This window comes from Chitinophaga eiseniae, from assembly GCF_900167135.1.
Classification (GTDB): domain Bacteria; phylum Bacteroidota; class Bacteroidia; order Chitinophagales; family Chitinophagaceae; genus Chitinophaga; species Chitinophaga eiseniae.
In genome coordinates, this window is sequence record NZ_FUWZ01000004.1 from 1 (window position 1) to 57671 (window position 57671).

Below are 57671 nucleotides of genomic sequence, written 5' to 3' on the forward strand. Positions count from 1 at the left end.
TTCCGGGGTAGGTACCGGCAGCTTAAAACATTGGATAAGCATCTGTTTCGACGGCCTGGAATATGGTGATAAAACCGGTGGTGGTATTACGGGCGAGGAACTGGCAGAGGTGTGGCGCCGCATCATGAGCGTCCGTCATCTGCCGCAGGTGGTGATTTCAGTGTCTGATCTGCAGCTGCGGCTGCAGCAATGGGTCAACCGGGAAGTGGCTGTTGCCGGTCCGGCAACGGACGGGCCGGACACCTCGCCGGAGGCAGTGACGCCGTTGCACGATGCCGAATCTGTGGCGCCGTCGTTGAAACGGTTATGGGAAGACTTTTTTGGTATCCGGGATATACAGCCTGATGACGACTTTTTTGAAATAGGCGGGGACTCGCTGAAAGCATTGACGATGATCGACCGCCTCCGGCAGCATTACCGGGTGGACATTTCCTTCACAGAATTCATCAACGGACCTTCTGTAAAAGAAATCGGAGCATATATCGACACGGCGTTGAAAAAAGCGGCCACAGACAAACATCGTCTGCAAATGCATAATCTGTTGAAAAAGGAAAGTATTATCTAAATCACACGATATGATGAAAGGAACAAGTCTGCGCCGGGTACTATGCCTGTTGGTACTTAGCTGTGGTATGCTGCCCGTGGTCTCTGCACAGCAGGCGTTTCCTGATACGGTCCTGCAAAAGATCGATCAGAAAGTAACCCGGTTGATGGAGGAAGGAAAAATCCCCGGTCTGAGCCTTGTCGTGGTCAACGGAGACCAGCAACTGGTGCGGCATTATGGATACGCGGACCTGGAACGTAAAAAAACGGTGACGGACAGTACGCTGTTTGAAATAGGCTCATGCAGCAAAGCTTTTACCGCACTGGCGGTACAGCGGCTGATCAGCGAAGGCAGGATCTCGCCTGATGCGCCGGTACAGCAATATATTCCCTGGTTTAAAGTCACGTATAACAGGAAGCCTGCCATTATCACGGTCCGGCAGTTATTGCATCATACGAGCGGCATTCCATGGCATTCTATCGCCGCTATCCCTGCATCGGCAGCCGCCGACGCGTTGGAACAAACCGTGCGGCAGGTAGTGGACATGCGGCTGGAACATCCACCGGGAAAAAAATTCGTGTACGCTACCGTCAATTATGATATTCTGGCGCTCGTAATACAGCAGGTAAGCGGACAGTCTTTCGAAACCTACCTGCAGCAGCAGGTGATCGATAAGCTGGGGCTGACACATACAACCATCGGTAAACCCCGCGACAGCATCAACATGGCAGTGGGGTACAAGATCGGCTTCTGGACGCCGAGGGCATATGATGCGCCCGTTTTCAGAGGGAATTACGCCGCCGGATATGTGATTGCCGATATCCGGGACATGGCGGCGTGGCTGAAGTTCCAGATGGGGTATCACAAAACGCCGCTTTATGATCTGGCCGTGGCCACGCATCAGCGGGACGAAACCGTGTTGCCGCATGATATGTATGGTTATGTTTATGACCGGTTGTCTTCATATGGTATGGGTTGGGAAATTTCACTCAGCGGCAACGGAGAGATATATCACGGAGGACTGAACCCCAACTATACCACCTATGTCGCCATGCGAAGCCAAAAACGTTACGGCGTGGCTGTGCTGGCCAATTCCAATAGTCCTTCCACGCCGCTTGTCGGTTATGAGATCATGAAAATGATGGCAGGCGAAACACCCGAAAAATCTTTCGATCATGACCCCGGCATAGATAAACTTTTTTCTACCATTGTATTGGTGGTATTGTTTTATGCGCTGGTGGTGATGGCCTATTTAACCTGGCTGGTAAAGGATATCATCGCCAAACAACGGCGCTTCGAAGGGCTTACAGCCAGAAAGGCGGGCAATATGTTGCTGCTATTGCTGGCGATGCTGCCCTTCGTTTATGGGTTGTATGCATTACCATACGCCATGATGCGGTTTACCTGGCCTGCCATTATCGTTTGGGCGCCCCTCAGTTTCCAGGTGGCTATGATAGCGATATCAGGGGCACTCGTCCTCAGCTATGCCGTGTTTTGTATCAGCCTGTTCTTTCCGGGCAACAATATATACAAGCGGAAAGCGCCGCAGATATTGCTTTTAAGCATTTTATCCGGATTGGCCAATATGTCGGTGATTGTGATCATCACCTCGTCATTTGAGAGCGATATGCCCTTTCGGTACATGTTGTATTACTATCTGCTGACGCTCATTGTATACCTGACCGGCAGGCGCTTTGTACAGGTCAATTTGATCCGGATCACCCGCGACCTGGTGTATGAGCTCAAGCTGCAGCTCACAGAGCGGATCTTTTCCACTTCCTATCAGCGATTTGAAAAAATTGACCGGGGAAGGATTTACACTGCATTGAATGACGATATTGATACGATAGGGTCTTCCATCACCACTTTTATTATGCTGGCCACCAGTTTGTTTACCGCGATCGGGGCTTTCATTTACCTGGCATCTATAGCGTTCTGGGCTACGGCCATCACGGTTTTTATCATCCTGTCATTGTCAGCCCTGTATTATTTCGTCAGCCGCTCTACCAATATATATTTTGAAGAAGCCAGGGATGTGCAGAATGTGTTCATGCGGCTGATCCACGGCATGATAGATGGCTATAAGGAAATAAGCCTGCACCGGAATAAAAAGCTGGAATACAGAAATGATGTGGGGGACACGGCGGAAGAATATAAGGTGAAGATGAATAAAGCGGAAATCCGGTTTGTTAACGCCTTCCTGGTGGGGGAGTTGGTGCTGGTCCTGTTATTGGGCGTAGTGGCATTCGGTATTCCAAAGTTATTTCCGGGCATCCGGCCTTATACGGTGATGAGCTTTGTCGTGGTGCTGCTTTACCTGATTGGTCCTGTAAATGAAATACTGAATGCTGTTCCTTCGCTGATGCGGTTGCGTGTTGCCTGGAAGCGTATCCGGAAATTCCGATCGGATATACCCGCCAATATGGACCTGCAAGCTCCGGCGCCGCAGTTGCTGCAACAGGTAGACAGCCTGGAAGCCATGCATGTAATGTATCAGTATAAATCAGAAAACGAACGGCATCCATTTATGGTGGGGCCTATTAACCTGAAGGTGAAGGCGGGAGAAATCGTTTTTCTTATCGGTGGCAACGGCAGCGGAAAAACCACATTGGCCAAGCTGCTTTGCGGATTGTACGAGCCGGATGAAGGGCGATTGCTGATCAACGGTACTATCGTTGGGGCCGCTGAGCTGGGCGAATATTTTTCTGCGGTCTTCAGCCCGGCCCATCTGTTTGATAAGCTCTATAACGTTGGTACGGCCGAACGCGCCGGAGAGATACAGCGTTACCTGCGTATGCTGGACCTGGAGGAGAAGGTGACCATAAAAGACAATCACTACAGCACCGTTAACCTGTCTGGCGGACAGCGGAAACGCCTGGCTTTATTACAATGTTATCTGGAGAACGGCCATATCCTGTTATTTGATGAATGGGCCGCCGACCAGGACCCTTCTTACCGTAATTTTTTCTACCGGGTGTTGTTGCCCGAAATGAAAAAAGCAGGTAAGATCGTGATTGCTATCACCCATGATGATAACTATTTTGATGTGGCCGATAAGGTGTATAAAATGAACCAGGGCAAGCTGGAATCCTATAACGGTGATGTCATTTTTGCCACAGCACCCATTAACCCATTTATATAAGTTTTATGGAAAAAGGAACCAATGTTTTAAGCTGCTGTACAGCGATTTTTTCATGGCTGTTGCTGTTAGTTTCCCTGGGAGCGGCAGCACAGGCCCCGGCCACGTTTACCGCCGGTAAAAAACGGATCAACATCCAATCGTTCAACCGGGAAGTGGAACATGTTATGCAGGAGATGGGAGTGAATGGCGTGTCGCTGGCGGTCATCAGCGATGGCCGGCTGGTGTACGACCATGCCTACGGCTACAAAGCGTCCGACAGGAAAGAGCGCGTAAACAGGGAGACGGTATTTGAAGCCTGCTCTGTCTCCAAAACGTTCCTCTCTTATGCTGTATATAAGGTGGTGGATGAAGGCAAGCTGGACCTGGACAAGCCTATGTACCAGTATCTTCCCAATCCGTCACTGGAACATGACAGCCGCTACAAGCTGATCACGCCCAGGATGATTCTTTGTCATGCTTCAGGTATCGAAAACTGGAAGGACTTTAATGATCCGAACGTGCTGGAAATCGTATCAGATCCGGGAAAACAGTTTATCTATTCCGGGGAGGGATACGAATACCTGGCGAAAGTGCTGGAAGGTATTCTGCATGAGCCCTACGAGTCTTACATGAAAAAGCTGGTGTTTGATCCGATGGGTTTAAAACACACTTTTACCACTTTCAAAAATGGTCTTCCTGATAACTATGCAACAGGTTATACCGCGTTGGGTAAAAAGATCGATAAATGGAAGAACGCCGAACCGGTGCCTGCCGGGGGCATCAATACCACCGCGTATGACTATGCCTTATTCCTGACCAGTATGTTTGATGGGAAACATCTATCACGCGAACGCATCAACGAAGTTTTGCAACCGCTTACCGTGCTTATTCCCGGCGACACCACCTGGTTTTATGGTCCCGGCTTTGAGGTGCAGTATCATGGAAAAGACACGATCGTGTTGCATGGCGGGGATAATCCGGGCTTCGAATCTTTTGTATGTTATTCCATCACCAACAGAAGCGGCCTCGCCTTGTTCACCAACTCCGAGCGCGGCAGGGCCATGGTTAAAAAGCTAAGCAGTATGTCCATTGGGCTGGATGTGGTGCCTACCGTCGGGTCGTCCATTGCAGAACAATATCCCAGCCCGGTCGAGGAACTGGTAAAAGCGTATAAACAAAAACGTGCGGCTGGTTTTTGGCAGAAAGTGACGGAACTGGAAAAAAAAGGTAACGGTAAGCTACCGGAGAAAACGCTGACAGAGCTGGGCTGGATTTTTTTCAGTGCAGACCCGCCATTGGCGAAACGGATACTGGAAGAGAATGTCTGCGATTATCCCGAAGCGGCCGGCGGACGCTTCCTGTTAGGTTTGCTGAATGAAAACCATGGCTCTTACGAGGAGGCGTTGAAGCACTTCAGAAAAGCCGAAGAAATGAATTTTGTATTGTTTCCCGTAGCCCCCGAAATAAAAACATGTGAGCAGAAACTCGCGAAAAAGTAACCCGAACCACACAATTAGTTTTTCTCCACGCTAAACCCGAAAGTTTATGAATAAGTTTGATGCATTTCATTTAGCACAGCAACCTGATATCGTGACCGGTGCTGTTCCCGGTCCCCGCTCCGAAGCGCTGATAGCCCGGCAACAAGCCCTTGAAAGCAGTATTGTTTCCTATCCCAAAGGTCTGCCTATTGCCTTAAAACGGGCGAAGGGGGCTATTGTGGAAGATGTGGATGGCAACCGTTTTATTGATTTCTTCAGTATGGCGGGCGTGCTCAACGTCGGCCATGTTAATCCGTATGTGCTGGAATATGTAAAAAAGCAACAGGAGGAGCTGGTACACGCGCTGGACTTCCCCACAGAAAATAAACTGGACCTTATCGAAAAAATACTGCGCGAAATACCGGAACCGGCAAGGGCGCAGTTTAAAGTGGCTTTTTGTGCTTCCACGGGATCGGACGCTGTGGAGGCCGCCATTAAACTGGCGAAGCACAAAACTGGTCGGGAAGGCGTGATCGCCTTCCATGGCTCTTATCACGGGATGACTTCCGGAGCCTTGTCGGTGACCAGCCACACGCAACTGAAGTCAGGCTTTAAGTCGCTGTTGCCCAATGTTACTTTCATTCCCTATAGCTACTGCTACCGGTGCCCGTTCAATCACCAGAAAGAATCCTGTAAGCTGGATTGCGCGGAATATCTCCGTTATCTGCTGGAAAACCCGCATTCCGGTATGGTAAAGCCGGCGGCCATTATCGTTGAACCTATCCAGGGCGAAGGCGGTACGGTTATTCCCAAAGAGGGATTTCTGGAAAAGATTATCCATATCGCCAGAAAACATGAGGTGGTGGTGATTTTCGACGAAATACAAAGTGGTTTCTTCAGAACAGGTGAGTTCATGGCGTACAACAACAGCGATCTTCTTCCTGATATTATCACCATGTCTAAAGGACTGGGAGGTATCGGTTTCCCGGTTTCGGCCATTGTGTATAACAAATCTGTTGAGTCCTGGGGCGCCGGGGACCATATCGGCACTTTCCGCGGCAACCAGGTAAGCATAGCGGGCGGGAACGGCGCTTTTGATTTTATTAAGGAATATGAAGTAGAGGCGCACGTAAAGGAGATGGGAGCGTATCTGCTTACCAGGCTGCAGCAACTCATGGAGCAGTTCTCCTGCATCGGCGACGTCAGGGGCAAAGGTTTGTTTGTGGGCGTAGAATATGTGAAAGACCGGTATACCAGGAAACCGGATGCTGAGCTGGTAAAGAAGCTCCGGCAGGAATGCCTCCGGCGTGGATTGATATTTGAAACAGGGGGGCATTACAATAACGTGGTCCGTTTCCTGCCACCGCTCATTGTTAACCGTGAAATCATTGACCATGCTTTACGGATTTTTGAGGACGCTCATCACGCAGTGATCGGACAGCCGGTAGCGGATACTATCACCCAAATATAACCACCATGTTCATGACGACAGACCCCAGGAAAGTGATCGGCATCGTGGGCGGTATGGGGCCGCATGCCGGAGGGGCATTGTTTAATAATATTACCGTCCATACGCGGGCCCGGGCCGATCAGGAGCACCTGTCCGTTATCCTGATGTCATTTCCCGGTAATATGACCGACAGAACGCTTTTCCTGGACGGGAAAGCGCCTGTCAACCCGGCGGCAGGCATTGCGCAGGTGATTGGTAAGCTTGAACAGGCGGGCGCAGAAGTCATAGGCATCGCCTGTAACACCTCCTATGCGCCCCGGATTTATGATGTGGTGCTGGAGGAACTGGAGCGGCGTTTCAGTAAAGTCAACCTGGTGCATATGCCGTTGGAAACATGCAGGTATATCCACCGGTATCCGGCACGGATACGCAGAATAGGACTGATGACCACCAATGGCACCTACCGGTCGGGCGTGTATAAGAACATCCTGGAGGAATGGGGCTATGAGGTGGTGCTGCCGGCATTCGATTTTCAACATCAATATATCCACAGGGCGATTTATGACCCGGTATTTGGGATAAAGGCGAATGCTGCTGGTATTACAGATGAAGCGATCATGCTGCTTAACCATGCTATTGAATTTTTCAGGGACCAGAAGGCAGATGCCGTGGTTTTCGGATGTACGGAGCTGTCGCTGGTGCCACGTATGCATCTGCCGGATGAAATACTGATAGTAGATGCGCTGGATGTCCTCGCCCAGGCGCTGATAAGGGAAGCGCTGTCAGAAACAGATTGATTAAAAAGACATTATGTGTAACATTTTCAGCAAGAAAAACAGACATATCAGGATACTGAACTACGAACAGCATACCCGTCCCCTGTTTATTATTCCGGGCACCGGTGGGAAGTGCCATAGCTTCAGAATGTTGGGACGCATGTTCAGAAATACCTGTTCGTTGTATGGCCTGGATATGATGGGTGCAGGCAGGGGGGAGGCCCCCCTGAAAGATATACCCGGCATTGCCGCGCAGAATATCGCATGGATACGCGAAGTACAACCTTCCGGTCCGTACCGGATTATCGGTCACTCCTTTGGTGCTTACATCCTGTTGGAAATGATCAAACAACTGGAGGCTGCCGGCGATGCGCTGGACTTTGCCATTGTGCTGGACCAGGCGTTGGAAAAAACATTTAATCCCCCGCTGGAATGCAGCGAAGCGGATTTTATGATGTTCCTGGCGCAGGGGTATTTTGAAAGCTTCAAAGTCCTGGCCCAACCCTATCCTGAATGGGTGCTGGAGATGAAAGCGCATATAGACACGCTGCCACCCGCAGAGATGATGCCTTACATCACCGCCTGTATCAGCGACAGGATACCCGCGGTGGCCGGCAAGGTGGAATATTTTTCCAGGCTGGTCAACCTCCGCTTTTACAATGATACCATGACTTACGTACCCGCCGGAAAAATATACGCTCCGGTCATCCTGCTGAGGGCCGGCAAAAACAACTGGCAGGGTATGGAGGAAACCCTCGGCTGGTCAGCATTCTCGGATAATATCACCGTAAAGACGGTGCCCGGTAACCACTATAATCTGATGAGAGGCAAAAACGCGATTGAAGTTGTACATGTCATCAAAAACAGCATCGCCGCCTGCGAAAGAAGTTCCGCATTCCCCGTTGTACCGGTATTGTGACCCGTTTACTTAACCCGCAATTTAAAAGAAGTTATGATCTATAAACTGTTGCGACTACGAAAACCATCTTTTGACGACCGCTATGGATACCTTGAAAAGGAGGCGGAGGACCATCCGCCACTACGGTCGGTACTGTTGGGGCAGGAAGAGCTGGCTGCGCATTGTAAGGTAATGGCAGAGAGAGAAAAACCCGTTGCCGGAAACAATACGATAGACTGGAATAAAAATCTCGCCGGAATAGCAGATTGCCTTGACCAGGTAAATGCCGTGCTGGCGGATACGGATAGCGCGCCCAGAGAGGTGCTGACCATGAAGGAGTGGACCACCGCAGATTACTTTCTGATACAGGGATATGTCAATAAACTAAAAGCGCTGCTGGGCAAAGTACATCCTTCCCTTCCCTTCGTCCGTAAAGGCATCAACGGCCGGCAACCCCGGCTCTATAGCTTCCTGGTAAAAATTGTTTCACATACGGACACGCAGATAACTTTCCAGAACCTCGTCCTGTTTTTTAAGGCCTATCAGCAGGTGTCGGCAATGTCTGCCATGGAGCTGAAGGCAGTTCCTGCATTGGTCCGCTATGTGCTGATAGAAAATATCCGGCGGCTGGCTGTGCGGTTTGCACTGGCTGCAGTTGACAGTCAGCATGCGCGCGATTGGGCGGAAAAACTGATCGCCGCCACTCCAAAAGATAAGGCTTCCTCTGAAGTGCCCGCACAGGAGTTGCTGTCTTCCGGCATGTTGATGAAGGGCGTCTTCACCGCCGAACTGATAGGGCAGTTGCTGAAGCACAATGGGGACACGGCGCACCTGCTTTCGCTGGTCAGCCAACGGTTGGCCGAGAAGGGGCACGATGCCGAACACTATGTTTACAAGGTGCAGGAAACACTGGCTGCAGACAAAATATCGCTGCGCAACAGCATTAGTGCGTTGCGTATGCTGGATGCGATCGACTGGCACGACTTTACACACGAGGTCAGCGTGGTGGAATCCATTTATATGACAGAGCCTTGCGGAATATATGCCGCCATGGATTTTAATACCCGCAACTACTATAGGTTAGAAACTTTTGCTGTCGCTACGAAAGCAGCGAGGAGCGAGACGGCTGTTGCGCAGGCAGCCATGGAAATGGCCGGCGAAAAGGACGTGCATGTTGGGGTGGTGCTGTTGGGAGAAGGCCGGCGGGAACTTGAAACCAGACTGGGTATCCCTCCCGGCGGTTGGCTTAGCAATATTAAAAAAACCGGCGCCTGCCAGTTGCTGATGTACCTGGCGGGTATTGTTGGCATAGCCAGCCTGATATCAGGATTGCTGATTTTCCTTTTCCAGCACCACGATACTGCTGTTGGATGGGTATTGATAACCGCTGCGTTGCTGCTGATCAGTACCGGTTATATCAGCACGATGATCGTAGACAGACTGGTAATGCTGGGAAGAGAACCGGAACTGCTGCCACGGATGGATTATTTTGAGGGTATCCCCGAGGCATCGCGCACGCTGGTGGTGGTGCCCGGTATGCTGACAAGTCTTGCTGAGGTCGACGAGCTGGCTACTGCGCTGGAAGTACGGTTTTTAGGCAACAGGCATGAAAATTTACACTTTGCATTGTTGACCGATTTTAAAGATGCCGCATACGAATTATCGGCGGAAGAGGAAGCCTTGCTGGCCACGGCGGCGCACGTGATCGGAAAACTGAATGAAAAATACGGAGATAAGGACCGCTTTTTTCTTCTGCACCGGCATCGGCGGTGGAATGCGGCGGAACAATGCTGGATGGGACATGAAAGAAAGCGTGGAAAGCTGAATGATCTCAACTACCTGCTTCGGGGCAGCGGCGAAGAAAATTTTCTGAAGATCGTTGGTAACAAAGAGATATTCGCCGGTGTGAAATATGTTATCACGCTGGATGCGGATACGCAGCTGCTCCCTGAAACCGCGTGGAAGATGGTGGCAACCATGGCGCACCCGCTGAACCGCCCGGTGTATTGCGAAAAAAGAGGCAGGGTGGTAGCTGGTTACGGCGTGTTGCAACCGCTCGTGAAGCTGGACATCAGCGAAATGAAACAATCGATGTACCATCAGCTGACGGGAAGCGGGCCCGATGTTGGTCCCTACCTGCGGACATTTCCTGATGTGTACCAGGACCTTTTTAAAGAAGGCTCTTTTATTGGAAAAGGGATTTATGACGTGGACATTTTTTTAAAGGCACTGGGAGGAAAACTACCGGACAACAGGGTACTGAGCCATGATCTGCTGGAAGGTGGTTATATGCGTTCCGGTATGCTCAACGATGTCAAGTTGAATGAGAGCGCTTTTACTTATTGGGTAGATCTTAAACGTAGGCACCGTTGGATCAGGGGCGACTGGCAGATTGCGGCCTGGTTGGGCCCACGGGTCCCCGGGCCTGACGGCAGACGGTCTGCGAACCCGTTGTCGGCATTGTCCCGCTGGAAAATATTCGATAATCTGAGAACAAGTTTGTTCCCGGTTGTCTCTTTGTTGCTGTATTTTATGGGATGGACAGTGTACGTGCCCCTGGTGGCCATCTGTCCCACTTTGATACTCCTATGGTCAAAACTGACAGAACCGAAAAAATTTTTCCTTCGCAGGGATAAGCGCAAAGAAACCTTCAGGGAAATACGTAGCCGGACAATATTGGACCTGTACGCGCTCGCCTGTCTTCCTCACGAAGCCTGGTGCGCTGCGGATGCTACCTGTCGCGCAGTCTGGCGTATGATGGTTTCCCGCAAAAAGTTGCTGGAATGGGTGCCTTCGGGGAAGGTGCACGGTACTTACACCAGCCTGGCTGAAGTTTACAAGCTAATGTGGATCGCGCCCGTGCTCGGCCTGGTCAGCCTGGTCTGGTTGCAGCCTTTGGGGCTGCTATGGGTGTTGGCTCCGCTCATCGCCTGGAGACTGAATCTGCCTGCCGTCGAAAAACAACCTGACCTGCGGGCAGGTCAACAGGAATTTTTAAGATCACTGGCACGCAAGACCTGGGCTTACTTTGAGGAGTTTACTAATGCGGAGCATCACTGGCTGCCACCGGACCACTACCAGGAATTTCCGGCAGGCAAAGTTGCGGCCTATACTTCTCCCACCAATCTGGGGCTTGGTTTGCTGGCCGATCTGTCGGCATATGATTTCGGGTACCTCGCTCAGGGTGAATTTATAAAGCGTACACACCAGACGCTGCATACTATCGGCCAGTTGGAGCGTTACAAGGGGCATTTTTACAACTGGTATAATACCCATACGCTGAAACCATCCTATCCAAGATATGTATCGTCGGTCGACAGTGGGAATTTCGCCGGGCATCTGCTGGTCATGCGGCAGGGTGTAAAGGGAATGATTGATCAGCCGTTGTTCACTGCGGCGTTATTCAACGGTTTGCTGGACACGCTCCGGTTGTGCAGGCATACCGTGTTAACGGCCGCTTACGGCCGGGAGCTTGCCGACCGGGCCGGGAAAGATATGTTTTCGTTGCAGGATGTCCGCATACTACTGGAACGCTTTGAATCGGATATCCGTGCCGCCCTCGTAAAGACTGATTCTGTGCCGGAGGGTGACAGCGCCTATTGGTTGTCTGCCCTGCGCAGGCAATGCGGTAACATCCTGGCCGATATGCGGGTGTTGGCGCCATGGGCCTGGGCGCAGGAATCGGACGACGTCGGTGCGGGCCAATGGCCGCAGGCAACAGTGACATTGCGCGGGCTGGCAGACGGGCCATCGCACGGGTGTCTGCAAGGTGCATCGCAGGTTGCCCGGGAACGGGTGCAGGCACTGGAACAAATTTATGCGCAGTGTACTGCCTATGCAGATATGGAATACGATTTTCTGTACGACGAAGAGCAGCATTTGTTGTCTATCGGGTATCGTGTGGAAGAAGGTACGCTGGATGTGGAGTGCTACGATGTGTTGGCCTCGGAAGCCAGACTGGCCACCTATGTGGCCGTCAGCCAGGGAAAGCTGCCGGTGGAAAGCTGGTTTGCGCTGAGGCGGCCGCTGGTAAATATCGATGGCAACAGTATCCTGCAGTCGGCCAACGGCACCATGTTCGAATACCTTATGCCGTTACTGGTCATGCCTGCATATGACGATACGCTGCTGCATCTGGCATGCAGGTCGGCCGTAACGCAGCAGATATCGTACGGCCGGCAGCATCAGGTGCCCTGGGGAATTTCAGAGTCCTGTTACAGCACAACTGACCTGAATTTGAATTATCAGTATAAAGTGAATGGCGTGCCGGCGCTCAGTTTGAAAAATGGCCGTATGGCGGAAGAGAGGGTGATGAGTTCCTACGCGGCAGCCATGGCTTTAATGGTTGCCCCGGAACAAGCCGCCATTAACCTGGAAAGGATGGCCGCTGAAGGGTTTGATGGCCGTTACGGGCTGATTGAATCCGTTGACTATATGCCTTCCCGTATGCCTCATGGACAGACAGCTGTACCGGTACGCACCTTTATGGCGCATCATCAGGGCATGAGCCTCCTGTCACTGCATTACCTGCTGGCAGATAAACGTATGCACCGGTATTTTGAAGCCGACCCTGAGCTGCGGTCGGCCGTTATGCTGCTGCAGGAAAAAATACCATGGGATGAGGTGTGTTATATCGATGACGTGGACGCCAAAGCAGCGGAAGAAACCGCGGACGTCCATCCCGGGGAAGAGATGGGCAGCATGAACGTGGCAGCGGACGACAGGAAAACAAGGGTGCAACTTCTGTCCAACGGAAGGTATCATCTTATGGCTACCGCTTCCGGCGCTTCTTTCAGCCGTTGGAATGATGTAGCGGTGACCCGCTGGAGAGATACCCGAAACACCAACGGCGGCCTGTTTTTCAGAATAAGGGAGCCGGATACGGATATGATCTGGTCTTCGGTTTGTCATGACAGGTCGGGCTACAACGTCACCTTCCTGCATGGCCAGCTGCGCTGGACGCACTTTCATCAACAACTGGAACTGAACTCCGTCCTGGCCGTATCCCCGGAAGATGACCTGGAAGTCAGACAGGTCACTATTTACAATCATTCCGATCATCCCCGTTATGTGGAGATAACAGGATATGCCGATCTGCTGTTACGCCCCATGTCCGGACAACCAGAACATACTATCCTGGAGGCGGAGGTAAGGCCCGCACAACAGGCGATACTATGCAGGCGGCGTACACCATCGGACACCGCTGCTGCCGAACTGTTCTTCAGGATGAAAGCAGGCAGCCGGTACGACTGCGAGTACAGGTATGAAACCGATATTACGCCCGAATCGTTGCAGCAACAAACCGAAAGCCTGCGATCGGGCATTATTGCCACGATCAAATGTTATCTGACTTTACCTCCGCAATCATCCGTGACGGCAGATATCTGTCTGGGAATTGCAGGCAACCGCCAGGCATGCGAAGCACTGCTGGAAAGAACCATCGCAGCACCCCGGCAAGAGGCTGTATTTGCCGAAGCAGCCCGGCATGTACATACGTTGTTGCAGCAAACCAACGCAACAGAAAAAGAAGTACTGCTGTCCACCGGGCTGTTGGGGCGCCTGATCTTCACGGATAACCTGCTGCTGCAGGGTGTCGTGCATGGATATCCTGCCTGCTGCAGCGAGTCTCCGACGATTCTGCTGAGAGTCAGGCAGACTTCCGATATGCAGGCCGTGGAGCAATTGGTGGAGCTTCACACTTACTGGCGACTGCATGGGCTTTCTGTGAACCTGGTAATACTGAATGAAGACCAGAGCAGTTACCGTCACTTTTTTCACCGCCTGATTTACGAATTCATTAACGCCGGCCCTGCTGCGGAAGCATTGAACCGCCAGTACGGCGGTATCCTCGTCAGAGGAGCCCATGCTGCACTGGAAACGCTGGACAGCTACAGTGCCAACGTGCATGAGATCGTATCGGAACAATGGATATTCCAGGGCAGCCGCCTGAAAGGCTTTAACACCGGTATCAATAAAACACCCGTCCCTGCGACAGGAGCTTTAATAAATTTATAACCTTGAAATTTATCGTATGAAAGTTGTAACTGTTATTTCCAATAAAAACAATCTTGGATTTTTTAAACTGAAAACATCCTGTGCCCTGAAAGGGCTGGAGCTGGTAACGCTGACCTGCCCGCAGCAGGCTTTTCAAAATCACAGAATGAAGGACAGAGTATTACATGCTTATTTGAGCGAGCTGGCAGACAATGAGATCATCCTGTTTACCGACGGTTATGATGCCATGATGCTGGCAGATGAGGAAGAGATATTGGATAAGTTCTATAAAAGCGGTACCGATCTGCTGTTTTCCGCGGAAACCTGCTGCTACCCCGATAAGTCGTTGGCGTCGCATTATCCGGCCACCAGCAGCTCCTATAAGTATCTGAACAGCGGCGGATTCATTGGCAGGGCCGGCCTGCTGAAAGAGCTACACGCAGCAGACCTTTCCGATATATCCTCCAACTTTACCTATAGCAATCAATACCTGTGGTCTGTCATCTATCTCCGGAATCAACAACATATGAAGCTGGACACCGACTGCGAAATTTTTTGCACCTTCTCTCCTGAGATTACCGAAAAAGCACTGGGAGAAAGCCAGAGAGGAAACAGAGAGGCGTATGTAGCTTATTTCTACGAATGGTTCAACCAATATTTTATCATCAGCAATGGCAGAATATATAATAAGATCACCGGTACCTGGCCATGCAATGCCCATTTCAACGGAGGCGCCTCCTGTTTCCTGGAGGACTTTATGGAAAGCTGGGAAATACTGTATGAACTGATACCGGGCGAGAAAAGCCACACGGTTATTCCCGTACACCCTGCCACCGTTTAAAATATAATGATCGTTATGAAGGATTGGGTAACGATCGCCATCCCTTTTGCAGGAGGCAGCGCTTATTCTTTTTCGGAACTGGCAAATGGGGTACGATCTCCCGTATAATGACGGCCGTTATAGGACTATAAAAATTAACCAGGATTAAATTTCTTCAAAAATCATCTAAAATTTTTTTATGAAGGTGCAGAGAATCGATAACATCAAAGAGCAGGAGTTCATTGATAAATACCTGCTGGCCAATGTTCCTGTAATTGTTACAGATGGCATGAAAGACTGGAAGGTGGATAAATTCGGGCCGCAACAGCTTGATCAGGCTTTTGGCCATTATGAGGTACAGATCTATGATGACTTGTTCGAGTTGCAAACAATAGACACGCTTCACAGTTACCTGTTGGACAATTTCAACAAGCCTGCCGGTAATACGCATAAGCCTTTGTACATCCGATGGTACACCAAATTGAAAGAAGTGGATTTCTTCTGGGCCGACGAGGTGTTTGAAAAACTGTCTGATTCATGGGCGCATCCCTACTTCATTCCTAATGATAACCTCGTGATCCCTTATACACCGGAAGGAGGAACAGCTAATGTAAATGAAGCGTACTATCCATACAGGGGTCTGTTCATTTCCTGCAAAGGCGCCCGCACAAGGCTGCATAAAGATCCCTTCAATAGCAATGCGGTCCTTTGTCAGTTTTATGGAGAAAAAGAAATGCTCCTGTATGCACCTGACCAGCAGCCGTATGTGATGAACGAACACGGCTTTGTAGATCCGAAAAATCCCGACCTGCAAAAGTTTCCTCAGTTCAACAAAGCCAGGCCCACCTATGAAGATGTACTGGCCCCGGGGGAAATAGTGCTGTTCCCTGCCGGATGGTTTCATGATGTGACCTGCGCCGGCGATAGTATTTCCATTACATGGAACTTTGTACATCATGCAGAAAAGGAGCAGTTGTCTGAATTTATACGCCTTAACCCGGAAGACAGCCAACTGGAAATTGTACAGTTCTTTCTGCAGGGCAGGAAGCTTTGATACAGCGAGGGATTACTGTCGTCGCAGGTTGTATCTGTCAGTCCACCGGGTGCAATTTTCGTGCGTAATGGCTCATCGTGCTCCATACCTCTTCAAATCCTGCCAGCAGTTTTTTGTTAACACCATTCAGTCCTTCCAGTTCTGTATTGGTGATTAATAACATGCCATAACCTTTGGCGGGGCTGAAGAAAAGAAAAGCAGTAACTCCTCCATCGCTGCCGCTATGCCCGATGATGCCATTTTTTTTCATGGCATAGAACACGCCAATATTAGGCTCTCGTGGATCTATATTCTTTGGATTATAGGCAGTTGAAAATGCAGGGTGCAACATGGTGGTATAAGACGCTGCAGTAAGAGTTTTTCCTTTGCCTTTCTGCCCTGCAATATTTTCTTTCAGAAAAAGACCCAGCTCATGACAGGAAGTGGTAAGTCCTCCATCCGGATAAGTAACGGAGCTGTATTTTGGATAGGGTACCCTGAGGCCGGTGTATAGGGTTGCCAGCTTCGCCCGGTCTGCGGTGGCGGTAGACCAGGTGGTATGTGTCATCTGCAATGGCTGCAGAATGTATTGTTGTGTGTACCGGGCAAAGGAAATTCCTGATTTAAGTTCAATCAGCCAGGCCGCCAGGTCAGAACCGATATTGGAGTACTCATATCTTTTACCTGGTGCGGCTTTATCAAAATTATTATTTGAATAATAAGCGCCGGATACACTTAAATAAGCCTGAAGAAATGCGGCTAAAGTGGTGTCCTGTCCTTTTGCACCATAACCTTTTGATTTCAGCAGACTATAGATGGGATTGTCTTCCTGCAAAGGGGTGTTGTACAAGTATGTCTTTTTGTATGCAGCCGGGTTATCTGTTATCCCTGAGGTGTGCGTGACGAGGTGTTTTAACGTGATGGGTATTTCAGGCGCGTACGGATGTTTCACTTTAAAAGGTAAAATACTGTTGATGTCAGTGTCCAGGGTGAACAGGCCTTGTTCTATAGCCTTCATCACTGCCATGCCAATAAATAGTTTGCTGATAGAAGCAATCGGTTGTACCGTTGTGGTGGTGTAAGGAATGTTTTTTTCAATGTCAGCGAATCCAAACGCATGTTCGTATAAAATACTATCACTGTTTACAATAGATACACTGAATCCCGGAAAACCGTTTTGCTGGTATTGTGTGGTGAGCGCGGCTGTTAGCGAATCTGTTATTGACTGCCCTCTGACAGGATCAGCATTACAGATAAACAACAGAAGGAGAAAGAGTTTTCCGATCTTTTTTTCAATAGAACCCCGGTGTATATATTTCATATATGCGTAGCGCAAGCTATGTGTTTTATGTTGATGTAAGCTCGCTTTATTTAACCACTTCACTCACAAAAATGGAAGGAATGGTATTGGTGTAGTTTACAAAGTCCGCACGGATCGCATCCAGATGCGGAGCGAGGGCCGCCCGATAGTCACTTAAGCTTTTTACATAAAATATACCAATAGCCATAAAAGGTAAAGCCTGGTCAGGAGCGCCGCCCGAAAGCCCTTTTTCAATAGTGTATTTAACCAGGTTCGATCCTAAAAAACCTGCCACCATAGGCATATGCTTAGTTTCATAATACTCCATATTGAAAGTTTTGCCCTCAGCATAAGGGTACATAATGGATACCTTAATTAAGCCTTTTTCTGTGGCCATAGTGTGGTGTTTTTGGGATTTTTCCGATTGTTTTTCCTGCCCGTAGGCAATAGAACAAGTGGCTAAAAGCAAAAATGACAGTATTAAACGGATCTTCATGGTTAAATCGTTTTGTGTTACAAGATATTGAAATTATCGTTTGCTTTCAGCTGTAAAATTCCGTTTTCAATCTTCGTTTGCCGCTGGGGACAATTTTTTTGCGACAAATTCGGCATAGGGAGTGGTCAAGTTGTCTTGTGGCGACAGGTTTTAAATATGCAATAAACAGATCATGCCCATTGGCAACCGGGGCGTGATCTGTTTTTTTTACAGGCATTGAAGGTGAGCCTGATACATGCGATGCCTCGGGGCTCCGGTATGTTATTGTACTGTATAATCTTTTATTGCCACTTCCGACAGTCTGAAATAGCCATAGGCGAAATTTTCGAAATGGGTCTGATTGACGATATTCCCTCTCACCGCGCCCGGTGCTGTTTGAAACGGGCCGTTGCCTGCCCCGGCTGCGGTTAATAGTTTCCTGAAATAATCATAGTATCTCCTGGATATTCCATACAGCCTGATGTTGATCTTATCTCCGGATTTGAGGTCTTCATCGGAATAATATTCCTGCAGTAGCTTCCCCTGGCCGTTCCGGTCATCCTGGGCTTTATAATCCGGAAACACGGATACCGGCGATAGGATACGGTGCAGATAGTAATTTTCTTCATGGCCGTTGTCCTGGTAATAGTAGGTGATTTCCACCTCATCACCGCCAAATCCACCGGCGTTATTTTGTACGATGTTGTTGTCAATATCCGGTGCAGCTATACAGGTTTCCGTGGCGGTATAGGTCTCCCCGTTTAAAACTACTCTCAGTTTATAAGTTTCGCCGATGACCGGATGGAAGTTGGAGCAGCTGTATTCTCCTGTGCCAGGATTTTCGATGAAGCTAAAGACAGTATTTTCAGCATTCGTAATAACGATATCCGCTCCTGACACTGATGGAAATATCGTGTCGTAATATCCGGTGGAGGTGGAGAGTTTGATTTTCTGTTCATGACCGGTTGTACCCTTGATCCAATCAATCGATGCATCGATGACCAGTTGGGGAGCAGCGGTATCCAAACCCACTTCCACTATTTTTGTGCAGGAAAGCAGGAAAAGGCCGCATGAAACTATCAGGTATTTAAAAGCATTTTTCATTTTTATTCTATTGGCATTAAAATTTGAAATTGTAAGTCACGCCCGGAATGATACCGAAAATCGATATCCTTTTTGCTTCGCTTAATCCTGTTTCCCTGTTTTGCTCGAACATCAGGGAGGCTGCGTTGTTTCTGCCATAAACATTGTAAATACTGAAGACCCATTCACCTTTCCATCTTTTTTTACTGTCAGGTCTGGGAGTGTAAGTGGCCGATAGGTCCAGGTGGTGATAGGCCGGCAGCGAATTGATATTCCGCTCCCCGTAGTTGGCGATTGTGATTCCCTGGTACTGGTATTTGCCGATGGGGTAGGTGGCGGCTTTCCCGGTCTGGTAGGTGAAGAGGCCGCCCAGGCTCCATTTTTTCGTCAGCTGATAGGCAGTTGTCAGTGAAAGGTTATGTGTTTTATCGTAATTGGCACGATACCATTGTCCGTTGTTGATGCCTGTTTCAGCTTCATTTCTGCCCGGGGTGTGCTGCTCCGCCCTGGAAAGAGTGTAGGAGAGCCAGCCGGTCAGTTTTCCAGTATGTTTCTTCAGCATCACTTCAAGGCCATAGGCCCTTGCCTCCCCGTTTAGCAATACCTGTTCTATGGCTTTGTGGGCAATCAGCTCGGCGCCGTCGATATAGTCTGCTTTATTTTTTATTTTCTTGTAGAAAGCTTCTGTTTCCAGGGAATATTTCCCGCTGCTGAAATTTCTGAAATAGCCTAACGCAAACTGGTCAAGTATTTCGGGCTTCAGGTATTGATCGCTCGGCGCCCAGATGTCGAGCGGGGAGACGGATGCGGTGTTGGAAATCAAGTGGATATACTGGCTCATCCGGTTGTAACTCGCCTTGACAGATTGATCGTCACTGATGGAATAAGAAACGGCGAGACGGGGTTCCAGGTTTCCAAAATCAATGATCTTTTTGTTTTTAGCATAGTAGGTGGTACCCGTAGGTGTTCCCTCTTCATAAATTTGCAGGGCAGGATTGAAAACCACGGCCTGGTTATTGGCATAGTTGTTTACCTGCTGCTCTCCCAATCGTTGGAAGTAGCTGTATCGCAGACCATAATTCAAGGATATTTTATCCGTAATTTTTTGTTCGGCACTGATATATAAAGCATTTTCCCAGGCATACTTTTTTTCAATCTGGTCGGCATTGACAGGCGATTTGTCATCCATCGGTTTTATGGTGCCGGGATTGAATTTGTAGTAGATGGAATTGAGCCCGTAATTCAGGACCAGCTTATCAGACAGGTGATGGTTGAAATTGTACTTAAAATTATAGTTGCGGATATCCGACACCCAATCAATGCCAACATATTTTATCTTCAGGCCATAGTCGTACTTGCTGTAGATGACGGATGCGTTGGAAAAAAGTTTCTCGGAGAAAATATGATTCCAGCGAAGGTTAAAGAAAGAATTCCCATAGTTGTTGGTGAAGAAATTGCTGAAATCCATTTTGTCCTTGCCGAAATAGGCTGAAAGAAAAATTCTGTTGTTGTCGTTGAGCGTATAGTTCAGTTTAGCATTCAAATCATAAAAAGAAACTGAATTAGGATTGTCAGCCAGCTTCATCAGCAAATGGGCATAAGAAGTGCGGCCGGCCACCACGAAGGAACTCTTATTTTTTACGATGGGGCCTTCCGCCAGCAGCCTGCTTGAAATAGCCCCGATTCCGCCTGATAGGTGATATTCCTTGTTGTTCCCTTCTTTCTGATAGATGTCGAGGACAGAAGAGGTGCGACCGCCGAAATTGGCGGGGATGCCTCCCTTGTATAATTTAAGGTCTTTTATTACATCAGCATTAAAAACAGAAAAGAAGCCGAACAGGTGGGAGGTATTGTACACTACGGCTTCATCCAGCAGGATCAGATTGCCGTCAACCGAGCCGCCCCTGACGTTGAAGCCTGTTGCGCCTTCCTGCGCAGTAGAAACGCCTGGCAGTTGAAGAATAGCTTTCAGGATATCAACTTCTCCCATCACTGCCGGCATTTTTTTGATAGTGGAGATGGAGAGTTTGTTCACGCTCATTTCCGGGTTCCTGATATTGCTTGTGGTATTATTGTACTTTATCACTACTTCGTCTAACGTTTTACTTTTTTCAGACAGCGGGAAATTTCTCCTGGTGTTTTGTTTCAGGGAAATATGCTCCTCGATACGCTCAAATCCTATACAGCTGATGACGATGGTGTACTCACCTTTGGGCAGGGTGATCGTATAAAACCCGTACGCGTTGCTAACCGCTGACACTTTTGCCTCAGGGATGAAAATACTGGCGCCGATGACCGTTTCTGTACTGGTTTTCATGGTGATGGTTCCGCTCAGTGTGACTTTCTCCTGTGTATATGCCCTGAATACAATGGTTGTGAACAGCAGGGTATAAAGGATCTTGTATCTCATTTTTTAAAAGTCGATTTAACAGTTGTAAATTGGATACAAAACTATTCCTTTAGATAACCGTCATTTTTTAATTATACCAAAGGTGGTATCTTTTATAGCAAAGCGCCACCGGGTATGGGAAATATATCGTCCGGCTGATGCGTTTCTACGGTGCTTCCTGCTTTCGTATAAGAAGCATACATTTTCGTATAAAAGCAGCGAGGAAAAAGGCTTTAGGTGTTAAGTTTGTTTTATACTATTGATAAATGAATGATTTTCCCCGTCAGCAGCTTATGAGCGAAAATGTGCTTTTCCGCTTTCTGATATCACCTGATCGCCGGGTTTTCCGGCATGCGTTACTGATTATCTTTATAGCCGCCGTGTTGTACAACAGTGCCTCTGTGATTGCTAACCCGGTCGCAGTATTTGTATATTTTATTATATTATTTTATGTAAATATGTATATACTTGTGCCGAGGCTTTTGTTCAGGAACAAAAATATTGCCTACTGCTTGTCTGTTCTCGGTATCGTGGCTGTAGTAGCTTTTTGCGGGTATTTTTTCAACCCTTTTAATAAGGAAAACGGGCTGAATATCCCGCTTTTTTCCTTTCTCACCGCGTTGCTGCTGGCAGCTTCCTCCTCTATAAAGCTGTTTCAGAAGGGAATGATGGACAAACAGCTGATCCACGAGCTGGAGCAGTCGAAAGCTTATGCGGAACTGGAACAGTTAAAGAATCAGATCAACCCGCATTTTCTGTTTAATATGTTAAATAATGCGAATGTGCTGACGAAGAAAGACCCGGAAAAGGCCTCGCAGGTTTTAATGAAGCTGAGCGACCTGTTGCGCTATCAACTTTATGACAGTGCCAGAGATAAGGTGTTGCTGACTTCCGACATTCATTTCCTGGAAGACTTTTTAAATCTGGAAAAAGTAAGGCGGGACAGCTTTGATTTCCTGATTTCAAAGGAGGGGAATTTGAGTGGTGTGCTGATTCCTCCTTTGCTTTTCATTTCGTTTGTGGAAAATGCAGTGAAGCACAACAATGATGCGACAAAATCATCCTATGTAAACCTGTACTTCGATGTCAGCAACGATACGCTTTTGTTTAAGTGCATCAATTCGAAGCCGGCGTTTAGGTCCGGGAATAATACAGGCGGCCTGGGATTGGTAAACGTCAGGCGGAGATTGGAGTTGTTATTTCCGGCAGCACATAGTTTGCATATCGAAGATGATCCAGAAAGGTATTGCGTAACTTTAACCATCAGGTTATGATGTCGGGCGTACCTGGTGTTACACGTAAAGCGTCTAAAGTATGAACTGTATTATTATCGATGATGAACCACTGGCAAGAGAGGCCATAGCGATGCTGGTTGACCAAACGGACGGTTTAAATTTAACAGGTTCGTTCAATAGTCCGGAAACCGCTGCCAGCTTTATTGAAGGCAACATAGTTGATTTAATCTTTCTTGACATACAAATGCCGGGAATTAACGGTATTGAGTTTGCCCGGACCATTCAGAAGGAAACCCTGGTGATTTTTACAACTGCTTATGCTGAGTTTGCTACCGACAGTTATGAGGTAGATGCAATAGACTACCTGATAAAACCCGTGAAACCGGCTCGTTTTCAGAAGGCGGTTGAAAAAGCGCAAACCTACGCCAGATTGCTTAAAGCGGACTATGCGGATAACAATATCGAGCAGGTAGCCGACGATTTTTTCTTTGTGAAGGCCGACCGGAGAATTTTTAAGATCTATTTCAATAGTATACTTTTTATCCAGGGTTTAAAAGATTATGTTGTGATGCACACGGAAAATCAGAAGGTGATTACAGCGATGAATATCAAAACGATCTATGATCAGTTGCCCAGGGATATGTTCGTGAGAGTCAGCAAATCCTATGTCATCAACGTTAAGCATATCGGTTCCGTGGATAATAACACGGTATATATCGGCGCCAATGAGATTCCGATCGGCGCCATTTACCGGGATTTCTTCTTCAACAAATTTGTGATAAAAAAAATCATACGGCGATAGTTAAAATTTGTGGTTAACGCCAAAATCGGGTTACGCGGGGCAGGACGTCCTCTAAGATTGTCTTCTGAACTTCCGCTGCGGCAGTATACATCAGCAGATGACCCTCATTTTTAAACCAGTACACTTTCTTTTCAGGAGCCTTCAGCTGCTCAAAGTAGGCATTGGAGAATAGAGCATTTGTTTGGAGATCTTTACCGCCGAGAAAAAAGTAAACAGGTATCTTCAGTTTTCTGATGGATTTGGACAAAGGTACTGCTGTGGCGTCATTCCATGGCTTCATCCACGTTTGGCTCCAGTCGCGGAGATATTCTTTTATCCGTACGGAGTCTTTAGCCGGGAATGGCGTTCCGGATAACTGGTTCATCCATTTTCTCGAATAGTAAAGATCATCGGCGTTCTTAAAAGGCACGGAGACGGTGCTTATTTCGGCTAATGCCGTTTGATTGTTATGGGCTGCCGCCCAGGTTTTGATAGTGTCCAGTGCATAACGTTCGCTTCGCTGCTGGTCTGTCACCGGGCAAACTACCATCAACGCAGCAACGGACTCCGGATGGTCCGCCGCCAGCCTGAAACCAACAAGGCAGCCCCAGGATTCGCCCAGCACGTAGATCTTATTTTTGTTAAACTTCTGCTTCAGGTGCGTTACCAGGCTGTAAGCGTCTTCTGCCACCAAAGGGAGAGCGGGAGGAACAGCAGAAGCATTTAGTTGCAGTGTTAACCCCGTTTCACGCTGGTCCCACATCACTACACAAAACCGCGTTCTCAGTAACCCCGTAACCTGTTCCATCCCGGGGATGCGGGATTCGCCGGGGCCGCCATGGAGAAACAGCAATACCGGCCCGGTGGGATTGCCATTGACGGAAATGACCTGTTTTAAGCCACCGATCGTAAGGGTATCATAATAACTCAATGGCTGGGACAGCGCATGATTTGCATAGAAAGTAACCAGGAAAAACAACGTACATAAGCAGTTTTTCATAAGGATGAGTATCTTAAAGGTGATGGATTTTTGCGTGATGTAGTGCTGAAGTTTTTCTAAAAATACAAAATTAGCTTCACAATGTACAGCCCGGGTGTTATAAAATTGCCCCGCTGGTGGAGACCAGTAGGCGTTTTAAATGTGTTTTTTTCGAACTGTCTGTCACACCATAGTCTGATAGGAGGGTGGATATGGTGATTCTTTAACCGTTGTTGCAAACATTTTTGATCGCTCAGTTTTTTCGAACAATTGTGTACAGGTCCAGGCAATCGTCGCCAGGCCTGGCAACGAAAAAGTCGGCGTCTGTGATATTGTTGCTATCCCCCGGAACGGCAAGGAACAACATAATACGATTGATATTATTCATAATGGAATAGGGTATCCGCAGCAGCCATGCGGGTGCCCGGTTAACCAGGTTCCATCGGTCGAGGCTTAGTATTTTTGCTACAGATTTTTTATTGGCTTCGTAGTAGGCAGTTACCTTTTCGTTGCCATATACGCCCATTACCTCAACATGTGTAAAGTGTCTTAATAAGATTCGGGAAAATTCACCCGGTGTATATTCCCGGATATGAAACGGGTTTCTGACTAATGTGGTCGACCTGTTGGGCGTTGTGATAAAAGCTGATCCGTTGGGTCGCAGTATTCTTTTTATCTCTGCCAGCAGCAGGTCATCTTCTTCAATATGTTCTATCACCTGGAAGCATATAATTGTGTCAAAACGCTCGTCGGGAATAGTTTGCAAATCGGGCAGACGGCACTGGTGGTACTGTATATTTGATGTTTCTAAATTTACTGCAGGCTTCTTTTTGTCAACGGCTACGTAGGTATTTGTCGTTTCCGAAAGTATTTTCATGCCGTAGCCCGCTCCGCAGCCCAGTTCCAGTACATCTTTTCCAGTGAGGTAGCAGGAGGGTATACTGTTGTAGGCAAATAGATGACGGTAAAAAATGTAGTTGTTGATGGATGTTGCATCACTCGTTCTTTCCGCCGTACGAATAAGATTTATCATGTGTTGAAGTTTTCGGTGATTAATTCCTTTTTAATTTTATACACACTGATAAATCAAAACCCTTACCGGGAAATTATAAATGATGCATTGGACAATTCAGGCGTGTTTTTTTTCGTTTGAAGTCGATGCGGTAGATGATGCCTGCCTGAATGCCTATCCATATAGCGGTGCTGGTGGCTCGCTGCGGATGGTAACTGTCATGCAGGTTTAATAGCGGAGCTACCAGGCCGTAGGTATGAATGAATGCTTCTTTTTCCAGCATGGGTGCCGTCATTTTATCGTTTTCATAATACCGTCTGAACAGCATGTTGAAGGTAATGCCGGCCTGTATGCTGAGGCGGCTGGTCAGGCGCCTGACGATAGTTGCGTTGGTTTGTATCCAGTTTCCTGTTACCGCGACCTTCGTGTTTTTGATGGTGTCCGGCGTTGTAAAACTTCGGGATAAGCGGGAGAGGAGGATGCTGGCGGATAGATCGGTATTGTCACTTAGTGGTACTTGTGTGCCAGCCCCGAGGCGTACCATCGCAACCTCCTGTTTCAGGGCGACAGCAGCTGTCAGGTGTAAACGCTTATAGCCGGCGGCGGCAAAAAGGTTGATGAAAGAAAAGTCATCGATATTCCATCCCGCGCCAAAGTACAGGCCGCCCATTGGTGGCAGCGGGATGTTACGTTTGTTTGTCGCGGCAGGAGCCGGTGGGGAGCCATGATTGCCGCGGCCGGTGATGGCAGTATCTGCGCGGATGAGGATTGTATCCGGAAGATGTTGTTTTTGCGGTACAGGATAATGGGCCGGGATACGAGGGAGGCTCAACTCCGGAGATGACATCGCGGGCAGGACGGCGGTCTGTATTTTTTCCAGCGGGATGATGACAGGCGGCTGTTGCCGGATACTGCGAGGTGACGGCCGTCTGGAGGTCTTTGGATTATCGGTGACGACAATATGGTTGCCTACGGTCTGGAAGTCCATGCCGGCCTTGTGATGTAGCAACTGCAGCAGTTTTTGCACCTTGTATCGTCCCCGCTGAAGCCGGATGGTAGCTCCGGGAGGAAAGCGCCTGGTATCTATGGAAAACAGGAAGCCGGTTTGCTCCTGTATGTCTTCCAGCAGGTCGTCGAATCTAACGCAGGTATCATCTATTATTACGTTTTTAGCCACATGGGGAACTGTTTGGGCGGTAGCCTGCAGTGACGCCCAACAGTATAGGAGCAGTAGTATCCACTGCCTTTTTCTAGTGAGTACGCTTTGCATTTAGTATGATGGAATCATTTGAATGATGATATTGAATCGAGAGGGTGGCGGAAACGACGTTCATGATATTGTCGAGGGACTCATTACGGAAGTCCGCGCTCATGGTCAATTGCTGCAGTGTGCTGTCTGCCAGGATAATCTTTGTGCCGTAAACGTCGGCGAGTTGCCGGCAAATATCCGCCAGTGTGCTGTTGACGAAGTGGAACTGCCGGGGATTTGCCGCGGGAACTGGCAGTTCCGTCTTTTCGTATAGCCGCAGTTCCCCTGTTGTGGTTAAATACATTGCCGACTGGCCGGCTTTGAGAACAACACTGTCCCGCGGAGATGTCACCAGTACGCTGCCGCAGGTAACGGATACATGCTGGTCATTTTTTTCATTGACCACCTGAAAGGTGGTCCCCAGTACCTTAATTGTAAGCGACCCGGCTTCTACTTCAAAGGGTTGTTTACTGATACGCTTCACCTGAAACCAGGACCGGCCTTTTACGACCACCCGGCGGCGGTTGGCCGTCTCGTAATATTGTAAGCTGGCGCCTGCATCCATCTCAACTACCGACTTGTCCGGGAGCGTGTCTTTATGTAGAGCGTCGATACTATACAAACAAAGCTGTGGCTGCTCTTTTGGCGGTTGTACGGAATAACGCATGATAAAATGTGTGCATGTGATAACGATCACCACCATCGCGGCTATACGGATAAGTAATCGGAGGTTTTGCCGGCGCTGCTTTTGCAGTTTTCGTACTGTTTTTATTTTTTCCCAGGCCGCGGATGCAGGGAGGGGAGCATAAATTTCACCGTCTATTTTCTGCCAGATGAGGCTGATTTTTTCAAACAGTTCCTGGTTTTCAGGCCGCGCCCGTTTCCAGTTTTCCAGTATGATCGCTTCACCTGGGGAAGCTTCGCCGGATAAAAAGCTGGTGATGAGTTCATTGATCTCTTCGTCTGACAGTGCCATGATCATGAATGTTAATTGCTGTTGAGGGTGAAATTGATGAGAAGCATATACAGAAAGAGAATGCCGGACAGCTTACTCCGAAGAATACGTAAGGCTTTGCCCATGTGTACTTCCACCGTTTTTACCGAAATATTAAGTTCTTTCGAAATTTCCTGGTAGGACTTCTTTTCAAACCTGCTTTTAAGGAATACTATCTTGCATTGCTCCGGGAGCTGATCGATTGTATGGAGGATCCGGTCATAATTTTCTTTGGAGATCAACTTATTCCCGGATTCATTTGAATATTGGATCTGTGACTGGTATTTTTCCATTATTTTCTGTCGACGCATAATATTGAGGCAGTGGTGCTGGATGGCGGTATACAGGTATGCTCGTACACCCTGTTCGGCTACAAGCAGGGTTCTTTTCTCCCAGATCTTCAGGAATACAGATTGTACCGCATCGCCGGCGGCTTCGTTGCTCTTGAGAAATGTATAAGCATACCTATGCAAATCCTTATAATAATTCTTAAAGCATAGCTCAACTAAACGATCGACAGCATGATCGTGCGTCATAGATTTGTTTACAATGTTTGGTGATAGCTCTATTTACTACTACACACTGTTATTCGAAAACCCTTACTCAGGGGATTACTTTTTTCACCATCAGGGATACAGACTACGGTTGTAGGGTTATTTCCGGCTGATTTTATGAGGGCAATCCATCAGCATTGCCCTTTTCATTTACGGTAGGGGTGTATTGTGAAGTTGGCTTTAAGGAAATTGATCATTGCAGAGATCAAGCTGCCCGGTAATGTAAAAGGCGGCATGGGTTCGTTGACCTATGAAACCTGCAGCCGTTGCATCAGCATGTGTTTTCAGTATATTGAAACGTTATCCGGTTGTGAGGGTTGCTGAGCTGGCAGCCGAGTGAAAATAAAAGCCGCTTACATCACGGGACGTAAGCGGCTTCCTGGTTTTATTCCTAATTGATTAAGGAACCTTTATTTGCTGTATTCATAGCCGGTACTGCCTTTGCTGACGGTAGGCTTTTGGTTGCCGATATTATAAATCGTGCTGGTAAATGTTACTTTTACCGGCCGGCTGGCACTGTTATAAGCGTAGGTATTCTTTTGTACGGTGACGATAGAATCCTGTTTGCTGTTGATGTTGACGTACTGGATTTTTTTTGTTTCCAGCGGATTCTGATCGCTGAATAGTTCATTCCCGGCGCCTTCCAGCAGGTAGCGCAGCAGGGGATGGGTGATATAGGTAGGATGCTGGTCGAAGCCGGCTACCAGCAGTTGGGAGATTACTTTGGAACCGTCGGTTACTGATTCCTTTCTGATGTTTTTTTGCTCATAGGCATAGGTGGTGACCAACTTCAGGTTGATGCCTCCGCCTGTTACGCTGTTAACGGCGATCAGATTTCCGCTGGCGTCATAGGTGTATCGCTCATCTTCTTCCGGCTTGCCGGTTTCCTGGTCGTATCTGGTTTTTCGGGAGATATTGCCTTTAGCGTCCCATTCAAATTTTGTGCTGCCGGACAGGATAAACTTTCCGGTTGACAGGAAGTTGGGGGAGTAATTCAATACTTTTTGCAGTTTGCCGTTGGCGTCATAGATGACAGAGTCTTTTTCTATCAGCATACTACCGGCATACTGGGTAATAACGGCAGGTTGCAACCGCTTGTTGTAGCTGATCAGCTGAATAAGGCCATCAGTACCTCCCAAATTGATGCGGGTCAGCAGACCAGGGGCTGGAGCGGCGGCTGGAGTGGCAATAGGGTTGTTTTCATCTGTGCCATGACCAACGTCGGGAAGATAAGTCTTGTTACAGGCAGATCCGGCCAACAGCGTGATGCCCAGCAAGGCTACAGACAGTGCGGAATGATGAATGTTTCGCGTGGTTTTGCGATGTGTCATAAAATTACAGTTTAGGTTTTTACTTAGACAAATGGTTTGTTATATGACAAGGATGTCGGGCATAGTATGCAACAGAAGGCGCTGTCCTCCCGCTGTTGGCTACTGGTTTCCGGTTTACTGGTGCAAAGAAAATGAGAATACCTACCCGGCTATATGAATTTTGATCATCCTACCGGAATTGCTGACTAATGTGCAGAAATCCTGTATGATCTGCATTAAAAGCGCGTTATGTGTCTTTAAAACCGCGCTTGGTTTGGTTTATTTTTGCTTTTTTGCAGTAAAATTGACCGATGCCCAAGCCGTTCTTTTTGATGAAATCCTGGCCCGTCATTCTCACCATCTGGGTAATGGATGTGGTACTTACCTTTATGCAGGTGCACATGCAGGGGCTGCCTTATCTGGAAGCCTTCTGGCTGGCGGTGGTGGAGTCCATTCCCGGGGCGCTCTGTGCGTTTCTGTTCTGTTACTGGCTGCTCCCGGTCTTCATGAAGCGCCGGAAAATGCTCCTGTTTGCCTTGCTGGCGGTGGTGATCTGTTTTGTCGCCAGCCTGATCACGGTGTCTTTAAGTTTACCGATGTTATGTAACAGTGCCGGCAAGGTAATGGCGGCTCCTCAAACCTGTGGCCTGCAAACCGTGTTCCCCGGCCACTTCATCGCGATGCTTTTTACCAGCGGTACCATTTGCGGTATCCGCTTTTACCAGGAGTATGTCAGGACCCTGATCGATCACGAACGGCTTCATACCACTCACCTGGAAGCGGAAATGAGGCTGTTGCGGGACCAGCTGAATCCTCATTTTATGTTTAATATGATGAACAGCATCCATGTACTGATAGAAAGGGATGCCGGCCAGGCCGCAGACATGGTGCTGGAATTCTCCGATATGTTGAGATATCAGCTCCACGACGCTTCCAAGCCTGCTATACCATTGCAACAGGAAGTGGCTTACCTGCAGAACTATGTGAATGTGGAAAATAAGCGGCGGTGCAACGAACTGAAAGTAACCTGCAACTGGGAAACACAGCTGCCGCCTTATTATATCTCACCCTTGATCCTGGCGCCCTTTGTAGAAAATGCTTTTAAACATGTTTCCCAGTTTGCGGACCAGGATAATTTTATAGGAATAGACCTTTTCCTGGAAGAGGAGACCCTGTTTTTTATTGTTAAAAACAGTAAAGAGCCGGTAGATACTACAGAGGAGACCCGTCCCAGGGGGATCGGGTTGGCTAACGTGCGGAAAAGACTGGCCCTTTTATACCCGGACCAGCACTTTCTGTCAATAGAAGAGACGGCAGACCAGTTTGTTGCTTATCTCGAAATAAAAACCGATGTTCTCAGATAAAAACAGCCGTATGGAAATTAAATGTATCATCGTGGATGATGAAGCACTGGCCAGGGAAGGATTAAAAAATTATATCGGTACGTTTGATTGCCTGTCGCTGGTCGCTACCTGCAATAATGTGGCGTCGGCCCGGAAAACGCTGGAGGCAACGCCCGTGGACCTGATGTTTCTCGATATTAATATGCCTAAGGTGAGCGGGCTCCATTTGCTGGAAACATTGTCAGACCCCCCGATGACGGTGCTGGTGACCGCCTACCCGGACTACGCGCTGGATGGCTTCCGGCTCAATGTACTGGACTATCTGCTAAAACCGCTCTCCCTGCAGCGATTTACCCAATCGGTGCTCAAAGCGCAGGATTATTTTGGTCTGCGTCAGCAGCCGGCAGCTGTTGCCAATCCCCCCGTAAAAGATTACATCTTCGTAAAACATAAACAGGTATACGAAAAGGTGATGCTGGCCGACATCCTTTTCGTGGAAAGCATGCAAAATTATGTGCTTATCCAGACCATCCATACAAAGATTATAGCTTACCTGACGTTTAAAAACGTAGAGCAACAGCTGCCGGCAGATAGTTTCCTCCGGATACACAAATCCTATATCGTTAACCTCCACCAGGTGAATAAGCTGGACAGCAATATGGTACAGGCCGGGGGGCATACGCTGCCGGTGAGCCGCAGCCAGCGCGAATTGCTGATGCAGGTGGTTAACAGGCGATTGCTGAGTAAGTAGTATGTTGAAAAATTGAGTACCCTTTTAACGGATCATACTCTTAAAGTTAGCATAGCAGGAACAATTTTTATGAATAAGTTATTGATTGTATTAGGAGCGCCCAATGATCATATGGGTAATTTATCGCAGATCGCGAAGGACAGGTTGACTTGCGCCTATCATTTTTACAGTGCTAACAATGATTTTAAAATCATTTGTACCGGGGGCTTTGGACAGCATTTTAATACGACCGACCAACCGCATTATGACTATGCTAAAAGGTACCTTACCGACAGGAACGTTCCGACGGAGGCATTTTTGGGTTGTCCGCCATCATCCAATACCATCGAAGACTTCCGGATGACGAGGGACCAGGTACTGGAAGGGCAGCCTGACATATTGGTGGTGATCACTTCCGACTTTCATCTTCCAAGGGCCAGGTTTTTGTATCACAGCATTATTGGTTACCCGCGGGTGGTTTTTATCCCGGCGCCGTCTACTTTGCCCGATGAGCAACTTTCAGGTTTGCTGGCGCATGAAGCGCGGGCGCTGCAAAAATTACAGGAAAGCGATGGTATCAAATAATCCTGTAATTCTTTCCTTATGTAAAAGCCGTGGTCCTGTTGGCGGCATGGGTTAATATTGTATCAGAAATAAGCAAACTATGTGTTGTTATCTGAAGCTGTCTTTTTGTATATTTAAAGGAGGCTGTTTCTTACTGATGTACAGCTATTTTAATCCACGTTAAATAAAGTCAACTTCTATGACTAATGGTAAAATCAACAAAAGTGCGCTGTTTGCCGGTAGTTGTTTTGCGCTGATCACTACCGCTTTTACATTCTCCATCCGGGCGGGCATTTTGCCGCAACTTGCTGCGCAGTTTAATCTTACCGGGGAACAATTGGGGTTTATTAATCTGATGTTTTTTCTGGGGTTTCCTGTCTCCATGATCATTGGCGGTTTGGTATATCATTCTTTCGGCCCGAAGAGAATTATGCAGGTAGCTTTCGTGACCCATACTATTGGTATTTTGATGACCATATTTTCCGGAGGCTATGTAAGTCTCCTGGCGTCCACGCTTTTTATCGGCTTTGGCAACGGCTGCACAGAAGCAGCCTGTAACCCTTTGATCGCAGATGCTTTTGCTGGTCGCGATATGAATAAGATGTTGAACAGGTTTCACATGTGGTTTCCCGGCGGAATTGTAATAGGCTCGCTGATTTCGAAATTGATGACTGATCTCCATTTGGGATGGCAGGCGCAGATGTGGGTGACTATGGTCCCTACTATCCTTTATGCTGTGATGTTTTACGGGAAAACTTTCGTGGTAAGTGAAGAAGCGGCTACAAGTTCTCTTTCCCGGCATTTTGCTGCGATGTTAAGCCCGCTCTATATATTCCTGTTTATTTGTATGGCCTTTACAGCCATTACCGAGTTTGGCCCCAACCAATGGGTAAGTGTTATTATGAGTAACAGCGGCGCCAGTCCTATGCTGATCCTCGCGCTCACCACCGGATTGATGGCGGTAGGCAGATTTTTTGCAGGCCCGGTAGTGCGCCTGTTGGGGCAAACGGGGGTGCTTTTAACATCCGCTATTTTAGCTACCATTGGTATTTATATGTTCAGTACGGTAACCGGGCCGCTCGCTTATGTAGCTACGGTGATATTTGCCCTGGGAGTATGTTACTTCTGGCCGGTGATGGTAGGCACCGTGGCGCAGCGGGTGCCTGAAAGCGGCGCCCTGGGCATGTCCATTATTGGCGGGATAGGGATGTTCTCTACGGCCATCTTTCAGCCATTCATTGGTAGCTGGATCGATTCAGCAAGGACGGAGAAAGCTGCAGCCGGACTTACCGGTGGAGCGCTGGAGCTGGCGGCCGGACAGGCCACACTGGTGAATATGATCGCTTTTCCGTCGATACTGATCGTTTTGTTTACCATTTTATTCTTCTGGCAACGAAAAGCGACCTTTGCTCCGGCAGCAGCCGGGCATTGACAGGGAGGTAATACCTTAAAAGCGCACGACGCTTTATTTTATCATAACGCATTTTTTTATAACGCAATAATCCTGATGTTATCATGGTAGGCTATACGTGTGGCAACAGACCCGTTGGCCGTAGATTGGTCTGCGCGATACAATCCCCATTTGATATAACCATAGGCGCTGCCCGAGCTATAGGTGGACTCATTGGAATATTGGGCTTTCAATGTATAGCTACCGCCTGGCAGGCAGGTATATACGCTATAGGTACCTGTACCATTATTGGACCATAATACATCTACCCGGAAATCTATCCATTGGTTAATATAGCTTGTGTAATCGGCCACCAGGTTGTCCTGGGCTGATGTGCCGTGTCTGAAGACGATCGCGTTCCTTTTGGCGGCAATGAAAAAGGACGGTCCGCTGCTGGTAGGCTTCGCCTGGAAAAGGATCTCGGCATCCGCCGGCATAGTAGTGTTCCAGGTGGTCCAGTCTTTTAACAGCACACTGAATTCGTATCGTCTGGCATCGCCTGGCTGGTACCGTGCATTGGCAATGCTCAGGGCATCACTTTCACTTCTGGGCTGACCGGCTGAAGCATAGGCGGTATCATCCAGTATAACCTTATGTGCTATGCCGTAGTTACCCGTGCTGCCAGGCGAGATCATGTAAGCGGCATCGGGCGCGGTGGCGGCAGTCGTGCCGAGACCTGTGATACCTGAATTAAGTGTGCCGGATTCATACGTAACGTTTAGCAAGGTGTCGCCGGTAGCCAGGAATTTTAACGTTGACCCGTCATTTGTTTGCGGAGTTGCCGCGATGGGCCGCTGCGGCTGTTTTTGACAGGATGTCAGCAAGGTAAGGCACACCATTACCTCAAGGGCTGTACCAAACAAAAGGGTTCTTTTCATAGCGATTACATTTAGTTAGTAGTTTGTTTACCAAACCTTCATATCGGGAGTGCACCATCCTGTAACCATGTCAAGGATGTCATCGATGCAGTCCTGTACACTGTCGTTGTCCTGGTGGTCTTGTTTCAGCTGCGCTAAAATTTGTTGCGCTATTTCCTGTTGCCCGCCGGCCTCTTTATAGGCCATTAAAACGTCTCTCACTTCGGTGGTGAAGCAGCTTTTTTGTATAATATGCTGTTGTAGCGTTTCCAGTAGTTTTTCAGCTGTCATGAGTAGGAGATATGGGTGTGATTACTGCTAAAATAAGGGAAAGTCCCGCATGTTGCAAACGCTATTATGGGCCGGGCTCATTTCACCATCCTGTTGCAAACAGTCTTCTGGCGCCTTTTATGCCGCAATGCTGGTACTGATGATAGGCCTGTGCCACCCGTTCGTGGATGACGGCAGGCTTTTCCCGTTGCAACCATCCGTTGATGACCGGTACGAGGGTATATGCTTCGGGCGACATCAGGTGGGTAGTCCAGATAAGCGGTTGTGCCCCGGTTTTACGGACACTTTCAGCAAAGTAGGGTTTGCTGGCGCAGGCGAAAATAGCGACGTCCCGCTGCTGGTTGTCACTTTTGACGGGTGTGGCAGGAAGGCTAAAATCCATTAGTCCGTTATGGCCTACAAACACGATCAGCCCTGCATTGCCACCGGCACGGATGGTGGCGGTATCCACGCTGAGCTGTACTTTTTTCTGCCCGGCTGCATAATGCAGGAAATCCGTAATCGTTTCTTTCATTTTAGCGCCGTCATAGGCGTCGGCAATCAGGTAGGTGTTGGTTTTCCGGTGTTTTAGAATGATGCGTTCGTATATGTTGCCGCCGGGATGTGGTACCTGTTTGATCAACTGCCAGTCGGGTTGTTTTTTCAGAAAGGTTTTAACGCCATATCCGCAGCCCCAGTACAGGTTGTTGGCGGGGTCCTGTCCGTTCCCGATCTTCGGCGGCACTTTTACAATGCCCTGGTACTTGTTGTCACAGAGGGCTACCAGTACGTGGATAGAGGCTGGCTGGCTGTAGGTTTTGATACCTGAAAGCAACAGACTTAAAAGCAGGGTTAATCTGAACATGGCGATTTTTCTGTGTAAGATGCAGGAAGTGTTTAATTCCATAACGTCGCCGATACTTTCATGCTACAGGTATCAATAACTGGTGCGAAAGAGCATACCGGAATTACAGCGCCTTTTTCATTACAAAAAAGGCGCATTCAGAAAATCTTTCAGCGGTTTCAGGGTTTTATACACAGCGGCCAACTGTTGCGGGGCGTCTTTTGCCAGCAACTCTTTGTCGGCCACCGGACGGACAGCCACAAAATGTTTCAGCTTGAGGTATTCCGCCATCGGATCGTCTTTTTCAAAGCCCAAAGGAACGCGCTTTAGTTTATCCTCTTCGCTCAGGCCTTCGAAATAACGGCGGAAGCCAGTCGCCCCCAGGATTTTTTGAAACGCTTCGGCATTATAGGAGATTTCTTTCCGGAGTTCTTTCAGCTTGTCGTTTTCCAGCATATAGATGCCACCCGCCAGGAAAGACTTCCCCGGCTGAATGTGCAGATAGTATCCTGCATTCCCACGACCAAGGTTTGCCCCGAAATTGACTTTGTAAGGCTCCTTGTTTTGAGAGAAACGGGTATCGCGGTATATCCGAAAAAGTGATTTCCTGGCGTCGATGCTCCCTGTTTCCTTATCAAATGCTGCCATCTCTTTTATCAGCGCTTCCACAAAGGAAACCATCTCTTCCCGGGCGCTGTTGTAAAGATGTTTATGCTCGTTAAACCACTCCCGGTTGTTGTTGGCGGCCAGGTCTTTCAGGAAATTCAGAACGGATACTTTCATAGCTGTTAGTTGATGGAGTGAACCGCCATTTTATTGCCCTCTGTGTCGATGAACATACCGATGTACCCTACCTCCGGACTGATATGGGTTTTCGGCACAATCACCTTCCCGTTGTTGGACGTTACCCTGTCTAATACTATCTGCAGATCATGACCACCATTCAGATATACTACGACGCCGTCTGCAGAGGGTTTGTAGTCCGCGCCCTGAACAATGGCGCCGGAAGCGTTTTTCCCGTCGCTGGGAAAGAACCCCATTTTGGTGCCGAACATTTCGGTTTCGGTGATGTCCAACCCTAAGATAGCTTTGTAAAAAGAGACGGCTCTGCTAAAATCTGTTGCAGGAATGTCGAAAAAATTGATTACGTTTTCCATTGTCATATGTTTTATGTCAGCACAAAATTATTATCCGCAGGAAACATAAAATTGTAAAAATGGGACAAGGTCAATCCATCCTGTCAAAAATCAAAGACATCTTTAAGTGATCGCCATAAAACGCTTTCGGTGTGAGACCGGTGAATTCTTTGAAATCCTTGATGAAGTGCGCCTGGTCGTAATATTCGCCCTCATAGGCCAGCGAGATCAGGCTGGAGACTTTCTCATTCAGCAACATTTTGAGCGCAGCCTGCAGCCGGATGGTCTTCGAAAGCTGTTTAGGACTCAGGCCGATGGCGGATGAAAACTTGCGTACGAGCTGCCTGCGGTTGATATTGGTTTGCCTGGACAGCGCATCGACGGACAGTTGTCCGTTGGCCGTCAAAATAGTGTCAACAGTAGATTTTACGATATGGTCAATGGTTTCAGTATCGGTCAGCCGGTTAAATAAAAAAGTCTCCGCCAGTTTTATCCGCTCCTCTGTGGTAGGTGCGTGAAGGATCTCCTGCCCGAGGACCGCGCCCTCTTCGCCGAAAAGTGCGTCTAGCGGAACGGCCGTATTTTCCATTTCTTTGATAGGCATGGTAGCGAAGGGAAGAAAACCATAGGGGTGAAAACAAACGAAGAAAGTACCGGTTTCTCCGAGCGGTTCTACATCGAGCGGTTGCGTCAGTTGTCCGATGACAAAACACCTGGGCAGCACCATACTGTTGCCGTTGTTGGTATAACGCTTGTATGGCGCGCCATAATGAAAAATCATTTTCATCCTGCCGTCAGGAACGATCGTATTTATCTGAGGGGTATTTTCTTTAGGGCTTTCCAGCGTCCAGTAACATTCAACGAGGGTCGAAAGATCTTTATGCGGTTCAAATATCTGGTGAATCATGAAAAGTGCTGTTTGGATGAATGCCGGGAAAGCTGTACCGGGTCCGCGGCAAAATTACATAAATAAATTATTATGCTTTTTGATGCGGTGTGTCGGCACGGGTGAATACTTTGGGAGCTTATACACTTGAGCTGGCACAGTATTATACCAACCAGCACCAGTTGCGCTTTCGTTTTGATCCTGGAACAGATATGCCCATGCCCACTAACTGTACTTTAATATTGACGCTAAAAGATACTTCAGATACTGTTATCCGTACGGCCTATATGACTATTAACGATCTGTTGACCGGGGATGCGGTATGGATGCTGAATACACCATCTGGAAAGTTTACAGGAAGTTACACTCCTGGCATAATTCCAATTATCACAACAACATATAGCATACCTTTACTTGAATGGATGAACGGAGGGCCAAGTGCAGGAGTAAGCAATTCGTTTATTCTCTATAAATAGTTTAAAATACAGGCGAAAAATTTTGTTATTGTTCTTGTATTTATCGCAATAGCGTTTGTTGCTGACAGAATATGGAATAAGCGCGATGAGAGAAATTTCGATATTTTTAATAATGCAAGTATTGATGGACGGATTATTGACATAGGTCCCAGTTCTGGTATTATATATTTCACGCTCGAGAATAGTAATGTAAAATATGGATTTGCTCCGGAAGTATTCGATTATGACCATTATATGTCATTTGATGACAGCGCCAGATTGGGCGATATTATAATAAAGCCGGCAAAATCTGATACGGTAAAGCTCATTAAAAAAGGACGCACTTATCTATTTACGTTTAAGAAATTTTGAAAGGAAGTGAAAATGGATAAAAGGATATCGTAAAGAAATCAAAGAGATCCGTTTTAATTACATGAAATCCGACCGTTGAAGCTGATGCTGGCATATGTGCGCTTAGTCAGCTTTAACGGTTTTTTTTAACCACCACCCCCTTCGCCAGTACATCCTCTCCCCAGGTCTCCATCAGGTCCACTATCGGCAGCAGCGATTCGCCCAGCCCGGTTAAAAAATACTCCACCTTCGGCGGCAACACCGGGTAAATGACTTTTCTGATAACGCCGTGTTCTTCCAGCTCTTTTAACTGCAGGCTCAGCACCCGCTTGCTGGCAGTCGGGTTCTGCCGGGCCAGTTCGCTGGGCCGGTGTATACCCTTATGAATAGAATTAATCAGGCAGGGCTTCCATTTACCCCCGATGATCTCAAGCGTTACACCGATGCCGCAGCTCAGGTCCTTCGGATTTTTCTTCTCGTACATAGGTACAAAAGTAGGGTATATCCCTTAATGCGGATATAGGGGCAAAATTTTCACTATGACAAAATTTTCACCCTTATTTTTCACGATGGTGTGTCGCCATACCTTTGTCCGTATTAAATATCAGGCATATGGAATTATCACACAGAGACAAAGCAGAAGCGATACAGAACAGCATCGAAACCGAGACATTGGCGGAAACCGGTTTAATTCATCCGACTGCTTATAAACAGCATAATCCTCACGTCGCTACCGGGTTGCAGGCCATCCTGGGACTACATGAACTGATGCCGATGGACAAAGTATATACCAACGTGGTCCGCAAATTCCAGGACGGCGACATCGGATTTGTGCACGTGGATTATTATTTGTTTGAGCCTACGGTAGCTTTCGATATTCATCGTTTTGAAGAGGGCAGGAGCGTAGAGCACTGGGACAATCTCCAGCCGAATCCCCAAAAGCGGAATAAGAGCGGGAGAACGATGACCGATGGCAAGACCAAGGCGAAAGACCATCATAAGACGGTATCCAATAAGGCGCTTGTACGCCGTTTTGTGCAGGAGGTGTTGATAGAAGGGAATAGGGAAGGGCTATCGTCGTACTTTAAGGACGATGAGCTCATTCAGCACAACCCGCACATGGGAGATGGCGTCAGTGAGTTTTTCGGTGTGCTGGAGGAATGGAAAACAGCGGGGAAGCCACAGACGTACCATACCATCCATAAAGTGCTGGGAGAGGGCAATTTCGTGCTGGTGCTCAGTGAAGGCTACCTGCACGGGATACATTCCGCTTTCTACGATTTATACCGGGTGGAGCATGACCGGATTATCGAACACTGGGACGTGATCGAGGAGATACCGCCCGTTGAAAAACGTAAAAATGACAATGGAAAATTTTAATGACAGGGCGCAGGTGATGCGCCCTTTTTGTATTGGTCAGAGATTATACCACGGTAACTTTGGACAGATCAGTTACCCGTAGGCCTTTCAGTGCTGCATAGGTTGTCTTGTCCATGGTGGCGCCGTCAAAACAAACGGTTTTAAAATCGAGATGCGATTTATTGGTGAGCGAAAAAGGCAGTTTGAATGATACGTTCCTGAGCGTGGCGCCGCTGAAGGAGGCGTCTTTTAACGCAGACTTGTCAAACTGTACACCGATGAAGGTCTGTCCGTCGAAGTGCATGCCCCGCAGATCACACTGCTGAAAATCGGTGGCGTTGAAAATGCAGCGCTCAAACCGCGTTTGCTGAAGGTCCGTTTTAGTAATCCTGACATCAAGAAAAGTAACATCGGTGAATGTGGCGCCCTGTCCCGACATATGCAGGGTGGTGCGCACAAGGATGGACTGGCGGAAAGTAGCATCTGTGAGGTCGGTAATGGAAAAACTGCAGTCTGTCAGGTTGGCGCGGTCGAAATTGGCTTCGCGGGCGTCGATCACTTCGAAGGTGCTGCCTGTTAGATCTGCGCCGGCGAAATTGGCGCTATGCAGTGAGCCGGCCTTAAACTTTCCTTTGTGCAGCGTAGCGCCGGCGAAGTCTTCCTGCTGCATATCAACGGCCGTGAGATGCAGCGCTACCTGTCGTTCCTGCGAGGGCAGGGATGCTGCAGCCGGCTGTTCCGCAGGGGATGCCACGGTGCCGGTGCCGGCGGGGCTGTTTTCCGTAAAATAGTTCAGGTCCACGTCCAGCATGGCTGCCAGGCGGTGGAAGGTAGTAATGTCCGGCATAGACTCGCCCCGTTCCCATTTGCCGACCGCCTGCGGACTGATAAACAGCTGTTGCGCCAGCCCCGCCTGGGACAGGCCTTTGGCTTTACGTGCCTGGGTAATTTTGCTGCCGATGATCTTAGTATCCATATAATATCCTTTTTGCGACGCTGTAAAGATATCCTGCTCCCGCTCAGTAATCGCTAAAAAGCAGGCATCTATTAGTGGTAACGCCGCTACTTATTGTTGTTGTCCGGTGTTTTGCGCTGTTTCGCCGCTGCAAACTGCGTCATTCTCTCTTGCTGCTCCTGTGCCAGCTGCGACAGTTTTGCTTCTCCCAATGCTTCGGTCAGCATGTTGTCGATGGATTTGTTCCTGGCGTTGGAGAATAATTCCTGGTGTTTATTTTCTGTGTCTTTCAGGATGTTGATCACCACTTGTTTGTCTTTCGGGTCGATGTCATGATACATCAGCAGGTTGGGTTTGTAGAGCAACGGGTAGATCCTGGCGAGGATTTTTTCGCCTGCTTTGGTGATGCTGACCAGTTTGGCCCGTTTGTCGTCCGGGTCTGTCCGTTCGGTGATGTACCCTTGCTTTTTCAGTTTATTAAGGATGTCGATGCCGGTTGTTTGTTCGGTGAAATTGTATTGGATGACCTGCGTTTTCTTGACTTCCTTTAACTGGTAGATGGTATTCAGAAAATAGAACCACTCCAGTTCAAATCCCGGCAGGTCCTGCAATGCCATTTTAGCGTAGGCTGTTTGCATACTCGCCAGCCTGCCTATCAGTTTGGCGAATACTGTATCGAGGTCCAGCGGAGTGAGGCCGCTGAAAAGCTGCTGATTACTCTCTGTTGCTAAAAAATGCATACAGAATTCTGTGGCGGACAAGCCGGGGCTCTTCTGCGTATATGCCTCCCAGGCGCTGATCAGTTTCGTAAGTTCTCCCATGATTTACATCGAATTCGATATAAAAGTAGCAAAAAAGGGTCCAATAATTTGTTCGATTCGATTTTATAGCTAATTTTACATCGAAATAGATATATTTTGATTTAAAGTTAATCTATATCGATATAATTTATCGCTTGTTTAAAACAATAAAAAATGGTTAAAATGGATAATATATCAAGCAGTTACCTGGTGCGGGCTGAACTCTGGTTATTGATTACGACGTTGCTCTACTTTCTGATGAACGGCGCGCAGCTGTTTGAGACGCTGGTATTTGTGCCGAAATGGGCGGAGGCTCCACCGGCCAATTTCGGCTTATTGCTGGACGGGAGGGGAGCCAGCCTGAAAAATTTCTGGATCGTTTTCCACTCCATACATGAAGTGACCTTCCTGCTGGCGATCGTCTTCTGCTGGAAAATAGACTTCGCCAGAAACTGGCTGCTGATTTTATTTGCCATCCACTTTGCGGTAAGGGTGTGGACGCTGGCTTTTTTTGCGCCCAACATCATTCATTTTCAGAAAATAGCCGAGACGCATTTCGTAGTCAATAATCTCGCGGCAAAAACATCGCTCTGGCAAACACTCAACTATATCCGCGTGGCCATTTTTATCGCCGTTTCCATTGGATTGATTCCATTGTGCGTCCGGCTGTTGAATGTACGTGTTTAACGTTTCGCCGATAACCCATGCCGGCTGACAAGGCCACTGCAGCAACAATGCAGCAGTCAGTATATTCGCAACGGAAAAAACAGGTAGCTGCCTCCTGGTACACGATGGTGTTGCCAGGAGGCTTTTTTATAATTGTAACGTCTTCATTCGTTCCATATATGGAAATATTCATGCTAATTCTAAATAACAAATTACCTTCGCTCCTGATTTTTATTCACTTACATGTCATCATCCATCCTTCGAGATACGCCGGAAACCGAATTGTGGCAGCTGGTCCGGCAAGGCAGTGTGCCGGCTTATGAAGCGTTATACGAGCGTCACTGGGAAACCCTGTACGAAACTGCCTACTGGCGCCTGTACGATAAAGATGCGGCCAAAGACATAGTGCAGGAGGTCTTTATTTACTGCTGGCAGAAAAGAGAACAAATTCAGATCACAGAATCTGTGGTGGGCTATTTTCGTACAGCCGTCAGGTTTAAGGTACTCAATCACCTGAAATCGGAACAGGCAAGAGATAAGTATCGTCAGCTGGCTGGCCGGGAACTACCGGAGATCACACATTCCACAGAAGAAATGATGGCTGGCGCAGACCTGGAAGCCAGCTACCGTCGTGAGTTGCAGCGGCTCCCTGAAAAAATGCGGCAGTTGTTTATCGATAGCCGTGACCATGGGCTGTCTGTTCGGGAAATTGCGCAAAAACACGGCCTGTCAGAGCAAACAGTGAAAAACCAACTGTCCGCAGCCCTTAAAAAATTAAGGGACGGACTGGGAAACTTCTTTTTTGAATAATTTTTTTTCTTCGACATAGTACTTCCGGAATTTGAGGATTGTCTATTAAACAACAGCATATGAGTCACCCTGATAAACATATCATCGATCAATTGCTTGAAAAGCATGCGTTAGGTATCTGTACGCAGGAAGAGCGTGCTATACTGGAAAGATGGTATGCTGCCTTCCCGGTTGGAAAACGTGCACTGGAAGATGAGGCGGAACGTAAGGCGGTGCACACGTCGATGAAAGCAGGGATTTTTGATAAAATCAGTCAGGAAGAAGGTACGGTGGGAGCGGTGCGGGCGCAGCGGCCCGTCCGCCACATGTACTGGCGCGCTGCGGCTGCAGCGGTGGTGTTGATCGCGGCAGGCGCCCTGTTTTATTTCTTCCGCGCAAAACCTGCGCCGGTTGCCTTTGCCGAAGTGGTGGCGCCTGCCGGCAAACAAGTGATGCATATGGAGCTGCCGGACGGTTCTGCCGTATGGCTGGAGCCGGGGTCCACACTGCGCTATGCCAGACAGTTCGGAACAGAAAGCCGTGAGGTGCAGGTACTGGACGGCCAGGCTTTTTTCGCGGTGGCCCCGGGCGCATCGCAGCCCTTTATGGTCGGCACCCCTGAGGGGATACAGACAAAAGTGCTGGGCACGGAATTCAGCGTAAAAGCCTACCGCGGACTGAAATATGTACAGGTGGCGGTGAGCGCCGGAAAGGTGCAGGTGTCAGACAACAACGCTGTATTGGGGGTGCTGGAAGCAGGGCAGCAGCTGACATACGAAGTAGGAACGCATACGGCTACACGGGGAGACCTTCCCACGGATGACTGGCGCAACGGCAACCAGACATTGCAGAACAGCTCCTTTGCCGAGGTGGCCCGCATCCTGCAAAACCGCTACGGAGTGAAGCTGTCCTATGATACCGCCATGATGGCGCCCTATCGTTTTAACCTGCGTATTGCCGGCAATACCTCCCTGGAGGAAACCATGGAAATGCTGAAAGAACTGAGTGGGATGACCTATACGCTCAGCAACGGACAGGTGACTGTTACCGGTATACAACAATAGATTTTTATAACAGCATCGTTACCCGGAAGCTGTCCCGAAAAGACGGCAGGGAACTGCTATGCCCACCCGGTGGGAGAATAACCATTAAGGACACTTTATATAGAAATTTAACGGAAACTATGCTCAATGATTACGGAAAAGGCAGCGTCCAATTCATCCAACGCAGGGACGTTAGGACCGTTCCCGGTCCTGCCGCTGATTAAAAAGCTAACATGCCTGTCCCTGGCACACGAAAGGTGTGACCGGGACAACATTGATGGATAAACCCGCCCGTATTCTTTCGGGCGGGCTTTTCATAAATGACGGCAAAAACAGGCATGTTTATTTTGAGACAACATAGTACTACCGGATGTTGAGCGTTGTCTCTTCATCAATAGCTACTGAAAACGGACATCATGCGACATATTTTAATTGTCTGGTTCCAGTTATATGGACTGACAGCTATCAGCCAGCAGCGAGAAACAAAGTTCAGCTTCCACATTCCGGCAACTACGCTGGAGAAGGCGCTGAAGTTGGTACAGCAACAAACGAAGATCGTAATATCCTACGAGTATACCAGGATACAGGGAATCACTGTTAAAGCGCGCACTTACAAGGCCGCCACTGTAGAAACGATCATCGGTAACCTGCTGGAAGGTACCACGCTCATTTTCAATCGCAGGGGCGATCAGATCATCATCGGTCCCGCTGCGGGAATAAAGCATTCTCTTAGCGGGTATTCGGAAGGCGCTGTGTTTGACGCCGTATTGGGTTACCCCATAGAGAGATTAACAGTTGCCTTTTCGACTTTTTCTCTTTTATTCAGGAGAAGTGTTTTTGGGAACTTAAAGGCCGCAGTTTTTTAGAGAGAAACCCGCCGGGACTCTTCCCGGCAGGCTTTTCATCCCAGCCGTCCATAAAGAACAAACGGAACTGGATAAGTTTTTTGAAATATTTTTTTTATTCGACATAGTACTTCAGGAATTTGAGGATTGTCTGGTAGGTAGCAGTGTATCGATAGCTGCGGGCAGGAGCCCGCATAATTTAAAGGAAGTAATGCGATATTTTTTAACCGTTCTGTTCGTAGTAAGCGGATTGGCCGCCGCCGGTCAGCAAAACGAGACAAAGTTCAGCATCCGTTTCCCCAGCCTGGCGCTGGAAGCGGCGCTGAAACTGATAGAACAACAAACAGGCATACCAATATCTTATGAATATACCCGTGTGCATGGAATAACCATTAAAGCACGCATTTACAAAGAGGCGTCGCCGGAGATGATGATCGCTGACCTGCTGAAAGGAACACGACTTACTTTCAAACGCAGGGGAGATCAAATCTTTATCGGTCCTGGTACCAGCGCAACGCATACCCTCAGCGGGTATGTGGAAGATGCGGCTTCTGGTGAAAGGCTGATTGGTGTATCGCTGGTGGCGCCTCAATATCAGGCGGGTACTGTTACCAATGCCTACGGATTTTATAGCCTGACTTTACCGGCAGATACTGTCAGGGTGCAGGTGTCCTACCTGGGATACCAGCGTCTTGACACGTTAGTGGCCATGCAAGATACAAGGAGTTTCTCCTTCCGCCTGACGACACTCAGCAGCCAGCTGGGGGAAGTGACTATCCGGGGAACACGGGCCGATAATATCGAAACCTCTTCCCAGATGAGCCGTATTCATTTACCGGCTGCACTGGTGCAGTCTGCTCCACGCCTGTTGGGCGAAGCAGACCTGTTCAAAACCCTCCAGCTGATGCCTGGTGTCAAACAAGGTACAGAGGCCACCAGCGCGTTGCTGGTACGCGGAGGCACGCCGGACCAGAACCTCATCCTGCTGGATGGCGCCCCGCTGTACAATCCTGTACACCTGATGGGTATCTTCTCTACATTCAATACCAGCGTGCTGAAAGACGTCACGCTGTACAAGGGCGCCTTCCCGGCCCGCTATGGAGGCCGGCTGTCGTCGGTGGTGGACATCTCCACGAAAGACGGGGACATGTATAAAATACATGGAAACTTTTCTGTCGGCCTGCTGTCCGCACAAGCCACGCTGGATGGCCCCATCAAAAAAGAAAAAACTACTTTTGTGCTCTCCGCCCGCAGGTCTTACCCTGATCTGGCGGCGAGATTATACCTGGACAGCCAGGATAATTCACCGGACAAATTCAGGCTTAACTTTTACGATATCAATGCCAAAGTGCATCACCGGTTTTCGGACCGGGACAAGCTGTACCTGAGCTTCTATACGGGCCGTGACAAGCTGGCAACGAGTGACCGCTACGGTCACGCATATCCGTTTTATTACGTGACCGATGTAGGGGTGAACTGGGGCAACTACACCGGTACCCTGCGGTGGAACCATGTATATTCCCCGAAGCTGTTTTCCAATGTGATGCTGATAGGCAGCGACTATCGCTTTCAATCCGTTTATAAACAGGCAGGCGCCACCACCAGCGGAACATATTCCGACGAGCAGCGGCTGAATTCAGGCATCAGGGATTATGGCGGGAGGATAGATGTAGAGTACCAGCCTAAGCCGGCGCATACCGTCAAAGCGGGAACACAACTGATGTATCGTCTTTTTACGCCGGGAGTGCTGCAGACAAAACAGACGGAAAAAGACAAGGTGGTGGCGGATTCCAGCAACAGTAACCACAATATTCATGCGCAGGAACTGAGCCTGTACGCAGAAGACGACTGGCAGTTGTCCCAACGGATGAGCATAAACGCAGGGCTGCATTTCAGTGGGTTTAACGTGGAAAAGCGCCTGTATCTGTCCCTGCAGCCACGCGTGAGCGCACGTTACCTGTTGCCCGCCAACTGGGCGCTCAAAGCTTCCTATACCCGGATGACCCAATACATTCACCTGCTGGCTTATAACTCCATTTCGTTGCCTGCGGACCTCTGGGTGCCGGCAACAGACAAGATCAGGCCCCAGGACGCAGACCAGTATGCGTTGGGCGTTGCCCGTAACCTGTTCGGAGACCAGTTGGAGTTTTCGGCGGAAGCTTACTATAAACGGATGTATCACGTCATCGAATACAAGGAAGGCGCCAGCTACCTGACATCCGTCAAAGGAGACTCCTGGCAGGAGCAGGTGGCAGCCGAAGAGGGCAAGTCCTATGGGCTGGAGCTGCTGTTGCAGAAGAAAAGCGGCAGGCTGACCGGCTGGGCGGGGTATACCCTTGCCTGGGCCAACCGGCAGCTCCCGGAGGTGAACTACGGCCGTACCTTCCCCTATAAATATGACCGACGGCATGATGTCCACCTGGTGGCGGTTTACAAATGGCGTAAAGGCATTACGTTGTCAGCCTCCTGGACCTATCAAAGCGCCGCACCTTTCACTATCCCGCTGGCATCTTATGGCGGTCTCACAGATCCGCTTTCAGAAGGGGGCCTGTTCCGGTATTCGCGGAAAATTGATTATGTCAATTCGCGTAATAACGTGCGAATTAAAGCATATCATCGTTTAGACCTCGGCGTTAGTTTTGTCAAACACAAAAAGAATGGGCTGGTCCGTACGTGGAATATAAGCTTGCTGAATGTTTACAACCGGTTTAATCCTTATTTCTATTACGTGGATAGTTATTCTCCGGTACAAGCGCAGGCTACGCTCACGGCGCTTTCGCTGGTGCCTTTCCTTCCCGGTATCACGTATGAACTGAAATTTTAGATCATGAAAAAGAAACTGGTACTGCTGTTGATGGCAATAATCACCCTCAGCTGCAAAAAACAAATAACCATCGATTTGCCTGACATGGTAAACCAGCCGGTCATTAACCTGCTGATGGCCAAAGACAGTTTCATCACTGCACTGGTAACGAAGTCCCAATATTTGGGTCCGATGAATAGCGACCCGCGGTTTGGTTTTTCCACGATACCGGATGCAAAGGTAACGCTGTATGAAAATGGTGGGTACAAAGAAGAGTTGCAGAGGATCACCAACATCTGGGGCACCTATTATAAAAGCACTGTCAAAGCCCGTCCCGGCATCGCTTATCGTGTGACGGTCGCCGTTAACGGTTACCCGGAAATGGAAGGGACAGACTCCATACCACCGTCCACTATCCCGGGGAATCTTACGTTCAGGAAAGTAGCCAGCGATGATTCGAAAAGCAAAGCCAATATCACGCTGGAGCTGATAGATAAACCAGGAGAAAAAAATTACTACCGCATCAGGATGTACGAACACCTGACAGATAACGATACGACCATGGCGCTGGCTGGGCTTTCATTCATTTCCTCGGACCCGTACGACATTTTATTCGGGAAAAAAGAACGGCGTGAGTTCTTTACCGACGACCAGTTCTTTGATGGCCATACCCGCCGGCTGAACTTCATCGTTAGCAGCGATCTCGGGTTCAAACATCCGCTGGAGCTGGAAGTAACGACCTTGACCTACAGTAGCTACAATTATTTGTTCAGCTCCTTCCTGGCGGAAGAAAAAAATGAAGACGTGTTGTCAGAGAAGGTAATTGTATTCAGTAATGTCCTTCACGGGCTGGGTATCGTTGGAGGGATGTCAATAGAGCGCTACAAAATTATTTATTAAAAAGGCTAACATGTGAGTCTTTCGTTCGGGAAATTTTTTTGAACGCAAAGGCCGCGTTTTCTGAAAACCCGCCCGGATTTTTTCCGGGCGGGCTGTTTTTATATCTCTAATACCCGGGGAACTGCACCAGCTTTTTATTCCGGTCTATTTCACTCTGTGGAACAGGATAAAAATAAAACCTGGGCTGCCAGTTGGCCCTCGTAAACGAAACGGTCCTTTTATGGAACTCCGGATCTGACAGTGAGCTACCTTTTTCTATGTTCATACCATGAAAAGCGCCGCCCTGGTGCTGGTCCGGCTTATCGGCCACTTTCCAGCGACGCACGTCCCAGTAACGGTGACCTTCGAACATCAGTTCAATGCGGCGCTCGAGCTGTATCTGCGCCCGCATTTCTGCCTGGGACAGACCGGGTTGCAGGTCGGGCAGACCGCCCCTGTTGCGGATCTTGTTAAGGTATTTGAGAATATCGGCGTTGCCGGGTTCGTATTCGTTGAGCGCTTCAGCGTAGTTGAGATAGATCTCACCAAGGCGGATCATCATCGCAGGCCGGGTGAAATTACGCCCGGTACGGAAATCGGTGTTAGGGTGAATGTTTTTTCGGGCGGTATATCCGGTGGAGGGCCAGTCGCGCGGCGCGCCGTTTTTACCGGAATTGCCGGTGAAGAAAAATTCCACTCTTGTTTGTCCTGCTTCAGGAACAACGGGCACCGTAGCGCCGTTGAAAGTCACATCTACATAAAAACGCGGTTCGCGGCCGGTGTACATATTGTAGGTGCCGCTCACATAATAGGGGGTGGCGGCATCGGTAAAACCGTTCTCTGAGTAACCGCTGCCGGCATCACCGGTAGCTTTGCCATTGGCCATTCTGAAAATATCTACCTGTTCCTGTGTGACGGCGATGCCGTTCCAGCCCTGGCCGTTGGCGCAGCGAGGGGAACAGTGGCGTTCCCAGTTGCCAACGTGACTGGAAGAAGTGCGTATCCAGATAGCTTCTTTCTGCCAGCCATCGAAAAAGAGATTGCGGCAGGAGAGATAGGCGGCGCGGAAAGGATCGGGGTCTGACACGGTGTACAGCTCCCAGCGGTTGAGGTCAATGACAGCTTTGGCGGCGTCGGCAGCTCTTTTCCATTTCTCTTTGTCATAGGCCTGGTTAAACAATACGGTACCATCAGGATTGGTAAAAGACGCAAGGTCTTTATTGCCATTGAACAGCGGGCTGGCATGATACAGCAGTATCTGTGATTTAACGGCCAGGATAATCGGCTGGGTGATACGTCCCGTCTGTGTAACATCGGGCTGGGTGGGATCTACCGGGTTTACATGCAGTACCGGCACATCCGGAAATGCTTTGTCCATTTCAGAGACCACGTAAGACACGCAGGCGTCCCACGGGCTGCGGGGGATCTGAAAGTCCTCTTCCGGGAGGCTGGGTGTTTCACCCATGAGCACCACAGGCCCATATTGGCGCATCAGCAGCCAGTAGTAGTAGGCGCGGAGAAAACGCGCTTCGGCTTTGTATTGTTTCAGGAGCCTGGTGCCATCGGGAAGCGCTTTGATCTCCTGGTTCTCATCAGCATGTTGCAGGAAGATGGCCGCCTGCCGGATGGTCTGATAGTAGCTGTTCCAGTATGAAGGAGTGGCGTTGTCCGGAGCGATGGCGCCGGAGTTAATGCCGGGCTGCACCCAGGCATAGTCGGCTTCATCGCATTGCCCGGTCCACGGCGTGCTATAGGGCTGCGCCCACATATCGGGCATGGGATGGTACAACCGTGCCAGCCACTGCTCTGTCATGGAGCGGTTGGTGAATACATCTTTCAGCGTTGTGATGTTGTCCGGCACCGTGTCGAGGTACCCTTTTTTACAGCCTGCGGCACAGAGCAACAGGAATAACAGCAGTATATTTTTGTATGAATAAGTCATGATGTTACGTTTTATTTGAAACTGGCGCGGATACCGAAGTTGTAAGTGGTGGTGTTGGGATAGGCGGTACCTCTGCCGTCGCCCAGCTCCGGGTCCCATATTTTCCAGGGGGAGATGGTAAAGAGGTTGGTACCGTTTACATAGGCCCGCAGCGTTTTAAGGCCGTATTTCTGCAGCTTTCGCATACCAAAGGTATATCCCAGCTCCGCGCTTTTAAGACGGATATAATCCGCCCGTTTGAGCCACCAGGTGCTCGCATAATAATTGGTGGTGATGTCCTGTCGGGTTGACATACGTGGATAGAAAGGCTTGCTGTTGGGGTTGTCCGGCGTCCAGCGGTCGGTGGCTATCGTATAGAGGTTACCGATAGTAGGGCCTTCGTAGAACGGGTTGGTGCCATGCCCGCCGCTGTACATGAAGTCTACCATGGCGACGCCCTGGAAGAAAAGGCTCAGGTCAAATCCTTTGGCGCCAACGCTGAAGTTGAGGCCGTATACAATGCGGGGCACCGGGCCGTAGCCGATGGCCTGCTGATCGTAACTGTTGATGATACCATCGCCGTTCAGGTCCTGGTACTTGATGTCGCCGGGCCGTACGTCGCCGGACTGCCGGGGAGATTTGGCAATATCGGCGGAATCGGAAAAGAGGCCCAGCGCTACATAACCGAAACGCTGATCGATGGTGTGCCCGGTACGGTTCAGCCAGGGATACTGCCACGGTGGAAGGCCATCATACACGTTTTTGTTGATGTTGAAGTTGAAGTTGCCCCTGAAGGCCACCCAGTAATTTTTTGAAAATGTTTTGTTGTATTCTGCCGTGATATCGATACCCTTATTTTCCGTGATGCCGATGTTGCGGTAAGGGATGTTATCCGTCGTATAGCCGGAAGAGTAGGGGATGTCGTACTGGCGCAGCAGGATACCGGTCCTTCTTTCTTTAAACAATTCCACGATTAAAGACAGCTCATCTTTAAATGCTTTTATTTCGATACCCAGGTTCTGGCGTTTGCCTGTCTCCCAGCTTACTTCTGAACCGATCTGGTCTTCTTCCATGCCCCAGAAAGAGGTGGTGTTGCCTGGTACGCCGAAGGTGTAACCCAGGTCGCCATTGTTTTTTATCCTTGTCAGGAAGAGGAAACGGGAGCCGGTGTTGCTGTTGCCGGACAAGCCATAGGTGTACCGTACTTTGAAATAGGAGAGCACATTGCTCAGTGGCTCAAAGAAATGTTCGTTGGATATTACCCAGCCTGCGCCAAAGGAAGGAAACAAGCCATACCGTTTCCTGGGGGTGAAGTTCTCTGAACCGTTATACCCGAAATTGGCTTCTGCAAAGTAACGGCTCTTGTAGCCATAGGTCGCCCTGCCGCTCAGGCCCCTTACGCGGAAAGGGATGGAGCTGATGAGATCACCGGCGTCGCCGTCGATGTAATCGGACTGGTTATACAGCAAAAGTCCGGATACGTCGTGGTCGCCGAATTTACGGGCGTAGTTCAGGGCCGTTTCGGTATAGAACCGGCGATCGCCGCCTCTGGACACCTCAAAGCCCAGCACGTTGGAGCCGGGGTCCACCACACGGGTCAGCAGGTTACCGGCGGAGTCGCGGCCGGTAGCATAGTAAGTCTGTACTTCTCTTTTCCTGTTCAGATTATTCCAGCTGTAAGAGTCAAAGGCAAACATGCTGGTGGCAGAGAGTCCCTTCAGGATAAAATCCAGCTGCTGCCGTACACGGATGTTGGAACGGATGTTATTGCGGTATTCTGTGGCATAGCCCGATTGTGTCAGGTTACGGTAAGGGCTGGGGTAACTGCCGCCGGGTATTTTAGGCCATTGTCCGTTGGAATACTGCGGCGGTATCAGGTGGGGCGGCACCTGTGTGGCCAGGTTAAATAAGGCGCCGGTGCCGATACCGGGATAGTTGCTGTTGATAATGTATCCATTGACACCCAGTTCCAGCTTGGTGGTTTTGGTGATACTGGCGTCTACGTTGGTGGTGAAATTGTAGCGGTCCAGCTTGATGGAAGAGTTATAGGATTGCAGGTTGTCCCTTTTCAGCATGCCGACTTCTGAATAATATCCCGCCGAAATATAGTATGTCGCGAATTCGGAGCCGCCACGCACGTTCAGGTTGGCCCTTCTGTTCTGGCCGTACTGATTAAAGAGCGTTTTAAACCAGTCCACATTCGGATAGAGGTCAGGATCTTCTCCGCTGATATGTTGCTGTATTCTTTCTTCTGTGTAGAGGGGTGTCCGGCCGCGCATTTCCAGCCCTTCGTTGTACAGGCGCATGAAGGTAGGTGCATCCACAAATTTAGGCAGCTGGGTAAATTTAGTGATGGCCTGGTTCAGCTCTATATTGATCTGCGGTTTGCCTGGCTTGCCGGTTTTTGTGTTGACGAGGATAACGCCGTTGGCGCCACGGGTGCCATAAACAGCGGTGGCAGACGCATCTTTTAAGACGGTGAAACTTTCCACGTCTTCCGGGTCGAGGTCGTTGATGCTGCGGTCCGGTACGCCGTCTACGATGATGAGCGGGCCACGTGGGCTGGAGCCGAAGGTGGAGATGCCCCTGATCCAGATGTCGGAGCCGTCATAGCCGGGCTCACCGCTGCGCTGAACGGCCACAATGCCTGCCAGCCGGCCGCCCAGCGCATTGGTGAGGCTTCTCACCGGCAGCTTCAGCTCTTCCGGTTTGATGGTGGACTGTGCGCCCACCAGGCTGATTTTTTTCTGTGCGCCAAAGCCTACCACCACTACTTCATTGAGGCCGCCCTGCTTTGCCAGCATTTCGATGTTGATGTCTAAGCGGTTGCGGACGCTGATCTGCTGCGTTTGGTAACCGATGTAGGAAAACTCCAGGGTGTCGGTTGGCTCTGCGTCCAGCTCGTAAAAACCTTTATCGTTCGTAGTGGTACCCACGGTCGTTTTGATGACTTTCACGGTCACGCCTACCAGCGGTGAGCCGAGTTTGTCTTTTACATTGCCGGAAACGTGGATTTTAGCGGCAGGTTTTGTGACGGGGGCCGGACGCGGCTCGGCCGGCGTGATGATGTATTGTGAGGGACCGGTCATGTTAAGGGTGAGGCCATAGGACTGTAATATTTTCTGCAGCGACGCGATAGCGGCAGACGCCCCGTTGTTCAGCAGGTTGTCGGGCACAAAAATGTTCTTTGCATATTTTTCGTTCATGGCTATACGCAGCTGATATTTGGTATATACTTTTTCCAGCGCGTTTGATAGCGAGAGTACCTGCCGGGCAGGACTGGTATCGATATTACCGGATTTCCGGTATTGGTGTTGTGGTAACGGTGACGACTGTACGCCAGCCACCGCGTCCTGCGCCTGTGTGACAGATGAGGTGATGCCGAGCAACAGGCACAGGCCGGCTATTCCCTTCAGGCAAAGCCGTAGAGATCCAAATTTCATAACGGATAAAATTTTGGTTAAAGACTACATAAAGCAATATGTGGAGGATTGTCTGCTACGGGGCCGTGGTGCCCGGAGAGAGAATCCTTTCCATTAGAAAAACAAAGTCACTGTTCCCGCAGGCTACGCTGCGGCGATCGGGATTTCCGGATATTTTTTTTCTGGTTAAAAAATGATGTTGTTAACGTTGATGTTTGTTCTGAAAAATCTGGGACGTGCTTATTTTGGTTGAATAATAATCCGGTGACCATCTTTCCTGACATCAGCTTCCAACATGCCTGAAAGCGATTGGCACAGGCTCTGTGCATCTGTTATCAGCATGCGGCCGCTGATGCTGGTGGTCCGGAATTTCTGCGGTTGCAATATGGTGACTTCATACCCGTAGTTGGCCTCCAGCAGCTCTTTCAGCTCTGCTACGGAGGTGTTCTCAAATTTGTAATCGCCATCCTTCCAGGCGGCGAACAACTGTGCATTGACGCTGTCTATCCGGAGGGTGTTACTGACTACCGTTGCTCTCTGTCCGGGCCGCACCAGCATTTCCTGCTCATGCGCACTGGCTTTTACCATCCCGGTATTTACTATTACGTTGGTGTTGTGTTGATCATCGTTCACTGTAAATGATGTACCTAATACCACTACGCTGATGCCAGGCGTATGTATCCTGAACGGCGTCGCCGTATTTTTTACAACTTCGAAATAGCCACTGCCTTCCAGCCACAATTCCCGCAGCCCGTCTTTTACATTGCGGTAACGTAGCTGGCCGCCCGGTTTGATCCATACGCGTGTGCTGTCGGGCAGCACCATATGCTGTACCGTCGCTTTCTGCGATACGAGTGTCAGCAAGGGTTCTTCGCGGGGCGATGGCTGCAATACGTAGGCGGCGATACCTCCGCCAATGACCAGTACCAGCACCGCTGCGGCGTATTTCAACCAGGAGAGGCGCCGCAGGGGGACAGGCTCCGCTGCGGCCTGCAGCTGCCCGGCAATCTGCTGCCATCGTTCGTCCGTTTCCTCGCGGGTAACTGCCGATACGCGCTGCTGGTCCAGGATGTCTTTCACCTGAAAGTAGCGCTCACGGTTGGCGGGAGCGGCGTCCAGCCAGGCGGCTACTTCAGCGGTTTCGGCAGGACTGGCCTGACCGTCAATAAATTTTATTAATAGCGTATAATCCAACGGGTTAGTATTATTAGGTGCCATTTCATATTATTTAGACGAGAAAGGGATAGGAACTACGTACCGGTTTTGAAAAAAAATTTTCGTACGCGTCCGGAAAAAGGGAAAATGGAAAATATAATATATATCCGCGTTAAAAAAGCATCATGACAGAGAGGAAAATGTTGGTTTTGCGTATGAGTCCGCGTAGTTGTTTGATCGCTTTATACAGCTGTGTTTCCACGGTACGCGTGGAAATGCCCATGGTGGCTGATATTTCGCCGGTTTTAAGGCCCTGTTGGTACCGCAGTTTAACTACCTCCCGGCATTTGGGTGGCAGCGCTTCTATAGCCTGCCAGACGCTGGCGGCCAGGTTATCTTGTTGGATCAGGCTTTGCCGGGGACCATCGGGACTGAAATAGTCCATTTCCGCTTCGGCGAGTCCCGGAAGGGTGGTGTTGATATAACGCTGATGGACAGCTTCCCGCCGGATATGATCGAGGCAACCGTTGTGCACGCTGCGGAAGAGATACGCTTTGATGCTGGTGTCGATGTTCAGGGAAAGCCTTTTTTTATAGAGTTGAATGAAAACGTCCTGTATGATGTCTTCTGCCGTCTCGCGCGTCACATATTTACAGGCATAAGCACGCAACAGGGCGTAACACGCTTTAAAGATTGGTTCAAGCGCTGCTGCATCCTGCGGTGCCGGTGTGCCGGTCTGGCGTGTTTCATCTACAGGTTCCCCATAACTCATCAAAGGTAATTTGAACAATTATCCAAGATAATGACAATAATAATAAAAACAAACAGGGGAATGCATCATTTAACCTTCGCAGAGGAGCTCCTTGTCCCATAGCTGCAACATCACAGGGACGGCCGTTTCAGCGGGGAGGAACTGCTGCCATCGTAAGATCAGTTGTCCAAACGTTTCGCTTTCCTGCGCAATGTGCATTAACGGAAGGATGTCGTGGTTGCCGAGGAAAGCCACTTCCCGCGCAAGATTGGGGTGTTGCAGGGCGGTTTTGTATTCCGCGCAGTCATTGATGACGCAGATGGTTTTTTTGTAGGAAATAGCAGGGGAGAGATACAGTTTTTTATGCCACAGCTGTTGCAGGGTATCGTGAATATTGATTTTTTTTTCGGGAGATGATACCGGCGGCTGATAGCTGGCCAGCGACTGCCCCACTTGCGCGGTAAAAGGCGATAAAGTCTCTGCTGTGGCGGGAAGCGTGGCGCGTGTTTTCCAAAAAGGATGAACGCCGGCCGGCCAGGCTTCTGCATAGTACCGGCTGGTCCATTGCATATGATGGGCGACGGAATCGGCCAGGCGGTTTTCAAAAAATTCCTGTGCGATGGCCGGTGTGTTTTTTTGAAAGATGGTATGTATGGCAATAACGGCCTGTAAAGACATGCGCATCGCTTTTTCCACGCCGGTGGAGGAAAGCGGGTCGATCGCGAACGCAGCCTCCCCTAGTTGGATACGGTTGTTGTACCACGGTAGCTGGTGTACATAACTGAATACATTACAACTCTGCGGTGATGACAGTGCCCCGGCTTTTAATGCCGGCCGGAAGAGTTGCGCGCTGCTAAGCAGCTGCTGATAGCTATCGTGAAATGATGATTGTTTGACAAATTGCGGATCTGTGAATGCCAGTATTCTGTACTGACCGTCATGTAGTGGCGAGCCCCACAGCCATCCGTCCGGTACGGCTTCCACACAAGTAGCCCGTGGCATCACCTGCGCGCTGGTGTAGGACCATATACCCACCATCGGCGGGGCTGTCTGCCATCGTTGTGACTGCCTGATACCTTTTCTGCCGCGGGCATCCAGCAGAAACGAACAAGACAGTGTTTGCGCACCCTCCGGCTGCCGGATGGTAACGTGCCAGTGATGCCCGTCGTAGGTGCTGCGTTCATATTTTGCCGGTTGATATAGTACCAGTCCCCGTGCTACCGCCAGGTCCAGTAATCCTTTGTCCAGCAGGCTGCGGTCTGTCATTAAGCCGTGACCACGCGGTGGTGTGTCTGCATGCTGCGTTTGCCAGATCACCTGCGCGGGCAACTGCTGCAGGCAGTGGTCTTCCTGCAGCAGGGATGCGGCGTCAATGTAATCAAATATATTCCGGATGCCGGGTGACAGCGACTCACCGATTTGTGACCGCGGAAATGCTTCGCATTCCGCCATGGCTACCCGATACCCCAGTGAGAGCAGGCGCAGCGCAGCGCAGGTCCCTGCAGGGCCTGCGCCTGCAATAAGGATGTCGTATGTGTCCATGCGAATAAAAAAAAGTAGTTATTGATACCATTGCGGCGCCATCCGGTTGATTCTTTCGTGTGCCTGTATAGTATAATGCAGCCATCCCCGGATATAGTCGCAGGCATGCCGCCCTTTTTCCAGTACTTCGTGATGGCAACCGCCGCCACAGAGGTATTGCGCCCAGCAGTTGTTACAGGGCGATTGTTGATGTACGTGGCGGGAGGCCAGCCAGTTGTTCTGAAGATCGGCATCTACGCCCTCATAGATATTTCCCATACTGCCGGCAGTTTCATTCACAAAACGATGACAGGCATACAGGCCACCGTCGGCCGATACGCCCATATACCCGGCGCCTGCGCCGCAGGGGTAGGGGCGGTGCGTGCCTTTGGCAATTTCTT

The 57671-nt window shown here is 49.2% G+C and carries 47 protein-coding genes (1 of these 47 running past the window's edge); 22 read left to right on the forward strand and 25 right to left on the reverse strand.

Translation table 11 applies throughout. The annotated features are described in order from the left end of the window. The 9 genes from B5D63_RS23790 to B5D63_RS23830 all read left to right on the forward strand — a co-directional run. Nucleotides 1-565 (forward strand): acyl carrier protein (locus B5D63_RS23790; RefSeq protein ID WP_143313064.1); only part of this gene is annotated, 565 nt, incomplete at its 5' end. A gap of 10 nt (nt 566-575) precedes the next feature. Next, the gene (locus B5D63_RS23795; RefSeq protein ID WP_078671376.1) at nt 576-3686 is read left to right on the forward strand and encodes a cyclic peptide export ABC transporter; all 3111 of its coding nucleotides are present in this window, start codon (nt 576-578) and stop codon (nt 3684-3686) included. Nucleotides 3687-3691: 5 nt separating this feature from the next. Further along, complete coding sequence (locus tag B5D63_RS23800; RefSeq protein ID WP_078671377.1) at nt 3692-5164, forward strand: serine hydrolase domain-containing protein; 1473 nt, start codon at nt 3692-3694, stop codon at nt 5162-5164. A gap of 46 nt (nt 5165-5210) precedes the next feature. Continuing rightward, a complete protein-coding gene (locus B5D63_RS23805; RefSeq protein WP_078671378.1) occupies nt 5211-6614 on the forward strand; it encodes an aspartate aminotransferase family protein in 1404 nt (467 codons plus the stop codon). Nucleotides 6615-6619: 5 nt separating this feature from the next. Continuing rightward, nucleotides 6620-7390 (forward strand): aspartate/glutamate racemase family protein, encoded by a 771-nt coding sequence (locus tag B5D63_RS23810; RefSeq protein WP_078671379.1) that lies wholly within the window; start codon nt 6620-6622, stop codon nt 7388-7390. Nucleotides 7391-7403: 13 nt separating this feature from the next. Beyond that, on the forward strand, nt 7404-8288 hold the full coding sequence (locus tag B5D63_RS23815) for a thioesterase domain-containing protein (RefSeq protein ID WP_078671380.1): 885 nt from the start codon (nt 7404-7406) through the stop codon (nt 8286-8288). Between the two features lie 33 nt (nt 8289-8321). Next, the gene (locus B5D63_RS23820; protein WP_078671381.1) at nt 8322-14282 is read left to right on the forward strand and encodes a glucoamylase family protein; all 5961 of its coding nucleotides are present in this window, start codon (nt 8322-8324) and stop codon (nt 14280-14282) included. A 16-nt stretch (nt 14283-14298) separates the two neighbouring features. Beyond that, complete coding sequence (locus B5D63_RS23825; protein WP_078671382.1) at nt 14299-15102, forward strand: glycosyltransferase domain-containing protein; 804 nt, start codon at nt 14299-14301, stop codon at nt 15100-15102. Between the two features lie 178 nt (nt 15103-15280). Next, nucleotides 15281-16135, forward strand: a complete 855-nt coding sequence (locus tag B5D63_RS23830) for a cupin-like domain-containing protein (protein ID WP_078671383.1) — start codon at nt 15281-15283, stop codon at nt 16133-16135. 37 nt (nt 16136-16172) lie between these two features. Here B5D63_RS23830 and B5D63_RS23835 read toward each other — a convergent pair whose 3' ends face one another. The 4 genes from B5D63_RS23835 to B5D63_RS23850 form a co-directional block, all read right to left on the reverse strand. Beyond that, complete coding sequence (locus B5D63_RS23835) at nt 16173-17450, reverse strand: serine hydrolase domain-containing protein (protein WP_143313065.1); 1278 nt, start codon at nt 17448-17450, stop codon at nt 16173-16175. A 31-nt stretch (nt 17451-17481) separates the two neighbouring features. Continuing rightward, on the reverse strand, nt 17482-17910 hold the full coding sequence (locus B5D63_RS23840; protein ID WP_078671385.1) for an EthD family reductase: 429 nt from the start codon (nt 17908-17910) through the stop codon (nt 17482-17484). Nucleotides 17911-18171: 261 nt separating this feature from the next. Continuing rightward, a complete protein-coding gene (locus B5D63_RS23845) occupies nt 18172-18993 on the reverse strand; it encodes a DUF4249 domain-containing protein (protein WP_078671386.1) in 822 nt (273 codons plus the stop codon). A 16-nt stretch (nt 18994-19009) separates the two neighbouring features. Continuing rightward, nucleotides 19010-21382 (reverse strand): TonB-dependent receptor, encoded by a 2373-nt coding sequence (locus tag B5D63_RS23850; RefSeq protein ID WP_078671387.1) that lies wholly within the window; start codon nt 21380-21382, stop codon nt 19010-19012. Between the two features lie 437 nt (nt 21383-21819). Here B5D63_RS23850 and B5D63_RS23855 point away from each other — a divergent pair, with 437 nt between their 5' ends. Then, the gene (locus B5D63_RS23855) at nt 21820-22635 is read left to right on the forward strand and encodes a sensor histidine kinase (RefSeq protein WP_235021618.1); all 816 of its coding nucleotides are present in this window, start codon (nt 21820-21822) and stop codon (nt 22633-22635) included. 40 nt (nt 22636-22675) lie between these two features. Further along, nucleotides 22676-23398 carry a LytR/AlgR family response regulator transcription factor gene (locus B5D63_RS23860; protein WP_078671389.1) on the forward strand — a complete coding sequence of 241 codons (723 nt, stop codon included), beginning with the start codon at nt 22676-22678 and terminating at the stop codon, nt 23396-23398. Nucleotides 23399-23411: 13 nt separating this feature from the next. Here the strand turns inward: B5D63_RS23860 and B5D63_RS23865 are convergent, their stop codons facing one another. From B5D63_RS23865 to B5D63_RS23890, 6 genes are all read right to left on the reverse strand, one after another. Then, nucleotides 23412-24377 (reverse strand): alpha/beta fold hydrolase, encoded by a 966-nt coding sequence (locus B5D63_RS23865; RefSeq protein ID WP_078671390.1) that lies wholly within the window; start codon nt 24375-24377, stop codon nt 23412-23414. A gap of 232 nt (nt 24378-24609) precedes the next feature. Further along, nucleotides 24610-25389, reverse strand: coding sequence for a class I SAM-dependent methyltransferase (locus tag B5D63_RS23870; RefSeq protein ID WP_078671391.1), 780 nt, complete (start codon nt 25387-25389; stop codon nt 24610-24612). 73 nt (nt 25390-25462) lie between these two features. Further along, nucleotides 25463-26545, reverse strand: coding sequence for a hypothetical protein (locus B5D63_RS23875; RefSeq protein ID WP_078671392.1), 1083 nt, complete (start codon nt 26543-26545; stop codon nt 25463-25465). A gap of 73 nt (nt 26546-26618) precedes the next feature. Further along, nucleotides 26619-27593, reverse strand: a complete 975-nt coding sequence (locus tag B5D63_RS23880; RefSeq protein WP_159456134.1) for a FecR family protein — start codon at nt 27591-27593, stop codon at nt 26619-26621. Between the two features lie 11 nt (nt 27594-27604). Next, nucleotides 27605-28147, reverse strand: coding sequence for an RNA polymerase sigma-70 factor (locus B5D63_RS23885; RefSeq protein WP_078671394.1), 543 nt, complete (start codon nt 28145-28147; stop codon nt 27605-27607). Between the two features lie 428 nt (nt 28148-28575). Then, complete coding sequence (locus B5D63_RS23890) at nt 28576-29496, reverse strand: hypothetical protein (protein WP_078671395.1); 921 nt, start codon at nt 29494-29496, stop codon at nt 28576-28578. Nucleotides 29497-29786: 290 nt separating this feature from the next. On the opposite strand from B5D63_RS23890, the gene B5D63_RS23895 reads away from it, so the two are divergent. From B5D63_RS23895 to B5D63_RS23910, 4 genes are all read left to right on the forward strand, one after another. Beyond that, nucleotides 29787-30839, forward strand: coding sequence for a sensor histidine kinase (locus tag B5D63_RS23895; RefSeq protein WP_078671396.1), 1053 nt, complete (start codon nt 29787-29789; stop codon nt 30837-30839). Between the two features lie 10 nt (nt 30840-30849). Further along, nucleotides 30850-31569, forward strand: coding sequence for a LytR/AlgR family response regulator transcription factor (locus tag B5D63_RS23900; protein ID WP_159456136.1), 720 nt, complete (start codon nt 30850-30852; stop codon nt 31567-31569). A 69-nt stretch (nt 31570-31638) separates the two neighbouring features. Continuing rightward, nucleotides 31639-32133 (forward strand): YdcF family protein, encoded by a 495-nt coding sequence (locus tag B5D63_RS23905; RefSeq protein WP_078671398.1) that lies wholly within the window; start codon nt 31639-31641, stop codon nt 32131-32133. Between the two features lie 178 nt (nt 32134-32311). Continuing rightward, nucleotides 32312-33544, forward strand: coding sequence for an MFS transporter (locus B5D63_RS23910; RefSeq protein ID WP_078671399.1), 1233 nt, complete (start codon nt 32312-32314; stop codon nt 33542-33544). Nucleotides 33545-33600: 56 nt separating this feature from the next. On the opposite strand, the gene B5D63_RS23915 is transcribed toward B5D63_RS23910, so the two are convergent. The 7 genes from B5D63_RS23915 to B5D63_RS23950 form a co-directional block, all read right to left on the reverse strand. Next, a complete protein-coding gene (locus B5D63_RS23915) occupies nt 33601-34440 on the reverse strand; it encodes a heparin lyase I family protein (RefSeq protein WP_078671400.1) in 840 nt (279 codons plus the stop codon). A gap of 27 nt (nt 34441-34467) precedes the next feature. Further along, nucleotides 34468-34710, reverse strand: a complete 243-nt coding sequence (locus B5D63_RS23920) for a hypothetical protein (protein ID WP_078671401.1) — start codon at nt 34708-34710, stop codon at nt 34468-34470. A gap of 82 nt (nt 34711-34792) precedes the next feature. Continuing rightward, entirely contained in the window at nt 34793-35554 is a 762-nt protein-coding gene (locus B5D63_RS23925) for a hypothetical protein (protein ID WP_143313066.1), read from the reverse strand. A 120-nt stretch (nt 35555-35674) separates the two neighbouring features. Beyond that, nucleotides 35675-36316, reverse strand: a complete 642-nt coding sequence (locus tag B5D63_RS23930) for a DUF2461 domain-containing protein (protein WP_078671403.1) — start codon at nt 36314-36316, stop codon at nt 35675-35677. 5 nt (nt 36317-36321) lie between these two features. Continuing rightward, nucleotides 36322-36690, reverse strand: a complete 369-nt coding sequence (locus B5D63_RS23935) for a VOC family protein (protein WP_078671404.1) — start codon at nt 36688-36690, stop codon at nt 36322-36324. A gap of 70 nt (nt 36691-36760) precedes the next feature. Further along, nucleotides 36761-37576 (reverse strand): helix-turn-helix domain-containing protein, encoded by an 816-nt coding sequence (locus B5D63_RS23940; RefSeq protein WP_078671405.1) that lies wholly within the window; start codon nt 37574-37576, stop codon nt 36761-36763. A gap of 918 nt (nt 37577-38494) precedes the next feature. Continuing rightward, nucleotides 38495-38845 carry a winged helix-turn-helix transcriptional regulator gene (locus tag B5D63_RS23950; RefSeq protein WP_078671407.1) on the reverse strand — a complete coding sequence of 117 codons (351 nt, stop codon included), beginning with the start codon at nt 38843-38845 and terminating at the stop codon, nt 38495-38497. Between the two features lie 128 nt (nt 38846-38973). On the opposite strand from B5D63_RS23950, the gene B5D63_RS23955 reads away from it, so the two are divergent. Continuing rightward, entirely contained in the window at nt 38974-39741 is a 768-nt protein-coding gene (locus B5D63_RS23955; protein WP_078671408.1) for a nuclear transport factor 2 family protein, read from the forward strand. A 43-nt stretch (nt 39742-39784) separates the two neighbouring features. On the opposite strand, the gene B5D63_RS23960 is transcribed toward B5D63_RS23955, so the two are convergent. Continuing rightward, a complete protein-coding gene (locus B5D63_RS23960; protein WP_078671409.1) occupies nt 39785-40696 on the reverse strand; it encodes a pentapeptide repeat-containing protein in 912 nt (303 codons plus the stop codon). Nucleotides 40697-40782: 86 nt separating this feature from the next. Next, nucleotides 40783-41496 carry a MarR family winged helix-turn-helix transcriptional regulator gene (locus B5D63_RS23965; RefSeq protein WP_078671410.1) on the reverse strand — a complete coding sequence of 238 codons (714 nt, stop codon included), beginning with the start codon at nt 41494-41496 and terminating at the stop codon, nt 40783-40785. 162 nt (nt 41497-41658) lie between these two features. Here B5D63_RS23965 and B5D63_RS23970 point away from each other — a divergent pair, with 162 nt between their 5' ends. The 6 genes from B5D63_RS23970 to B5D63_RS23995 all read left to right on the forward strand — a co-directional run bounded on the left by B5D63_RS23970 (nt 41659) and on the right by B5D63_RS23995 (nt 48521). Further along, entirely contained in the window at nt 41659-42162 is a 504-nt protein-coding gene (locus B5D63_RS23970; protein WP_078671806.1) for a transposase, read from the forward strand. Nucleotides 42163-42384: 222 nt separating this feature from the next. Then, nucleotides 42385-42951, forward strand: a complete 567-nt coding sequence (locus B5D63_RS23975; protein WP_078671411.1) for an RNA polymerase sigma factor — start codon at nt 42385-42387, stop codon at nt 42949-42951. A gap of 59 nt (nt 42952-43010) precedes the next feature. Beyond that, the gene (locus B5D63_RS23980) at nt 43011-43994 is read left to right on the forward strand and encodes a FecR family protein (RefSeq protein WP_078671412.1); all 984 of its coding nucleotides are present in this window, start codon (nt 43011-43013) and stop codon (nt 43992-43994) included. 395 nt (nt 43995-44389) lie between these two features. Then, nucleotides 44390-44839, forward strand: a complete 450-nt coding sequence (locus B5D63_RS23985; protein WP_078671413.1) for a hypothetical protein — start codon at nt 44390-44392, stop codon at nt 44837-44839. Between the two features lie 190 nt (nt 44840-45029). Beyond that, nucleotides 45030-47642 carry a TonB-dependent receptor gene (locus B5D63_RS23990; RefSeq protein WP_078671414.1) on the forward strand — a complete coding sequence of 871 codons (2613 nt, stop codon included), beginning with the start codon at nt 45030-45032 and terminating at the stop codon, nt 47640-47642. A 3-nt stretch (nt 47643-47645) separates the two neighbouring features. Beyond that, nucleotides 47646-48521 (forward strand): DUF4249 domain-containing protein, encoded by an 876-nt coding sequence (locus tag B5D63_RS23995; protein ID WP_078671415.1) that lies wholly within the window; start codon nt 47646-47648, stop codon nt 48519-48521. 106 nt (nt 48522-48627) lie between these two features. On the opposite strand, the gene B5D63_RS24000 is transcribed toward B5D63_RS23995, so the two are convergent. From B5D63_RS24000 to B5D63_RS24025, 6 genes are all read right to left on the reverse strand, one after another. Continuing rightward, complete coding sequence (locus tag B5D63_RS24000; RefSeq protein ID WP_159456137.1) at nt 48628-50442, reverse strand: RagB/SusD family nutrient uptake outer membrane protein; 1815 nt, start codon at nt 50440-50442, stop codon at nt 48628-48630. Between the two features lie 11 nt (nt 50443-50453). Beyond that, the gene (locus B5D63_RS24005) at nt 50454-53864 is read right to left on the reverse strand and encodes a SusC/RagA family TonB-linked outer membrane protein (RefSeq protein ID WP_078671417.1); all 3411 of its coding nucleotides are present in this window, start codon (nt 53862-53864) and stop codon (nt 50454-50456) included. Between the two features lie 219 nt (nt 53865-54083). Next, complete coding sequence (locus B5D63_RS24010) at nt 54084-55061, reverse strand: FecR domain-containing protein (RefSeq protein ID WP_078671418.1); 978 nt, start codon at nt 55059-55061, stop codon at nt 54084-54086. Nucleotides 55062-55170: 109 nt separating this feature from the next. After that, nucleotides 55171-55770 carry an RNA polymerase sigma-70 factor gene (locus B5D63_RS24015; RefSeq protein WP_078671419.1) on the reverse strand — a complete coding sequence of 200 codons (600 nt, stop codon included), beginning with the start codon at nt 55768-55770 and terminating at the stop codon, nt 55171-55173. Nucleotides 55771-55839: 69 nt separating this feature from the next. Further along, entirely contained in the window at nt 55840-57291 is a 1452-nt protein-coding gene (gene qhpG, locus B5D63_RS24020; RefSeq protein WP_078671420.1) for a flavin-dependent monooxygenase QhpG, read from the reverse strand. Between the two features lie 18 nt (nt 57292-57309). Then, nucleotides 57310-57671, reverse strand: the final stretch of a protein-coding gene (locus tag B5D63_RS24025) for a radical SAM/SPASM domain-containing protein (RefSeq protein ID WP_078671421.1). The gene runs 1006 nt beyond the window's last position; 362 of the gene's 1368 nt are visible here — the last part of the coding sequence; its start codon lies off the right edge, out of view; it ends in the stop codon at nt 57310-57312.

Excerpts from the sequence above, each read along its gene's own strand:
- B5D63_RS23960 (WP_078671409.1), bottom strand. The coding sequence starts at position 40,696 with ATGGATACTAAGATCATCGGCAGCAAAATTACCCAGGCACGTAAAGCC.
- B5D63_RS23990 (WP_078671414.1), top strand. The coding sequence starts at position 45,030 with ATGCGATATTTTTTAACCGTTCTGTTCGTAGTAAGCGGATTGGCCGCC.
- B5D63_RS23820 (WP_078671381.1), top strand. The coding sequence starts at position 8,322 with ATGATCTATAAACTGTTGCGACTACGAAAACCATCTTTTGACGACCGC.
- B5D63_RS23865 (WP_078671390.1), bottom strand. The coding sequence starts at position 24,377 with ATGAAAAACTGCTTATGTACGTTGTTTTTCCTGGTTACTTTCTATGCA.
- B5D63_RS24005 (WP_078671417.1), bottom strand. The coding sequence starts at position 53,864 with ATGAAATTTGGATCTCTACGGCTTTGCCTGAAGGGAATAGCCGGCCTG.
- B5D63_RS23970 (WP_078671806.1), top strand. The coding sequence starts at position 41,659 with ATGGATAATATATCAAGCAGTTACCTGGTGCGGGCTGAACTCTGGTTA.
- B5D63_RS23855 (WP_235021618.1), top strand. The coding sequence starts at position 21,820 with ATGTATATACTTGTGCCGAGGCTTTTGTTCAGGAACAAAAATATTGCC.
- B5D63_RS23870 (WP_078671391.1), bottom strand. The coding sequence starts at position 25,389 with ATGATAAATCTTATTCGTACGGCGGAAAGAACGAGTGATGCAACATCC.
- B5D63_RS23840 (WP_078671385.1), bottom strand. The coding sequence starts at position 17,910 with ATGAAGATCCGTTTAATACTGTCATTTTTGCTTTTAGCCACTTGTTCT.
- B5D63_RS23905 (WP_078671398.1), top strand. The coding sequence starts at position 31,639 with ATGAATAAGTTATTGATTGTATTAGGAGCGCCCAATGATCATATGGGT.
- B5D63_RS23930 (WP_078671403.1), bottom strand. The coding sequence starts at position 36,316 with ATGAAAGTATCCGTTCTGAATTTCCTGAAAGACCTGGCCGCCAACAAC.
- B5D63_RS23975 (WP_078671411.1), top strand. The coding sequence starts at position 42,385 with ATGTCATCATCCATCCTTCGAGATACGCCGGAAACCGAATTGTGGCAG.
- B5D63_RS24015 (WP_078671419.1), bottom strand. The coding sequence starts at position 55,770 with ATGAGTTATGGGGAACCTGTAGATGAAACACGCCAGACCGGCACACCG.
- B5D63_RS23925 (WP_143313066.1), bottom strand. The coding sequence starts at position 35,554 with ATGTTCAGATTAACCCTGCTTTTAAGTCTGTTGCTTTCAGGTATCAAA.
- B5D63_RS23995 (WP_078671415.1), top strand. The coding sequence starts at position 47,646 with ATGAAAAAGAAACTGGTACTGCTGTTGATGGCAATAATCACCCTCAGC.
- B5D63_RS23985 (WP_078671413.1), top strand. The coding sequence starts at position 44,390 with ATGCGACATATTTTAATTGTCTGGTTCCAGTTATATGGACTGACAGCT.
- B5D63_RS23850 (WP_078671387.1), bottom strand. The coding sequence starts at position 21,382 with ATGAGATACAAGATCCTTTATACCCTGCTGTTCACAACCATTGTATTC.
- B5D63_RS23815 (WP_078671380.1), top strand. The coding sequence starts at position 7,404 with ATGTGTAACATTTTCAGCAAGAAAAACAGACATATCAGGATACTGAAC.
- B5D63_RS23980 (WP_078671412.1), top strand. The coding sequence starts at position 43,011 with ATGAGTCACCCTGATAAACATATCATCGATCAATTGCTTGAAAAGCAT.
- B5D63_RS23915 (WP_078671400.1), bottom strand. The coding sequence starts at position 34,440 with ATGAAAAGAACCCTTTTGTTTGGTACAGCCCTTGAGGTAATGGTGTGC.
- B5D63_RS23795 (WP_078671376.1), top strand. The coding sequence starts at position 576 with ATGATGAAAGGAACAAGTCTGCGCCGGGTACTATGCCTGTTGGTACTT.
- B5D63_RS24000 (WP_159456137.1), bottom strand. The coding sequence starts at position 50,442 with ATGACTTATTCATACAAAAATATACTGCTGTTATTCCTGTTGCTCTGT.
- B5D63_RS23900 (WP_159456136.1), top strand. The coding sequence starts at position 30,850 with ATGGAAATTAAATGTATCATCGTGGATGATGAAGCACTGGCCAGGGAA.
- B5D63_RS23955 (WP_078671408.1), top strand. The coding sequence starts at position 38,974 with ATGGAATTATCACACAGAGACAAAGCAGAAGCGATACAGAACAGCATC.
- B5D63_RS24010 (WP_078671418.1), bottom strand. The coding sequence starts at position 55,061 with ATGGCACCTAATAATACTAACCCGTTGGATTATACGCTATTAATAAAA.
- B5D63_RS23810 (WP_078671379.1), top strand. The coding sequence starts at position 6,620 with ATGTTCATGACGACAGACCCCAGGAAAGTGATCGGCATCGTGGGCGGT.
- B5D63_RS23860 (WP_078671389.1), top strand. The coding sequence starts at position 22,676 with ATGAACTGTATTATTATCGATGATGAACCACTGGCAAGAGAGGCCATA.
- B5D63_RS23895 (WP_078671396.1), top strand. The coding sequence starts at position 29,787 with ATGCCCAAGCCGTTCTTTTTGATGAAATCCTGGCCCGTCATTCTCACC.
- B5D63_RS23880 (WP_159456134.1), bottom strand. The coding sequence starts at position 27,593 with ATGGCACTGTCAGACGAAGAGATCAATGAACTCATCACCAGCTTTTTA.
- B5D63_RS23910 (WP_078671399.1), top strand. The coding sequence starts at position 32,312 with ATGACTAATGGTAAAATCAACAAAAGTGCGCTGTTTGCCGGTAGTTGT.
- B5D63_RS23800 (WP_078671377.1), top strand. The coding sequence starts at position 3,692 with ATGGAAAAAGGAACCAATGTTTTAAGCTGCTGTACAGCGATTTTTTCA.
- B5D63_RS23940 (WP_078671405.1), bottom strand. The coding sequence starts at position 37,576 with ATGATTCACCAGATATTTGAACCGCATAAAGATCTTTCGACCCTCGTT.
- B5D63_RS23935 (WP_078671404.1), bottom strand. The coding sequence starts at position 36,690 with ATGGAAAACGTAATCAATTTTTTCGACATTCCTGCAACAGATTTTAGC.
- B5D63_RS23950 (WP_078671407.1), bottom strand. The coding sequence starts at position 38,845 with ATGTACGAGAAGAAAAATCCGAAGGACCTGAGCTGCGGCATCGGTGTA.
- B5D63_RS23890 (WP_078671395.1), bottom strand. The coding sequence starts at position 29,496 with ATGACACATCGCAAAACCACGCGAAACATTCATCATTCCGCACTGTCT.
- qhpG (WP_078671420.1), bottom strand. The coding sequence starts at position 57,291 with ATGGACACATACGACATCCTTATTGCAGGCGCAGGCCCTGCAGGGACC.
- B5D63_RS23885 (WP_078671394.1), bottom strand. The coding sequence starts at position 28,147 with ATGACGCACGATCATGCTGTCGATCGTTTAGTTGAGCTATGCTTTAAG.
- B5D63_RS23830 (WP_078671383.1), top strand. The coding sequence starts at position 15,281 with ATGAAGGTGCAGAGAATCGATAACATCAAAGAGCAGGAGTTCATTGAT.
- B5D63_RS23805 (WP_078671378.1), top strand. The coding sequence starts at position 5,211 with ATGAATAAGTTTGATGCATTTCATTTAGCACAGCAACCTGATATCGTG.
- B5D63_RS23845 (WP_078671386.1), bottom strand. The coding sequence starts at position 18,993 with ATGAAAAATGCTTTTAAATACCTGATAGTTTCATGCGGCCTTTTCCTG.
- B5D63_RS23920 (WP_078671401.1), bottom strand. The coding sequence starts at position 34,710 with ATGACAGCTGAAAAACTACTGGAAACGCTACAACAGCATATTATACAA.
- B5D63_RS23825 (WP_078671382.1), top strand. The coding sequence starts at position 14,299 with ATGAAAGTTGTAACTGTTATTTCCAATAAAAACAATCTTGGATTTTTT.
- B5D63_RS23965 (WP_078671410.1), bottom strand. The coding sequence starts at position 41,496 with ATGGGAGAACTTACGAAACTGATCAGCGCCTGGGAGGCATATACGCAG.